We start from the raw sequence: 53,382 nt of genomic DNA, 5'->3' as shown, positions 1-53,382 counted from the left end.
CGTGCTCGATCCCGATGTCCTGCTGGTCACCGATGGGCATCCCGCGTACCGCTGCTTTGCGCGCGAGGCGGACATCTCCCATCAGTTCGTCAACTTGCGCGCCGGCGAGCGTATCCGTGGCGCCGTTCACGTGCAAAATGTCAACGCTTACCATCGGCGCTTCCGGCAATGGCTGGCGCGCTTTCATGGCGTTGCTTCGCGTTACCTGCCGAATTACCTGGGCTGGCAATGGGCGCTGGACGGGGCGCGCGTCGCCACGCCAGAGCGATTTCTGCGCTGTGCGATCGGCGTCTTCAACACATAACGGGCACAGCGCCAAAAAAAACGCCGCGATAACGCGGCGTTTTCCTCGGAGAAGCGGTGCTCACTTACCCATTCACTTGCCCCAGCTGTCTTTCAGCGTGGTGACGCGGTTGAACACCGGCTTGCCCGGCTGGGAGTCCACGCGGTCGGCGACGAAGTAGCCGTGGCGTTCGAACTGGAAGCGCTGGTCGGCCACCGCATCCTTCATACCCGGCTCCAGGTAGGCGGTGATGGTCTCGAGGGCGTTCGGATTGAGCGCGGCCTTGAAATCCTTGCCGCCCGCATCCGGCTGCGGTTCGAGGAACAGGCGGTCGTACAGGCGCACTTCGGCCTCGAGGGCGCCGGCGGCGCTGACCCAGGTGATGTTGCCCTTGACCTTGTAGTTGTCTGCGCCCGGCGTGCCGGACTTCGAATCCTCGAAGTACTTCACGTGCACGGCCGTTACGTTGCCGTCGGCATCCTTGTCGTAGCCGGTGCATTCCACCACGTAGCCGTACTTCAGGCGCACGCGCGCGCCCGGCTGGTCGCCCACCGGGGGCGTGAAGCGGAAATAGCCCTTGGTCGGCACTTCCATGAAGTCCTCGCGCTCGATCCACAGCTCGCGCGTGAACGGGAATCGACGGACGCCCCATTCCGGATGGTGCGGATGGACCGGCGAGCTGCATTCGTGGGCTTCGCCCTCGGGGAAGTTGTCGACGATGAGCTTCAGCGGACGCAGCACGGCGATCGCGCGCGGGGCCTTGGGGTCGAGGTCGTCGCGCAGGGCGCCTTCCAGGGTGCCCATGTCGATCCAGCCGTCGGCCTTCGAGACGCCGATGCGCTCGCAGAACAGCTGGATCGATTCCGGCGTGTAGCCGCGGCGGCGCAGGCCGACGATGGTCGGCATGCGCGGGTCGTCCCAGCCGGTCACGATGCCGTCGTCCACCAGCGAGCGCAGCTTGCGCTTGGAGGTGACGACATAGGTCAGGTTCAGGCGCGCGAACTCGTACTGGCGCGGCACCGGCTTGCGGAAGAAACCGCCCTCGGCCAGGGTGTCGACCAGCCAGTCGTAGAACGGGCGGTGATCGGTGAACTCCAGGGTGCACAGCGAATGGGTGATGTTTTCCAGCGCGTCCGAGATCGGGTGCGTGTAGTCGTACATCGGGTAGATGCACCATGTGTCGCCGGTGCGGTGGTGGTGCGCATGGCGGATGCGGTACAGGGCCGGGTCGCGGTTGGTCATGATCGGCGACGCCATCGCGTCCTCGCTCATCTTGGCGCGCAGGATGTGCTCGCCGTCCTTGTACTTGCCGGCCTTCATGTCGCGGAAGAGTTGCAGCGATTCCTCCGCCGGGCGGTCGCGGAAGGGCGAGTTGGTGCCCGGCGTACCGAAGTTGCCGCGGTTCTTCGCCATCTCCTCGGCGCTCTGGCTGTCGACATAGGCCTTGCCGGTCTTGATCAGGTACTCGGCCATCTCGTACAGCTGGTCGAAATAGTCGGAGGCGAAGTACAGGTGCTCCTTGCCCGCCTGTTCCCAGGAGAAGCCGAGCCACTTGACGCTGTCCATGATGGTGTCGACGTATTCCTGCTCTTCCTTCTCGGGATTGGTGTCGTCGAAGCGCAGGTGGCACAGGCCGGCGTAGTCGCGCGCCAGGCCGAAGTTCAGGCAGATCGACTTGGCATGGCCCACGTGCAGGTAGCCGTTCGGCTCCGGCGGGAAGCGCGTGATCACCGGCGGCAGGCCGTCACGCTTGTGGGTGCCGGCCGCCAGGTCGTTTTCGACGATGGCGCGCACAAAGTTCGACGACGGCGGGTTGGCCGCCGGGGTATTCTTGTCGTTACTCATGAAGAATGGATGTTGGAAAGCTAAGTTGGGGGCATTTTACCGTACACGGGGCCGCAGAGGTCCCCTATGTGGTGGAGCGCACCGTCAGGGTGCTTCCCCAGGGTCATACTTGGAGCCAGCTCAACCCCTTGCAAGGTCGAACCATGAAAACCCTCGCCACCCATCCGGACCTGGTGCGCGCCTGGCTGCTGGCGCTCGCCGGCTTGCCCATGCCCGCGCTGCCGGCCGCCCATCCCGCGGATCCCGCGCCGCCCGGCCCTCCGCTGCCGCCGGCGCCGGCCTACCGGCACTAAGGCGCACCTGTTAACAGTCTGGCAAGCCTGACAGCTTATCCTTTTATATAGGATAATCTCCCCTTTGCCGATTGCCGGAGAGCCCAAGTGGAAAATTTATACGCGATCCTCGGCGTCGCGCCGAACGCCAGCGACGACGAGATCAAGAAGGTCTACCGTTCGCTCGCCATGCGCTACCACCCGGACCGCAACCAGGCGCCGGGCGCGGAGGCGCGCTTCAAGGCCGTGACGAAGGCGTACGAGATCCTGTCCGACCCCGCCAAGCGCGAGGAATACAACCAGAGCGTCAACCACCGCATCGTGCTCGATGCCGAAGCCGAGGCCTTCGAGCTGTGGCGTTCGCTGTTCGCCCTCAATGGCGTGAGCCTCCAGGCTTGACCCCGCCCGGGCCGCGCCTTGCGGCCACCCACCGAATCAACAGGATAGAACAATGAAACACGTACATCCCGAATTCTCGTTCCAGTCGCGCGAGCTGGAAGGCCAGATCGAGGGCACCCTGGGCGACCCGCCCAACCGCAAGAACTACGACATGATGGTCGGCGCCCTGGTGTCCGAGTACGCCAGCGGCGCGGGCCTCGACGACGTCAACATGATGGCCTTCGCCCTGGTCGACCGTATCCGCTTCACCGACCCGAAAGGCCTGATGCGCGAAGCCGCCGACTACGAAGGCGGCGACCCGGCGCGCGTGTTCGGGATGGCCGAGTGCGACGGCGACGGCGGCGCGGCCATGTACGAGGCGATGACCGCCAACTACCCTGACCTGGCGCGCCAGGCCATCATCACCGCCTTCCTGTACAAGAACCAGGGCCGCTGGGACGATGTCGACCAGTCGCTCGACCAGCTGGCCGAGGGCGAGGACGACGACCACGACGAGGACATGGACAGCAGCGCCGCATCCGACGACTTCACCCAGCTGTTCGACTCGGAAGGAGGGGAGCGCGAATGAGCGACGAAGGCAATAAAGGCAGCAATCTCCCCGCCCTCGCCAAGCAGGTCGGCGACCTGGTGCTGGCCGGCTCGCTCGAGCACGCCGAGGAAGTGTTCTCGAAGGCGGCCGACGAGCACGGCGACTACGCCGTGGCCCAGGTGCTGCAAGACCTGCCGCCGCAGGTCACCGCCCTGCACCTGTCCGGCTTCGACGGCGCCAAGACCTCGCTGGCGACCATGCTGGTGCCGCCCAAGGCCTGGGCCGACAGCCTGGCCTACATCGCCGCCACCTGGCCGGACAACATGATCGAGGACGACCCCGAGCGCATCGCCGAGAACCTGTTCAACCACGTGCACGGCGTGGTCTACGCCCAGGACGACGAGGAGCGCCGCAACGAACTGCTGGCCGAGGCGTCCGCCACCGACCACGGCGCCACCGTGTTCGCGATCCTGTGGTCGCTGGCCCCCAAGGACATCCTGGAAGTGGCCGGCGAGATCATCTCCAAGGGCCGCTACGTGACCGCCCAGACCAGCGGCGACAGCGACATCGTGCCGCTGGCGGTCGACCTGGCCAAGGCCAGCGAGGACGGCTGGGAGCGTTCGCTGCTCGAGCTGTTCCCGGAATTCCGCCACAGCGCCGAGATGGCCGACATCGAGCTGCCGGACGACCCGGACGAGGAATCGGAATTCATGCAGCGCTCGACCCGCGAGCTGCTGTACCGCCTGCGCAAGCAGGTGCCCTCGGTGCGCAGTATGCCGCGCCGCAGCAGCCGCCGCAGCCTGGGCACGGACATCTTCTCGTGAGCCAGGGAGTCATGCTGCCCGCCATCGTCATCGAGAAACCGCCGCGCCTGGTGCGCGCGGTCAAGCTGCTCTCCACCGAGGCCACGCTTGAGGAGGCGGCGATCCTGGCGGACGAACTGTCCGGGATCACCGCCATGGTGGCCGAGAAGTTCACCAACGACCGCACCGCCGAAGGCATCCAGCGCGCGCTGCTGCTGACCGTGGGCGGCGTCTCGCTCGGCCTCGAGCACCTGGCCGAAGGCGAGGACGACCTGGCCGCGCTCGACCTCCTGATCGAGGAGGGCGCCGAGCACGTGTTCCAGGCGGGCTTCCGCCTGATCCGCGAGCTGGCCGCGCTGCCCGAGGACAGCCTGATCGGCGAGTACGACACCGACCCGGTGTATGCGCAGCGCCGCCTCAAGGAGCTGTTCGTGGACATCTGCACCGCCGACCCGTCCGAAAGCTGGTCGGGCTACGAGCGCTACCTGGGCCAGGTCCAGCAGAGGAAGAGCGTACAAGCGATCGTGCGGGCCGCGCAGTGGCTGCGCCGCCATCACTACGAAGGCCCGATCAACGATCCGGACCTGAACGCCGAGGGCGTGATCGCGCTGGCGATCATCTTCGCGGTCGAAGGCGGCGCGCGCATCACGGCGCGCGCCGGTCAGAAGGAGTTCGAACGCTTCGTCAAATCGGTGCGCAAGAACCAGCCCGACTTCGAGACCGGCTGGGCCGAGCTGATGGCGCGCGTTCCCGACGCCCACAAGGCCGTCATCGCCGAGCGCATCGACACCTACCGCAGCCAGTGCACGGTGCTGCAGAGCATCTCTACCCGCGCCAGCATGAAGCAGCTGTTCGCCGAGCTGGAAAACTACGCCGGCTCCGAGCTCGAGGCGGACTACCCGTGAACGCGCCGCGCGGTCGGATCGCGTCCGGGAGCATCGAGTTCCGGCGCATCAACCGCGCGATGGCCTTCGGGGGCTTCTCCATCTTCGCTCTCCTGTACTGCGTCCAGCCGCTGATGCCGCTGCTGGCGCAGGACTTCCGCCTCACTCCCGCGCAGAGCAGCCTGGCGCTGTCGGTGTCCACGGCCACCCTGGCGGTGGCGCTGCTGGCCTCGAGCAGCGTGGCCGACCGCTTCGGGCGCAAGACCGTCATGGTGGCGTCGATGTACTTCGGCGCGGTACTGACCCTGCTGTGCGCCTTCACGACCGACTATGCCCAGCTGGTGGCGGCGCGGGCGCTGCTCGGCCTGATGCTGGGCGGCTTGCCGGCGGTGGCCATGGCCTACCTGAGCGACGAGATCGAACCGACCTCGCTCGGCCTGGCGATGGGCATGTACATCAGCGGCAGCGCCTTCGGAGGCATGAGCGGGCGGGTGCTCTCGGCCCTGGTCAGCGACTTCGTCTCCTGGCGCATCGCCGTCGGCCTGCTGGGCGCCGCGGGCCTGTATGCGGCCTGGGAATTCTCGCGCAGCCTGCCGCCTTCGCGCCATGCGGACACGCGTCCGCCCCGCGGCCCCGGTTTCATCGACGGCCTGCGCGTGCACCTGCGCGATCCCGGCCTGCCCTGGCTGTTCGCGCTGCCTTTCCTGCTGATGGGTTCCTTCGTCAGCCTGTACAACTACATCGGCTACCGGCTGCTGGCGCCACCCTTCGGGCTGCGCCAGAGCGCGGTGGGCGCGCTCTCGCTGCTCTACCTGCTGGGGATCTTCAGCTCCATGTGGGCGGGCAAGCTGGGCGACAAGCTGGGGAGGCGCAACGTGCTGTGGCTCCTGATGGGCGTGATGATCGCCGGGCTGCTCGTCACCCTGCACGATTCCGTGATCGCCGTCGTGCTGGGCGTGGGCCTGGCCACCTTCGGCTTCTTCGCCGCGCATTCGGTGGCCAGCAGCTGGGTCGGCAGGCGCGCCAGGCCGCCGCAGGCCCTGGCCTCGGGCATCTACCTGTTCTTCTACTACCTGGGATCGAGCGTGGTCGGCTGGGCCACCGGCTATGTGTGGGAGCACTGGGCCTGGAGCGGCGTCGTGGCGATGCTGGGTGCGGTCCTGGTGCTGGGGCTGGGGATCGCGCTGCGCCTGCGCTCGCTGGCTCCCGTGCCGGTGGCGCCGGGCTGACGCCCGGTATGCCTTTTTCGCCGCCGGCGCAGGCCAAAACGCACAAGACCGCGGCCCCGCATCGCGCTAGTCTGGACGCCTTCCAGCTTGCGAGGGCGAACGCACCGAGATGCACACCATATCGATCATCGATTCCCATACCGGCGGCGAACCGACCCGCCTCATCGTCGGCGGCGGTCCCGACCTGGGCGGCGGCCCCCTGTCCGGGCGGCTGGCGCGCATGCGCGAGCAGTACGACCATCTCCGCACCGGCACGGTCTGCGAGCCGCGCGGCTCCGACGTCATGGTGGGGGCGCTGCTGTGCGAGCCGCATGCGCCGGACTGCGCGGCGGGCGTCATCTTCTTCAACAACGTGGGCTATCTCGGCATGTGCGGCCACGGGACGATCGGCCTGGTCGCCTCGCTGGCCCACCTGGGCCGGATCGGCCCCGGGCGGCACCGCATCGACACGCCGGTCGGCGTGGTGACGGCGGAGCTGCATGCCGATGGTTCCGTCAGCGTCGGCAACGTGCCGTCCTACCGCACCCACAGGCAGGCGAGCGTCGCCGTCGACGGCCATGGCATGGTGAAGGGCGATGTCGCCTGGGGCGGCAACTGGTTCTTCCTGGTGGAGGACCATCCTTTCGAGATCGCCCCGGCGAACATCCCGGCGCTGAGCCGCTTCGCGGAAGCGCTCATGGACGCCTTGCGCGCGCAGGGCATCACCGGCGCAGGCGGCGCGCCCATCGACCACGTCGAGCTGTTCGGGCCATCCGGCGCGGCCGACAGCAGGAACTTCGTGCTCTGTCCGGGCAAGGCCTACGACCGCTCGCCCTGCGGCACCGGCACCAGCGCCAAGCTGGCCTGCCTGGCGGCGGACGGCAAGCTGGAAGAGGGCGCGACCTGGCGCCAGGAAAGCGTGATCGGCAGCGTGTTCGAGGGCAGCTACCGGCACGAAGGCGAGGACGGCAAGATCATGCCGTCCATCCGCGGCAGCGCATGGATCAGCGCCGAGGCGAGCCTGTTGTTCCAGGACGGCGACCCCTTCGCCTGGGGCATTCCGGCCGGACGCTAAGGGCGGTCTGTTGGCGTAGCCGGCAGGGTGGACGGCTTTGCCGTCCACGCGGTGATGGTTTGCGTCGAAATCATCCCGCTCGAAAACGGAGCATCCACCTGTCGCCGCGTGGACGTTTGTAGTTCAGGCCACTGGCCTGATCTACCCCGTCCACCCTACGAATAAGCCAACTGCGGCGCGGCAGTCCGATAGCTCCTAGCCGCCGCGCACGTGCATGGCGTACTGCGTCGGGCTCATGCCCGCGTAGGCCTTGAACTGGCGGCTGAAGGCGCTGTGGTCGGTATAGCCGCATTCGTAGGCGATGTCCGCGATCCTGGCGCCGGGATCGCGTTCGATCAGCGTCCTGGCGGCGCTCAGCCGGCATTGCAGCAGCAGCTGCCGGGGCGAATGCTGGAACACCTTCTGGAACAGCCGCTCGACGCGCGACAGGGACAGCCCCGCTTCCTGCGCCAGCGCCGCCAGCGAGAGGTTTTCCTGGTAGCGTTCGCTGATGGTCTGCGCGATATGGGCGATCTGGCGATAGGCCGGATGCAGCTCGTCCAGCAGTCCCAGGTCTTGCGAGGTGCCGATCAGGCCCGTGACCCGTCCGTCCTTGCCGAACAGCGGCAGCTTCTTGGTGATGCACCAGCCGCGGCTGCGCCCCGGATAGATATGCAGTTCCAGGTGCTTGTCGATGGCGGCGCCGCCGTCGACCACCTTGCGGTCCTGGGCCAGGTAGGTTTCGGCCAGCGCGCGCGGGAACAGCTCGAGCGCCGTCTTGCCGATGACCTCGCGCTTGTGGCGTACGCCGCAGCGCCGCACCATGGTGCGGTTGATGCTGAGGTAGCGGCCCTCGCGGTCCTTGACGAAATAGGCGATGTCGTCCAGGGCGTCGAACAGCGATTCGACGGCCTCCATGCCGATTTCGTCAAAGCGCTTGCATGCCATCAGGTCCATGTCGCTTGCCTCCGTGCCAGCAATATAGGCCCGTCGCGGCGCGCTGGCAAGTGCTTGCGCACTGTGCCGATTTCGGCGCCCTTGCGGCCCGCCGCATGCAAGACCGCCGCGCCGCGAGGCTCTAGCATGGAGGTTTTCAACGTTCAAGACGAAGGAGAGGTAGCGCTATGTGGAGAGGTGTTCTTCCCGCCGTGACGACCAAGTTCAAGGACGACGGCTCCCTGGACCATGAGGAAATGCAGCGCTGCTTCGGCATGCAGATGGAGGCCGGCGTGGACGGCCTGATCGCCTGCGGTTCGCTGGGCGAAGGGCCCATGCTGTCGCACGAGGAACGCATCGCCGTGCTCAAGCTGTGCAAGCAGGCCAGCGGCGGCAAGCCGGTCCTGCTCACCGTGGCCGAGGCGGCGACGCGCGACGCCTGCGCCCTGGCGAAGAAAGCGGCGCAGGCCGGCGCCGATGGCCTGATGGTGGTGCCGAGCACGATCTACCACACCGATCCGCGCGAGACGGTGGCCACCCTGAAGGCCATCGCCGACGCCGGCGACCTGCCCATCATGATCTACTCGAACCGCCTGGCCTACCGCGTCGACGTGACGGTGGACATCATGGAAGAACTGGCCGGCGACACCCGCTTCGTGGCGGTCAAGGAATCCTCGGACGACATCCGCCGCAGCACCGACATCATCAACCGCTTCGGCGACCGCTTCGACCTGCTGACCGGGGTCGACAACCTGGCCTTCGAAGCGCTCAGCGTCGGCGCGGTGGGCTGGGTGGCGGGCCTGTGCCTGGCCTTCCCCCATGAAACCGTGGCGATCTACCGCTTGATGCAGGCCGGGCGCCACGCCGAAGCCCTGCAGGTCTATCGCTGGTTCCGCCCCTTGCTCGACCTCGACGTCTCGACTTACCTGGTCCAGAACATCAAGCTGGCCGAAGCGCTCGCCATCGGGTCGAACGAGCGGGTGCGCGCACCGCGCCTGCCGCTGGCCGGCGAGCGCCGCCTCCAGGCGGAACGAAGGATCCGCTCGGCCATCGCCAGCCGTCCCACGCTTCCCGCCCTGGCGTGAACAGCTTCGATGTCATCGTCATCGGCGCCGGCATCATCGGCGCCGCCTGCGCCGTGGAACTGCAGGCCCTGGGGCGCAAGGTCCTGCTGGTCGACGCCCTGCATCCCGGCGCGGGCGTGACCGCGGCCGGGATGGGCCACCTGGTCGCGCTCGACGAAACGGACGATGAGCTCGACCTCTGCATGCTGTCCCTGGCGCGCTGGGACGCCTACCTGTCGAGGAAGGGCGGGCTGGCCGAGCACGCGCAATGCGGCACGCTCTGGGTCGCCGAAGACGAGGCGCAGATGGCCCAGGCGGCAAGGCGCGTCCACAGGCTGGCGCAACGCGGCTGGAGCGCGTCCTTGCTGTCCGGCGCGGAGCTGGCCAGGATCGAGCCGTCCTTGCGCAAGGGACTGGCGGGCGGCCTCAGGGTCGAGCGCGACAGCGCCGTCTATCCGCCCGCGGTGGCGCGCGAGCTTGCCGCGCGGCTGGTGGCGCAGGGCGGCGCCACCCGGTTCGGGACGCAGGTCCTGCGCATCGGCGCGCACGACATGCAGCTCGCCAGCGGCGAGCGCCTGACGGCGGCCGATATCGTCGTCGCCGCCGGAACGGGCGTGACGAGCCTGCTGCCCGACATCCCTGTGTTCCCGCGCAAGGGCCACCTCGCCATCACCGACCGCTATCCCGGCCGCCTTGCCCACCAGGTGGTGAGCATGGGCTATGGGCAGACCGAGGCGGGAAGCGATGCGTTGGCCGTCGCCGCCAATGTGCAGCCGCGCGCGACCGGGCAATGGCTCATCGGGTCGTGCCGCCAGGACGGCGTCGCGCATGCGGAAGTCGATCCGCGGGTGCTCGCGCAGCTGCTGCGCTCGGCCATCGCCTTGCTGCCCTGTCTTGCCGGAATGACGATCATCAGGAGCTGGACCGGCATGCGGCCCGCCACGCGCGACGGCAGGCCGATCATCGGCCGCCATCCCGTGCTCGGCCATGTCTGGCTCGCGGCGGGCCATGAAGGACTCGGTGTCACGACGGCCTTCGGCACCGCGCAATTGCTGGCCGACCTGATGCTCGGCAGGCCTGCGTCCATCGACCCCACCCCGTATTCGCCATCGCGTTTCATCCATGCCCCTGCCCATGCTCAAGCTTGACCTTGCTTGCACCGTCACCGTCGATCAGGTGCGGATCGCCGTTCCCGGCGGCGCGACGGTGGCGGCGGCCATCGCCGCCGCCGGCACACTATGCACCCGCCGCTCCGTCACCGGCCAGCCGCGCTTCGCCTTGTGCGGCATCGGCCACTGCCAGGAATGCCGCGTGACGATCGACGGCAAGCCGCACCAGCTGGCTTGCCGCACCCGCTGCAGGGACGGCATGGAGATCGCGACCGGAGGCGAGGCATGAGCGCCGCCGACCTGCATATCGTCGGCGCCGGCCCGGCGGGGCTGTCGGCGGCGCATTCCGCGATCGTGGCCGGGGCCAGGGTCTGCCTGATCGACAACGACCATGCGGCGGGCGGCCAGGTCTGGCGGGGAGGGCCGGCCGCCTGGACCGACCCACGCGCCCGGGACATCTGGAAGACCTTGCAGGCGCATCCGAACTTCACCCATCTGCGCGGCGCCCAGGTGATCGGCAGCGCCGGCGCCGATTCCCTGCTGCTGGAAGCCGGCGGCCAGGCGCTGCGCCTCGATGTCGCGCGCCTGCTGGTCTGCTCGGGCGCCCGCGAGCTCTTCCTGCCGTTTCCCGGCTGGACCCTGCCCGGCGTGACCGGCGCCGGCGGACTGCAGGCACTGATCAAGGGCGGGATGCCGGTGGCGGACAAACGCATCGTGGTGGCCGGCTCGGGCCCCTTGCTGCTGGCGACAGCCGCCACCGCCATCGAGGCCGGGGCAAAGGTCGTGGCGATCGTCGAGCACCAGGGACTGGCGCGCTTGTCGCGCTTCGGCCTGGGACTGCTGTTCCGGCACCAGGACAAAATCCGGCAAGCCCTGGCGCTGTTCGCGCGCCTGCGGAAGATCCCGTACTTCACCGGCGGACGCATCGTCGAGGCCAGGGGCCTGGATGCGGTGCGTAGCCTGGTCGTCACGACCGGGCGCGCTCGGCAGGAGTTCGCCTGCGATCTCGTCGCGGCGGGTTTTGGCCTGGTTCCCGACATCGACCTGGCTTGTGCGATGGGTTGCGAGACCGCCGGCGGTGCCATTGCGGTGGATGCACTGCAAAAGACCAGCCGCCCCGGCATCTGGGCCGCCGGCGAATGCACCGGCATCGGCGGCGTGGACAAGGCAATCGCCGAAGGGCGCATCGCCGCGCTGGATGCATTGGAGACGAGTCCATCGGCGCAGGACAGGGCGGCGCTCGGGCGCAGCCATGACTTCGCGGCCCTGCTGGCGCGCAGCTTCGTACCAGGCGATTCGTTGAAGGCGATGTGCCGGCCGGAGACCATCGTCTGCCGCTGCGAGGACGTCGCCGCCGCCAGCCTGGCGCCGCACCGCGGCTGGCGCGAAGCGAAACTGGCGACACGGGTGGGCATGGGGCCCTGCCAGGGCAAGACCTGCGGCCCGGCTTGCCAGTTCCTGTTCGGCTGGGCGCCGCCCGCACCGCGCATGCCGATCGTGCCCGCCGGTGCACGGGCGCTGTCGCAGATAGAATGAATGAACGCATCACACAGGAGGACACATGCGCATTGGCGGTAGGACGAAGCAAGCGGCGCTGGACGCGCTGGAGAACATGACCGGGCACGCGGCGCCCATCAGCGTGGACGAGCACCTGTCGCGGATCCGGCGCGCGCAGGCATGGATGGGGGCGAATGGCGTCGCCGCGCTCTACCTGAATGCGGGCAGCAACCTGACGTATTTTTCGGGCACCCGGTGGAGCCCCAGCGAGCGCATGGTCGGCGCCATCCTGCCGGCGGTGGGAGAGCTGGTGTATATCGCGCCCGCCTTCGAGGAAGGCACGATCCGGAAATTCATGCGGGTCCAGGGCGAGATCGCCTGCTGGGACGAACACGAGAACCCGGCCGCGCTCCTGCGCCGGGTGCTGGAACAGCGCGCAATCGCGCCCAATTCCCTGTCGGCACCGAAGCTCCTGGTCGACGAGAGCACGCCCTTGCTGATGGCCGACGCGATCCGCGCCGCCATGTCGGGCTATGTGCTGGAGAACGCCTACGCGCTGACGTCGTTCTGTCGCATGCGCAAATCCGAGGCGGAAATCGCGCTGATCCAGTGTGCGATGGACATGACGATGGCGGTGCACCGCGCCGCGGCGTCCATCCTTCACGAAGGCATCACCACGGCGGAGGTGGAGGAGTTCATCCAGCTCGCCCACCGCAAGGTCGGGGCAAGCGGTTCGTATTTCTGCATCGTGCTGTTCGGCGAAGCGACCTCGTATCCCCATGGCGTCAACGACGTCCAGACGCTCGTGCGCGGCGATACCGTCCTGATCGACACGGGCTGCAAGGTCCACAACTATATGTCGGACATCACCCGCAGCTATGTGTTCGGCGAAGCGTCCGAGCGGCAGCGCTTCGTGTGGAAGGCCGAAAAGGAGGCGCAGCAGGCGGCCTTCGAGGCGGCCCGGCCGGGTGTGCCCTGCGAGGAGGTCGACAAGGCGGCCAGGCGTTCGCTCGAAGCGAACGGCTTCGGGCCCGGCTACAAGCTGCCGGGCCTGCCGCACCGCACCGGCCACGGCATCGGCCTCGACATCCACGAAGGGCCCTATCTGGTGGGCGGCGAGACCCGGCTGCTGGAACCCGGCATGTGCTTCTCGAACGAACCGATGATCTGCGTGCCCGGCGAATTCGGCATCCGCCTGGAAGACCATTTTTACATGACGGCCGGCGGACCACGGTGGTTCACCCAGCCGGCCCACAGCCTGGACAATCCCTTCGGCCCGGCCTGAAAGAAAACCGCGCCGCCGGGCTTCCCAAACCCGCATTATTGGACTACCGTTGCGAGATCGATGGCGGCACGACCGCCGCCACCGGGAGCTCGACAATTCCATGCTGCAGGGTGTCATGATGGATGCGTTCAACACGGAGGTTGGCGGAGCCGGTTTCCTGCGCGGCATGGTCGGGCAGTCTCCGCGTTTCCTGGATGTCCTCAAGCTCATTCCGCGCATCGCGCACTATGACGCGCCGGTCCTGATCGAGGGAGAGACGGGGACGGGCAAGGAACTTGCCGCCCGCGGCATCCACGCGGGCAGCCGGCGGCACACCAAGCCATTCGTTGCGATCAATTGCGGTGCGATCCCCGAGAGCCTGATCGAAAACGAATTGTTCGGCCACGCGCGCGGCGCCTACACGGATGCCGGCGCCAGTGCGCCCGGATTGCTGCGGCTGGCCCACCAGGGTTCCTTGTTCCTCGATGAGATCGATGCGCTGCCGCCGCGTGGCCAGGTGGCGCTGCTGCGCTTCCTGCAGGATGGCTACTACCGTCCACTCGGCGCCCGGCATGCGGAGTCGGCCGATGTCCGCATCATCGTCGCTTCCAACCGCAGGCTCAAGACGCTGGTGGGAGAGCACGGCTTCCGGGCCGACCTGCTGTTTCGCCTGCATGTGCTGGCCCTCGACATGCCGGCCTTGCGCGACCGCCCCGGCGATCCGTGGTTGCTCGCGCATCACTTCCTGGACGAATTTACTCAGCGTTATGGAAACACCGCCGGCATCGCCCGGCGCTCGATCGATGCGCGTGCGCATGCCTGGCTCGATGCGTATGCGTGGCCGGGCAATGTGCGCGAACTGGAGAACCTGGTCCACCGCGTCTTCCTGCTGGCGGAGGGGCCGGAACTCCTCCTGCCGGCGCCGGAGGGGCCGGTGTCCGGCCACCCGGACCCCGTGCTGCTGCCGGATGGCGCCGCCCGGCAATCCTATACGGCGGCCCGCGCGCAGGCCCTGGACGCGTTTCACCGGCGCTACCTGATCGATCTGCTCCGGCATGCGCAAGGCAACGTGACGCACGCGGCCCGTCTCGCCGGCAAGGAAAGGCGGGCCCTCGGCAAGCTCCTGCAGAAGTACCACATCGATCCCGCGCGCTTTCGCACCCAAGACCGGTGAGTCGTCCCCCATGTGGGTCCGGAACGACCCGGTGGAAGGGCAGGGCCGGGTGGGTATCGACCCGGCCGGCGGCGCTTGCGCCCGGGGGCAGGCTGCTTCTCGTGCATTTCCCTTTTTGTCCATCACTGGCATGTGGGTTGCTTGATCCATGCAGACACGGGAAGGTTTGTCATCCCGACGACCCGACTGTCAGCGAAAGGAGCGCGCCATGCCATCACCATCGGACAAGCGGCCGGACCCCGAGACGAGCGAACATGAGGTGGACGGACATGTGGTCCGCATCGTCAGCGGGCCGGATCATGAGGAATTGTGGATCGACGGCGCGCGCCGCCGCTTCTTCAGTAATTCCGGCGGATATGTTCTGGCCGACAATGCGTATGTGCCGGGGCGCGACAGCCTGCTCGAGGCGGTGCGTGTCTACCTGGGCCAGTCCGAGCGCGAGCGCGGCGGCCAGGCGCGCGAAGCACCACGGGGAGAACAGTGATGCGCTGCCGGAAAAACTTCATCGACCTGACCCCGGTCGAGCGCGAGCGGCTGGCGGACGCCTTCAACGACGTGTTCAGCCGCGGCGTCATCGCCAGCATGGCCGGCGAGCACGATGCCCACTTCAACCACGGCATCCACTGGGGCCCGGCCTTCCTGCCCTGGCACCGCCACTTCCTGCTGCTGCTCGAAGGCGAGCTGCGGCAGTTCGACGACCGGGTCAGCCTGCCGTACTGGGACTGGACGCGCCCGGATTCGCGCGACATCGACGTCGAACCCTGGAAATCCTTCTTCGGCGGGCGCAACAAGAGCGGCGGCCGCTTCGACCACTGGGACTTCGTGCGCCGCAGCGACGCCGCCGGCACCGTCCTGCCCAGCCTTGCCGACGTGCTCGGCGAGCTCGGCGCAGCGGATTACCCGGCCTTCCGGGCGATCGAATGCGGCACTCACTTTCCTGCCCATAACTGGGTGGGCGAGAGCATGTCCGGCGGCCGCTCGCCGGACGATCCGCTGTTTTATCTGCACCACTGTAACGTCGACCGCATCTGGGCCATCTGGCAGCTCAACCACCCGGCGCCTGGCGTCGAACAGTATTCGGGGGCAAGCAGCACCTGCAACGAGGACAGCGACGCCTTCGTGGACCTGAACTCGCCGATGCACGGCGGCGCCACGCCCGCATCGATGCTCAACCACGTCGCGCTCGGCTATGTCTACCATCGCGACGACGCCTTGCTCGCGGCCGCGCAGGCGCAGGGCATGGCGGGTTTCATCGCGGGCGATCCGCTCACCGTCACGCTCGACACGCCGCAGGTGACGTTCAACGACGTGCCCGAGGGCGACACGACCCACCGCGCGGCGCTGTTCAAGATCAGCGGCTGCGGCGGGCTGATGTTCGAGGCGGCGATCACCTCCGGGCCCTTCACCCTGGCCGACCCGAGTCCCTATTCCTTCCCCGGCAGCGCCTTCCCGACCGACGCGTTCAGGATCTGGGTCCAGTTCACCGGCCAGGCGCCGAGTACGCTCGCTAATGGAACGATGCGTGTCGTCGCACACAACAGCTTCGGCGACGAGCTCTGGCGCGACGACGATATCCCGATCGTCGCCAATTCGGTCCGGCGCCCCAGGGCATCCGTCACCATGGTGCTCGACGAATCGGGCAGCATGCTGGCCAATGCCGGCAACAACCGCATGCGCCTGGAGGTGCTCCAGTTCGCGGCCACGACCTTCGTCGACCAGCTCTACGACGACAACGGCGTGGCGATGGTGGCGTTTTCCGATGCCGCCCAGACCGTGCGCGACCTCGAGGTCGCGGGGCCGCTCACGTCCGGCGTGCGCAACGACCTGCGCCTGAAGATCACCCAGCACGGGCCGCCCGACGCCTATCCCCACACCTGCATCGGCGCCGGCATCCAGAAGGCGGCGGACCTGATCGGCGCCTCGCCGATCGCGGACGATTTCGAGATCAACGCCACCATCGTCTTCACCGACGGCATCGAAGACCGTTCTCCCAGGATCGCCGACGTCCAGCACCTGATCACCGACCGGCTCTACGCCGTCGGCGTGGCCGATGCGGCGAATGTGCAGAACGATATCCTGCGCGCCATCGCCGACGGCACGGGCGGCTTCATGCTGGTGACGGGCGCCCTGGCGCAGGACGATGAATTCCTGCTGGAGAAATTCTTCATCCAGATCCTCGCCGGCGTCCTCAACCGGGACATCGTCCGCGATCCCGAAGGCTCGGTGGGCTTCGGCGACATCGCGCGCGTGCCGTTCTGGATCACCCGCTCGGACATCGCCTTCGACGCCGTCGCCCTGACCCGGGCGCCGCCCTACCTGGCGATCGCCCTGCAGGCGCCGGACGGGACCATCATCGGCGTGCCCCAGCTGCCGGCGGGCGCCTACCGGCCGGGCGCGACCTCGCGCAACCTGCGCGTGACCCTGCCGGTCCTGCATGACGGCAAGGAGCACTGGGAGGGCGAATGGCAGCTGCTGCTCGCGCTGATGGGACGCGGCGACTCGGCCAAGCTGGCCAATATCCCTGGCGCCATGTCGGCGGTGGGGCAGGGGCCGCGCCTGCCTTTCCACGCCCTGATCCATGCGCGCTCCAACCTGAACATGCGCGCAACGCTCAGCCAGACCGGGGTGGCGCCGGGATCCACCCTGTTCCTGCGCGCCAGCCTGAGCGAATACGGGCGGCCGCTCGGCACCCACCCGGTCGTCAACGCGACCGTCACGCTGCCGGATCACGCGAGCGTCCTCATGGCGCTCCACGAGACCGATACCGGGGTGTTCGAAGCCTCGGTGCTGGCAACGCAGAACGGGGTCTACCGTTTCCATCTGGTGGCGGAGGGGCATGCCACGCGCGGCGCGAAGTTCAGCCGCGAGCAGCTGCTCTCGGCCGTGATCGGCCGCGCACCCCAGCCCGGCGATCCGCGGCCGGGCGAGGGCGGCGATGGCGGCCCTGGCGGCAACGGTGACGATGGGGTGAAAGACCTGCTTTGCTGCCTGCTGAGCGAACGCGTGCTGACCGGGCAGTTCGCCGAGCTGGCGAAGCGCCTGGGCATCGATCTCGAGCAGCTGAGGCGTTGCGCACGGCATGTCTGCCATCCCCGCGACGAGCCGGACCGGCCGCCGGTCCTCCGGTGAACGGGAGAGCGCCGCGCCTGGCCCGCGCGGCGGTCTTACTTGGGCGGGCCGGGGAACTGGATGTGGGGCCCGGTGGGCGCCTGGCCCGGCGGCACGTAGGCCGGCGCCGGCGTACCGGCCGGCCCCAGGTGGCGCACGAAGCGGTAGATCGCGCGCACGTCTTCCTTGTCCATGTCGCGCAGCGCGAACCAGGGCATGGGAGGGCGCAGTTTCACGGTCTGCGCGGTCTTGACCCAGTCGGCTTCGCTCATCTTGCTCAATGACAGTCGCAGGTTGGAGGGATAAGTCGTGCCCCAAGGGCCGCGCCAGCCGAGCTGGTCGCCGAGCAGCCAGTCTTTTTCCGCGACTTGCCCGGCGGACTGCGCATACCCGGCCGTGTGGCAATCGTTGCAGCCGGCAATCTTGACCAGATAGCGGCCCCGTTCGATGTAGTTGCCTTTCGCCGCCGCCCCCGGACTGTCCGCGGAGAAGGCCGTCATGGGCGCGCAAACGGCCAGGATGGCAAGGACGTGAACGGCAAGGACCGACCATTTGTTGCTCGTGCTCTCCATTGACTGCCTCCGCATCAGTAAGGATCGACAAGAAAACTGGCTCTACGGTATGGGTATTGCGAGGCCATTCTGCGCCGAATCCTTGGGCGAAAGAAGTGCCGGGGCCGAAAATAGCATAAATACAACAACCAAAAGTCGCTGCCGAGCCTGCGATTTCAGACGGCGTGGGCGTAGGGGACCGCGCCAGGCTCGCTATAATGCATTGTCTTCGGGAGCGTCCTGTCCCGGCCCATCCATCCTGAAACGGCATGCCGTGACGACCACACCCGACGCATTCGATCATGACGCCGCGCTGAAGGCTTGCGCGCGTGGAGACAGACAGGCCTTGCGCCGCCTGTACGACCAGGAAGCACCACGCCTGCTGGGGGTGGCCATGCGCATCGTGCGCGATCGCGCGCGCGCCGAGGACGTGCTGCAGGATGCATTCGTCAGCATCTGGAGCAAGGCGGCAAGCTTCGATGCGGCCCGCGGCTCGGGACGCGGCTGGATGTATACCATCGTGCGGCACCAGGCGCTGGACACGGTGCGTGGCGGTGCGCGCGACATCGCGGTCGGCGAAGAAGCCTTGGAAGCGATCGAGGCCGCCGGCGCCGGCGGCGACAGCGTGTTCGAGGCGTTCGCGCTGCGCGAGGACCTGGGACGCCTGCGCGAGTGCCTGGCGCGGCTCGACACCGCCAAGCGAAACAGCATCCTGTACGCCTATGTGGACGGCTTTTCGCACAGCGAGATCGCCGAGCGCCTCAAGTCGCCGCTGGGGACGGTCAAGGCCTGGATCAAGCGTGGACTGGGCGCGCTGAAGGAGTGCATGGTATGAACCCGGCACGCGATCCCTTTGAGCTGGCCGGCGAATACGTGCTCGGCACCTTGCCGGCCGAGGGCCGCCGCGAGGTGGAGCAGTCCTTGCCGCAGGATGCCGCGCTGCGCGCCGCGGTCGACTTCTGGGAAAGCAGGCTGCTGCCCCTGACCGCGCTGGCCGATCCGGTGACGCCCTCGCCGGGCTTGTGGACCCGGATCGAGCTGGCCCTGCCGCCACCGCCGCCCGCCGCGCGGCCGGCGCGCTGGTGGGAACGCCTGGACGTGTGGCGCGCCCTGGCGGCCGGCGGTTTCGCGGCCGCCGCGGTCATGGCCGCGGTGGTCGGCCTGCGCCTGCAGCAGCCGGAACCGCCGCGCTACATGGTGGTGCTCGCGGCGCCACAGAACGCCACGCCAGGCTGGGTCCTGAAGATGGTCGACGCGGATACGCTGCGCCTCGAACCGCTGGCCGGCACGGCGGTGCCTGACCAGCGCGCACTCCAGCTCTGGACCAAGGCCGACGGCTGGACCGGCCCGGTCTCGCTGGGGCTGGTCCGGCCGGGCCGGGCGGTCGAGGTCGAACTGGGCAAGCTGCCGCCGGTGCAGCCGAACCAGCTGTTCGAGATCACCCTGGAGCCGGCCGCCGGTTCGCCGATCGGCAGGCCGACCGGCCCGATCCTCTACATCGGCCGCGCCGTCAGCCTGCTCTAAGAGCGCGCTCCATGTCCCCTCAGCGCAGCCGGATGGCAAGGTCGCGCAAGCCGACCGCGCCGTTGCCGATGCGCGAAGCGGCCGGCTCCGCGGCGCCATTGACGGGCGTCGCGGCCCCGGTCGCCAGGTCGATCCGGTACAGGATGCTGGGGCCCGCCACGGCGCTGCGCAGCGCGGCCAGCACCAGGCCGTTGGCCCCGCCTGCGATGTCCATGGCGTTATCTCCTGCAATGTCCAGGCCGAGCGGGCCCACGTTGGCCAGCGTGCCGTCGTTCGGCGGATTCTGCAGGGCCAGCACGTCGCCAGCGCTGTCGAGGTCGAACAACTGCGTGGTGGCGGCGCCGGCAATGCTGTTGGTATAGGCGGCCGCGCTCACCGCGGGAGCCGCGCCCGGCGCGCCGGCGCGGTTGAGCGTGCCGTCGGTGGTGGTGGCGCCGGTATCGGCATTGATGCGCAGGCTCTGGCCGGTATCCGAGATCACGCGCAGGCGGTCGGCCACCGGATTGAAATCGACCGCGAAGGCGGCGCCGGCGAGGGCGGTATAGGGCGCAGTGGCGTCGGCGGTGTCGGCAGCCAGGGTGGCTTTCGCCGTCGCCGCGCCGGTGGCCGCATCGATGGTGACGATGCGGGCCGCCGAGGTCAGGCCGTACAGCATGCCGTCCTTGGGACGCACGTCGATGCCGAGCAGGGTCTCGCCGGCGTTCAGGCCGCTGATCGCGACATTGCTGTCGAGCGTACCCGGCGTGGACACCTTGAAGGCCAGCAGGCGGTTGTCGTCCGTCAGGCCCATCACCACCGGCGCCTGGGCGGCGCGCAGGGCGATGCCGCGGATGTCTTCCGTACCGCCGAGCGCCCCCACCAGCGTGGCGGCGCCGCTGCCGGCGGACAGGTTCACGGTGTACAAGTTGCGGGCGCCGCCCACCGTCGCCAGCAGGTAGCCGGTATTCGTGTGCGGGTCGATGTCGAAGCCGGTCGCGCTTCCCGCGTCCACGCCCAGCGCCACCGGTGTTCCCAGGGTCCCGTTGTTGGGCGGATTTTGCAGATACAGCGCGTCGGTGACGGTATCGATGCCGTACAGGGCCGTGGCGCCGGTGCCGGCAAAGGAATTGGTATAGGCCGAGGCGGTGATCGCCGTGCCGGCGGCGCCGCCGTTGATGTTGCCGTCGGTGGTGGTGGCGCCGGTGTCGACGTTGATGCGCAGGCTCTGCCCGGTATTGCCGACAATGCGCAGGCGGTCCGCGACCGGGTTGAAATCGACGCCGAAGTCGGCGCCGGACAAGGACGTAAACGGGGCCGAGGTGTCGGCCGCATCGGCGGCCAGGGTGGACTTGAGGGTGACGGCGCCGCTCGCGGTATCGATCGTGTACAGGCGGCCGCCGGAGCCGACCCCGTAGAGCATCCCGTCCGAGGGGCGGAAGTCGATGCCGACCAGGTTGTCGCCGCCTTGCAGTCCGCTCAGCGCGACATTCGTGCGGACGGTGCCCGGCGATTCCCGGTTGAAGGAAATCAGCCGGTTGCCGGCGGTGAGGGCGAAGATGTCGCCCGCGCTCATGGCGGGAGGTGGGGGCGCCGGAGGGGGCATCTCATGATTGTCGTCGTCTCCGCCGCAGGCCGCGAGGGCCAGGGCGATCGAAGAGGCAAGGGCAAGCTTGGCGAACTGCGGTCTGGTCATGATGTTGCTCCATGGTGGGGTTGGTCAAGGCAGCCTGCCGCCGGCAAGGCGGCAAGCCTGACACTTGCACTACGCATGGAGGCTGGAGATGGATGCAGTTGCCCCGAAAGTTTTTTCAGTCCACCTCGTTTCCACCCATCAATTCTTTTGCTCAAATAGAGGCCAGCCAGGCGGCGATTGCCTTGCCCACGTCCGTGGTATTGCTGCTGCCCCCCATGTCCGGCGTGCGCGGCCCCTCCTGCAGGCAGTGTTCGATGGCGCGCACCATCGCATCATGTGCTGCGGTATAACGGGCGTCGCCCGCGCCCAGGAAATCGAGCATCATCGCGCCGGACCAGATCATGGCGATCGGATTGGCGATGTTGCGGCCGTAGATGTCGGGCGCGGAACCATGCACCGGCTCGAACAGCGAAGGGAATTTGCGTTCAGGGTTGAGGTTGGCGGAAGGGGCGATACCGATGGTGCCGGCGCAGGCCGGGCCGAGGTCGGACAGGATGTCGCCGAACAGGTTCGAGGCCACCACCACGTCGAAACGCTCGGGCGAAAGCACGAAGCGGGCCGCCAGGATGTCGATGTGGTACTTGTCCCAGGCGACGTCCGGATAGGCCTGCGCCATCGCGGCCAGGCGCTCGTCCCAGTAGGGCATGGAGATGGCGATGCCGTTCGACTTGGTCGCCGCGGTCAGGTGCTTCTTGGGGCGGCGCTGGGCCAGGTCGAAGGCATAGCGGAGGATGCGGTCGGTGCCGTGGCGCGTGAAGACCGATTCCTGCAGCACCAGCTCGCGCTCGGTCCCCTCGAACATCTTGCCGCCCACCGAGGAGTACTCGCCCTCGGTGTTCTCGCGCACCACGTAGAAGTCGATGTCGCCCGGCTTCTTGTTGGCCAGCGGGCAGGGCACGCCCGGCATCAGGCGCACCGGACGCAGGTTCACGTACTGGTCGAACTCGCGGCGGAACTTGAGCAGCGACCCCCACAGCGAGATATGGTCGGGCACCGTGTCGGGCCAGCCGACCGCGCCGAAATAAATGGCGTCGAAGCCGCGCAATTGGGCGAACCAGTCGTCCGGCATCATCTTGCCGTGTTTGGCGTAGTAGTCGCAGCTGGCCCATTCGAAGGTCTCGAAGGCGAGCGAAATGTCGAAGCGGCGTGCCGCGGCCTCGAGGGCGCGCAAGCCCTCGGGCATGACTTCCTTGCCGATGCCGTCGCCGGCGATGACTGCGATGCGGTGCGTGTGCATGGTGGGTTCCTGGATGGTGTTGGAGTGGCACCAGCTTAACTCGGGACGAAATGTTTATAATCCACCGCATCGTTAATACCGAAGACACACAGCGTGAATAATCCTGTCGAAAATGAGGACCTGCGTGTCTTCGTCACCGTGGTGCGCAAGGCCGGCTTCGCGGCCGCCGCGCTGGAGCTGGGCATGTCGCCCGCCTATGTCAGCAAGCGCATCGGCATCCTGGAGGCGACGCTCGGGATCAAGCTGTTCCAGCGCACCACGCGGCGCAGCGTCATCACCGAGGATGGCGAGCGCGTGCTGGCGCACGCCCAGACCATCCTCGAGCATCTGGACAGCCTGGTCGATGCCGTGTCCGAACAGCGCCGCGCTCCGCGCGGACGGGTACGCATCTGCAGCAGCTTCGGCTTCGGGCGCAATGTCGTCGCACCGGTGATCGCGCGCCTCGCGGCCGACTATCCCGGCCTGCAGATCCGCTTCGAGGTGTTCGACCGCCTGGTCGACATCGTGGAGGAAGGCTTCGACCTGGATGTGCGCATCGGCGATGCGATTCCCCCGAACCTGATTGCCCGGCGCCTGAAGGAGAACCGCCGCATCCTGTGCGCCTCGCCCGCCTACCTGGCGCGCCGCGGCATGCCGAAGACGCTGGCCGAGCTGGCCGCCCACAACTGCCTGCCGATCAAGGAGCGCGACCACCCCTTCGGCACCTGGCGCCTGCGCGGCAAGCAGGGCGAAGAGACCGTCAAGGTGGCGGGATCGCTGTCGACCAACCATGGCGAGATCGCACTGCGCTGGGCGCGCGAAGGGGCGGGCATCGTGCTGCGCTCGCTGTGGGACGTGCAGCCCTGGCTCGACGACGGCAGCCTGGTGCGGGTGCTGCCGGAGTACGCGCAGGAGGCCAATGTCTGGGCCGTGTATCCGCAGCGCCTGGCCGGGTCTGCCAAGGTGAGGGTGTGCGTGGAGATGCTGGAGCGTTACCTCGCGGAGGCGCAGCGGTGACAAAGGGCGTATTTCGGGCCTGCGCGCGCATGCTAAGGTAGCCCGATCGTCACCCTCACCATCTCGAGATCATGAGCGACATCCCGGAGCATGTGACAAGAATGAACGCGCTGAGCGAAGCGGGCCGCCATGACGAGCTGCTGGCGCTGCTGCGGAAATCATTCGACGAGGTCGAGCAGGCCGTCGCGCCGGAACGGACGGACTTGTTCTTCACCATGTTCAGGTGGTCGATGCTGGCCGAAGAGTTCGCGCCGGCGCGCAAGGCGCTCGAGCAAGCCCGCGAGGGCCAGATCGCACGCTTGCTGGCCGGCGACTTGTATGTCGGGCGCGACAGGGAGACGAGCACGGAGGAGGACTGGTATCTGCGCATCGGGTGCTTCTCGCTCATCGTGCAGATGAACGAGACGCTCGCGGATGCGGGCTCGACGCATCGGCTGTTCGCGCGCTTGGATGCGGAGCAGCCCGGGCTGGCGCGACGCTGCGCCTGGCAGGCGCTGCCGGCCTTGGTCGAGGAAGGCGATTTCATGCTGGCCGACCGTTACCGCGGCGATCCGCTGCAGGGGATGGACGAGGTCAACCGGGGGGTCACGGCATTCCCCCTGTTCCCGCCGCCGCGCACTGCGCCGCGTCTTGCGGGCATGCTGTCGAATCTGGTCAAAGAGGTGGGTATCGGCGTCGCCGTCTTGCGCGGTTTGGGCCGTGAACAAGAGGCCGTCAGCTTGCGCGCGGCATTGCTGGACGGGCTCGATGCCGAGCACCTGCGCGAGTGGGCCGCCCGCGAACTCGAGGAAGAAGGCGCGCTCAGGCGCGAGGTGGTGGCGCGCCAGATGGCGCAGGAAGATCAGGCGCCAGCGTAAGCAAATGCCTCAAGGAACGCACCGGATTTGTCCCGCCACGCCGCTTGAATTAGCACTTGATAAACCCTGAATCCGTCCTAAGCTGGAATGCTCCAGTGGACTTATCCGCTATTCTTTCAGGAGGTCAATCATGTTGCAACCTGCCGAAATTCAACAACGTTTCCGTCACGTCCAGCAGACCATCAACCAGGCTGAAGAGGCCTGCCGTAATGATCAGAACATTCCGGGCGAAATCCGCGAATGCATCGAAAGGCTGGCCAGCGAGTCGAGCCGCGCGCAAAGCGTGATGCAGTCGAGCGACCAGTCCAATATCGTCCAGTGCATCGACGACCTGGAAGCCATCGGCGATGAAGCCAAGCGCGTCTGCCGCAGCGCGCAGCCGTCGCCGCAGGTGCAGTCGATGGTGATGCGGGTGCATGATGAGCTGTCGGATTTCAAGCATCAGCTGCATTGATTGATGCCGGCGCTACGAGTGCGCTGCGAACCAAGTTTCCCAGCACACCACCGGCCCAACCAAAAAACCGCGCCTCGGCGCGGTTTTTACTGACTTCACACGACCCCTTTGCCCCGCAGCGCCGCAATCTCTTCTTCGCTCCTGCCCAGCACTTCGCGCAACACCTCCTCGGTATGCTCGCCCAGCAGCGGCGGCGCCTTGGCGCTGGTAGCAGGCGTGGCCGACATCCGGATGGGACTGCGCACCAGCTTCACCTTGCCCGCCTTCGGGTGCGGCAGCTCGATCGCCACCTCGCGCGCCACCACCTGTTCGTTGGCGAACACCTCGCCGATGTCGTTGATCGGCCCACAAGGCACGCCGCAGGCTTCCAGCAGCGCGATCCATTCGTCGCGCGTCTTTTCCCTGACCATCGCGGCCAGGATCGGCACCAGCTCCTCGCGGTTCTTCACGCGCAGCGGATTGGTGGCGAAGCGCGGGTCGGCGCCCAGTTCCGGCCGGCCTCCGGCTTCCACGAACTTCTGGTATTGGCCGTCGTTGCCGGTAGCGACGATGATGTGGCCGTCGGCGCAGGCGAAGGTCTGGTAGGGCACGATGTTGGCGTGCGCGTTGCCCCAGCGCTTGGGCGGCTTGCCGCTGTTGAGGTAGTTGCTGCCCATGTTGGCCAGCATCGCCACCTGGGTGTCGAGCAGGGCCATGTCGATGTGCTGGCCCTGGCCAGTGCGGTCGCGGTGGGTCAGGGCCGCCAGCACGGCCACGGTGGCGTACATGCCGGTCATCAGGTCGGTCAGGGCCACGCCCGCCTTCTGCGGACCGCCGCCGGGCAGGTCGTCGCGCTCGCCGGTCACCGACATCAGTCCGCCCATGCCCTGGATCAGGAAGTCGTAGCCGGCGCGGTGCGCATAGGGACCGTCCTGGCCGAAACCGGTGATCGAGCAGTAGACCAGGTCGGGCTTGATGTCCTTGAGCGAGGCGTAGTCCAGGCCATAGCGCTTCAGGTGGCCGACCTTGAAGTTTTCCAGCACCACGTCGCAGTGCTTCACGAGCTCGCGCAGCAGGGCCTGGCCGTCCGGGCTGGCGATGTCCACCGTCACCGAGCGCTTGCCGCGGTTGGCCGACAGGTAGTAGGCGGCCTCGCTGGTGTCGCGTCCTTCAGCGTCCCTGGCGTAGGGAGGACCCCAGGCGCGGGTGTCGTCGCCGTTGCCCGGGCGCTCGATCTTGATCACGTCGGCGCCGAGGTCGGCCAGGTTCTGCGAGCACCAGGGCCCGGCAAGCACGCGCGACAGGTCGAGCACGCGGATGTGTCCCAGCGCTGTCGGCAGCGCGGATGAAGTGGTACCGGATTGCGTCATTGCTGTACTTGGTAAAGGTCGTGAAGCGCCGATTATAGCTGGCCGCGTTCCACCGTCCGCACCGTGCGCGTGGCGGGGGACAGGGCGCGTTCGATGATGTCGAGGGCGCGCAGCGGCTGGGCCTCGCCGCACATGAAGATGTCGGCGGCGGCAAAGCCGTGCTCGGGCCAGGTGTGGATCGAGATGTGCGATTCGGCCAGCAGCAGCACGCCGGTGACGCCCATGCCGGGGCCGAAGGTGTGGAAGTGGCTGTGCAGGATGCGCGCGCCGGCCGCCAGCGCGGCTTCGCGCAGCAAGGCGTCGATGGCGGCCGCATCGAGCAGCAGGGCGGGTTCGACGCCGGCCAGGTCGGCCAGCAGGTGGATGCCGGCGGGACGGTGCGGCGTGCTCACTTGTGGCCGCTCCCGCCGTAATAGCCTGAGCCGCCTCGCGAGCCGCCGCTGCGCCAGCGCCCGGAATCGTCGGCCGCGTCGAGCATGTCGACCCAGGAGACGATGGTGACGATGATCGTGACCGCGAGCGCATAGAAGAAATAAAGACGTTTGTTCATGGTGTTTCCCGGTTCTTCTTCTCGTCGAAGGAGATGAACAGTACAAAGATGCCTGCTGCCAGCCACACGACCGTGTCGAAGAAATTAAACAGGAGCGGCACCGCGTTCAGGCCCACCATCCACAGCAGGAAGCGCCAGCGCAGGTCGTTCGCAGACAAGACGGACTTGCCGCGCGCCGGCGCGGGCGGCGCCGGCAGCTTGAACCAGGCGCGCACCTGATCGAAGGCCACCGGCGTGGAGCGCGACCAGCTCAGCTCCTCGTCGTTCATCTCGGCGGCCAGGCTGGTCTGGCCGCGCTCGAACTCGCGCACCCGCACGCGCTCGCCGGCCGCCACCTTCCAGTTGAAGGCGCCGGCCGCCCAGCTGACGCGCGCCGGGTAGTCGAGCGTGCGTTCGTAGGCGATGTTGTGCAGCGCTACCTTCGGCACCGCCGGCGTGCCCGGTTCGGGCCACTCGTCCAGCACTTCCGAGCGCCACCATCCTGCGCCCGTCTCGACCAGCCAGAAGAACTGGCCGCGCGGGGTGTACAGCAGGTATTCGGTCCACTCCTCGCCGTCGTCGTCGAGGCGCTTCATGGCGCCGATCAGGTGGTAGTCCTGCTGCCCGATCCTGGCGACCGTGCCGAGCGTCAGCGTCAACGGCACCCGTGCGGTGCGCTCGCCGGCGGCCAGCACCTCGGCCTGGGGCGTGGCCGCATCGATGCGCGCGGCGCAGGCGGGGCAGACCAGATTGGCGGCCATGCCGGGCAGGTAGCCGATCGGGCTGCCGCAGGACGGGCATTGCAAGGCCTGCACCTTGCCGCGGTAGCGGCCCGCGCTGGCCTTGATCGCCTCGTCGTCGCGCAGCAGCTGGCACTGCATGGTTCCGAGCGTGGTGGCGAAGCCGGTGTACAGCACCGGCGTGTCGCCGTCCGAATAATCGAGGGTGGCGAAGGCGGCGCCGCGGCGCAGGTCGGCCACGCGCGCCTGCCAGCCGTCGCCGACCCGGAAGGGCAGCTCGCCCTGGCCGCCGACGCAGGTGGCGACGCGCCGGTCCGAGACCGTGAACAGCCCCCCTCCCGCTCCACTTTCCAGGTCGTACTGGGCGCCCACCCGGACCCGGTCGAAGTCCGGCCAGCTGGCGGGCAGGGGCCGGGCGGTAGTGACGGTGTACTGGCCGGACGCGTCGCCCAGCCAGCCGGCCCCGCCGTCCTCGTACATCAGGTACCACTCGTTCCACATGCCGGCCGCGTAGCGCAGCTGGATGCGGCCGATCACGGTGAAAGCGCGCCCGCCCACCTTGCCCGAGGTGCCGATCTGGATCGGCGAATAATCCTCCAGCACTTCGGACAGCTTGCCCAGGTCCCGCACCGCGCCGGCGTCCTTGTGCACCGTGGTGCGGCAGAACTCGCACACCGCCATCACGGAGGCATGCGAACGGAAGGCGACGGGGGCGCCGCAGGAAGGGCAGGAAACGCTCAGCATCGAGGCGGGTCTGTGTTATCCGATCAGCTTCTTGAGGAGCTCGGCCTTGGTGCTGTCGTAGTCGGCCTGCGAGATCAGGCCCTTGTCGAGCAGTCCCTTGAGCTTGCCCAGGCGATCCTCGATCGAGTCGCTCGCTGCCGGCACCTCAGCTGCGACTGCATGCGGCTGGGGCGGGGCGAAGGCGCCGCTCATGCCCTGGGCCATGGCCTGGCCGATGGCGATACCCGCGCCCGCGCCGGCGCCGATGCCGGCGATGCCGCCTTCGTTCTGCGCGGCGAGCGGAATGCTGCTGGCCACCTGGAACTGGGTGAAGCCGCCCATCTTGTCCGCGCCCAGGCTGGCCTTCATGCCGGCCGAGATGCGCTCGTCGAGGGCGGCCTGCAGTTCTTCCGGCAGGCTGACGCTGGTGACGTTGAATTCGTCCAGGCCCACGCCATAGCGCCCGAAGGCCGCCGCCAGGTCGCCGCGGATCTGCTGCGCCATCAGGGTCTGGTTGGCGGCCATGTCGAGGAAGGCGATTTTCGATGCGCCCAGCGAGTTGGCCATGGTCGCCAGCATCAGGCCGCGCAGCTGGTCCTCGACCTCGTCGCGGGTGTAGACCGCGCGCGTGCCGCTGATCTCCTTGAAGAACACACGCGGGTCGGCGATCCGGTAGGAATACATGCCGAAGGCGCGCACCCGGATCATGTCGAAGTCCTTGTCGCGGATCGTCACCGGCTGGGTCGTGCCCCACTTGCGGCCGGTCTGGACGCGGGTGCTGAAGAAATACACATCCGACTTGAAGGGCGAGGCGAACAGCTTGTCCCAGTTCTTCAGGTTGGTCAGCAGCGGCAGGGTGGAGGTGGTCAGGCGGTGCGTGCCCGGACCGAACACGTCGGCGATGCGGCCTTCATCCACGAACACCGCGATCTGCGATTCGCGCACCACCAGGGTGGCGCCGTTCTGGATTTCGAAATCCTCCATCGGGTGGCGCCAGGCCAGCACGCCCTCCGTCTCCTCGTTCCACTGCAGGACGTCGAGAAACTGCTTCTTGATGAAAGAACCGAGCGACATGGCGGCCTCCGTATGCGATCTGGATGAAATGGGGTGAGTCAGGAAATGCTGCCGGCGTTGATCAGGCCGATGGACAGCGAAATGGCGCCGAGCAGGCCGCCGAAAGCCATGTTGTCGGACTCGATCTGGTCCTTGGACATGCGCAGCAGGCGGGTGGCGATCACGTAGGCCAGCACCTGGACCAGCGTGGCGAACGCGCCCCAGCCCAGGAACTGGTAGTAGTCGGCCGTGTACATCAGGCTTGCCGCCACCGTGACCGAGAAGCCGAGCAGGGTGCCGCCCAGCGACAGCGCCGCCGCACGGTTTCCGCCGCGGATCAGGTGCACTTCGTCGTAGGGCGTGATGCGGGTGTAGACCATGAAGAACCCCATCACCAGCGCAACAGCGGTTGCCAGGTGCAGCAGATAGTTTAGGATGGCGGGCACCTCGTCCTCCAGTGTCAGATTGGCAGCATCGCGATCTTAGAGCAAAACAACACGCATGACCAAAAAAATCCTCATTCTTTCCGTTTTCGTCGTCGCTTCATGCGGCCTGGCTTACGAACTGATCGCCGGCGCCCTGTCGAGCTACCTGCTGGGCGACTCGGTCCTGCAGTTCTCCACCATTATCGGCTGCTACCTGTTCGCCATGGGCGTCGGCGCTCACCTGTCGAAATACGTGCGCGACGAGGACGTGCTGGCGCGCTTCGTCGACATCGAACTGGCCGTGGGCCTGATCGGCGGCGTCTCGGCCGCGCTGCTGTTCATGACCTTCACATGGATGGCGGCGCCTTTCCGCACGGTGCTGTACGTGACCGTGTTCCTGATCGGCGCCATGGTCGGCATGGAAGTACCGCTGGTGATGCGCGCCCTGAACGAGCGCCGTACCGAGTTCGCCGAAATCGTCAGCCGCGTGCTGACCTTCGACTATCTTGGCGCGCTGGCGGTCTCGCTGCTGTTCCCGCTGGTGCTGGCGCCCCACCTGGGTCTGGTGCGCACCGGTTTCCTGTTCGGGATGCTCAACGTCGGCGTGGCGATATGGACTTTGTACGTGTTCCGCGCCGAGCTGGGCAACCTGGGCGGCCGCGCGATCCGCGCCGGCAGCGTGATGTTCGTGCTGGCCCTGGGCTTCGGCCTGTCGGACCGCATGGTGGAGTGGGGCGAGCGCGGCCTGTTCGGCGACGAGGTCGTGTACTCGACCACCACGCCTTACCAGCGCCTGGTGATCACGCGCTGGAAGGACGACCTGCGCCTGTATATCAACGGCAACCTGCAGTTCTCCTCGCGCGACGAGTACCGCTACCACGAGGCCCTGGTGCATCCGGCCATGCATGCCGTGCCCTGGGCGCGCCGGGTGCTGGTGCTGGGCGGCGGCGACGGCCTGGCGCTGCGCGAGGTGCTGCGCTACCCGAATGTGCAGGAAGTCACCCTGGTCGACCTCGACCCGCAGATGACGGACGCCTTCGCCACCCGGCCCGAGCTGGTCAAGCTCAATGCCGGGGCCCTGAAGGACAAGCGGGTCAAGGTGGTCAACGCGGACGCCGCCGTCTGGCTGCAGCACCACGCCGGCATGTTCGACGTGGCCATCGTCGACTTCCCCGATCCGTCCAGCTTTGCCCTCGGCAAGCTGTATTCGGTGCCTTTCTACGGCATCCTGCGCAAGCACGTCGCGGCCAACGGCATGATCTCGGTGCAGTCGACCTCGCCGTTCTTCGCGCCGCACGCCTACTGGACCATCGAGGCGACCCTGCGCGAAGTGGGGATGAAGACCTGGCCCTACCACCTGTATGTGCCGTCCTTCGGCGAATGGGGCTTCGTGCTGGCCTCGCCCCAGGGCAGCTTCACGCCGCCCGAGCGCTACCGGCTGCCGATGCGCTACCTCGACGCCGAGACCACGCGCGCCATGTTCGCCTTCCCGCCCGACATGCAGCGCCTGCCCATGAAACCCAACCGGCTCGACTCGCAGTCGCTGGTGCGCGAGTTCGAGCAAGACTGGCAGGGGGTGATCCGCTGATGGACCGGCGTTCCTTCATCGTCTCGGCCGGCGGCGCCGCGCTGGCCGGGCTGGGCAGCGCCGCGGGCTTCCAGCGCTGGCAGGAAATCACGCCCGCGGTGCGCGATCCCGGCCGCGCGGAAGGCCACCTGCTGCGCGACCGCGCCGCACTGCCGCCGCCGTCGAGCGTGATCGAGACCGAGGTGGCGATCCTCGGCTCCGGCATCGCCGGCTTGTCTGCCGGCTGGCAGCTGGACCGGCTGGGACGGCGCGACTACCTGCTGTTCGACGGTCCCGAAGCGTTCGGCAACGCGGCCGGAAGCGCCTATGGCGAATACGCCTGTCCAACGGGCGCCCACTACCTGCCGCTGCCGGGCGTGGAGGCCGGGCACGTACGCGCCATGCTGGCCGATCTCGGCATCATCCAGGCCGGCGCGTTTGACGAAGCCCCGCGCTACGACGAGCGCTTCGTCCTGCACGGTCCCGAGGAAAGGCTGTACCACCGCGGCCAATGGCAGGATGGCCTGATGCCGGCGGAAGACCAGGCGGAGGAGCAGCGCTTCCTGGCCCACATGGACCGGCTGCGCCATGGACGCGGCGCCGACGGCCGGCGCAGCTTCGTGTTCCCGTCGGTGCTGTCTTCCGGCGATCCCGCTTTCGACGGCCTGGATGCGCTCAGCTTCGCCGCATGGCTGGACCGCGAAGGCTACCGCGCGCCGGCGCTGCGCTGGTACCTGGACTACTGCTGCCGCGACGACTACGGCGCGGGCATCGCCGGTGTCTCGGCCTGGGCCGGGGTGCACTATTTCGCGGGGCGCTGGGGCCGGGCGGCGAATGCGGACGACAACGGACTCCTGACCTGGCCCGGCGGCCTGGCGCCGCTCGCCGATGCCCTCGCCGCGCGCGCGGGAGAGCGGCGCCGCGCGGGCACGGCGGTGTCGGTGCGCGCGCGGGGAGACCGGGCGGAGGCCTTGTGCTTCACGCTGGACAACGGCAAGCCGCGCAGCGTCCTGGTCAAGGCGCGGCGCATCGTGTGCGCCATGCCGCTGTTCGTCGCGGCGCGCGTGGTCGAGGGCATCGAGGCGCTGGGCTTCGATCCGCGCCGTCACATGCCGGCCTACGCGCCCTGGATGGTGACCAACTTCGTGATGCGCGACTTTCCACGCGAGCGCGAGGGCGCGCCGCTGGCCTGGGACAACGTCGTCTACGGCGGCAAGGGCCTGGGCTATGTGGTGTCGACCCACCAGGACATCCGCGCCGGTGCACCGGACAAGACCGTGTTCACGGCCTACACGGCGCTGGCGGACCGCACGCCGCTGGAAGCCAGGCGCTGGCTGCAGCGCGCCACGCCGGAGGAGCTGATGGCGCTGGCGTCGAGCGATCTGCGGCAGGCGTATGGCTGGGCGTTCGCGGCCTGCGTGGAGCGGGCCGACATCACCTTGCGGGCGCATGCGATGGCGATACCGCGGCCGGGATTCCGCGGCAATGCGGGGCTGGCGGCGCTGCGGGAAGCGGAGGGGCCGGTGCTGTTCGCGCACAGCGATTTGTCGGGGTTCTCGGTGTTCGAGGAAGCCGCGTGGTGGGGATGCCAGGCGGCCCGACGTGTAGGGTTGGCGGCTACGCCGCCGACGCGGCGATAGGTATCGGCTCCGATATCGAGCCCGATGATCTGATCGCCAACGATCACCGCGTCGGCGGAAGATCCGCCGACCCTACGAGCTTGGCCGCGAATTCGTCCCGCTCGCGGTCCACGATGTCATCCACGTAACGCTCGTCCAGCCCCATCGCCTCCAGCACGAAGGCCGACAGCTGCAGGCTCGCTTCAAGCGTCTCCGGCACCACCACGCTCGCCCCGGCCAGGCGCAGCGCGCGCGCATGCTTCTCGTCGCGCGAACGCACGAACAGGCGCACCTGCGGGAATTCGCGCCGGATCCCGCGCACCGCCTGCATCGCCGACGCCGGGTGGTCCATGGTCAGCACGATCGCCGGGGCCTCGTCGGCATGCACGCGGCGCAGCAGCTCGGGGCGCGAGGCGTTGCCGAAGTAGACCGGTACGCCTTCCGCATGCAGCTTCGACACCAGCTTGGCGTCGTTCTCGAAGGCGACGAAGGGGATCTTCTGGTCGTTCAACAGCTTGGCGAGCTGCTGGCCCACGCGGCCGAAGCCGGCGATGATGATGTGGCCGCGCGCCGAGGCCAGCGCGGCGTCGTCGGCCTCCGGCTGCTCGTCCTTGCGCTCCCAGCGTTCGCCGATGGCGCGGCCCAGGCGCGCCAGCATCGGCGTCAGGAACAGCGACAGGCCGACCGCCAGCATCACGCGCGCGCCCAGCGCCGGGTCCAGCACTTTCGAGGTGACGGCGTAGCCGATCACGATGAAGGCGAACTCGCCGCCCTGGCCCAGCAGCAGCCCGCCTTCGGCGGCGCGGTTCCAGGGCAGGTGGCCGAGGCGCAGCAGCACAGCCACAACCACTGCCTTGATCAGGACCAGGCCGCCCACGAACGCGGCCAGCCACAGCGGCGCCTCGAGGATCTGGCGGGTGTCGATGTTCATCCCGACGGTCATGAAGAACAGGCCCATGAGCAGGCCCTTGAAGGGCTCGACCATCAGCTCGACCTCGTGCTTGAATTCGGTTTCAGCCAGCAGCAGGCCGGCGATCAGGGCGCCCAGCGCCATCGACAGCCCGGCCGCGGCCGACAAGGCGGCGATGCCGAAGGTGGACAGCAGGATCAGGGCCATGAACACGTCCGGCTGGCGGTGGCGCGCGAAGGCGCGGAACAGCGGATGGACCACGCGCCCGCCCGCCAGGTAGATCAGGGCGATCGCGCCCGCCGCCTTGGCTATCGTCACCAGGGCCAGCATCGCGACGCCATCGCCGCCGCCCTTGCCCAGCGCCCCGATCAGGATCAGGATCGGCACCACGGCCAGGTCCTGCAGCATCAGGATGGCGAAGGCCGCCTGGCCCACCGGGGACGCGGTACTCTGCTGCTGGGTCATCAGCTGCATCACCACGGCGGTGGAGGAGAGCGAGAGCACCAGGCCGAGGATCAGGGCGGTCTGGCTCGACTGGCCCGTGAACAGCAGGGCGCCGCCGATCAGCGCGGCGCTGAGGATCACCTGGGCGGTGCCGGCCCCGAACACCCAGCGCCGCATGGCCCACAGGCGGGCGGCGGAGAGTTCGAGGCCGATCATGAACATCAGGAACAGCACGCCCAGCTCGGCCAGCATCGATACGCCTTCGCCGCTGGGGAAGGTGAACTGGGCCATGATCGGATAGTCCTCGGCCAGCAAGCCCAGGCCATAGGGGCCGGCGACCGTGCCGACGGCCAGGAAACCGAGCACCTGGTTGATGCGCAGGCGCTGCAGCAGCGGGATCAGGATGCCGGAGAGGATCAGGAAGAGGATGATCTCGCGGAGGAAGGGGAAGGCGTGTTGCTCTTGCACGTTTTGATAGCCTAAGTCGTGTATTTGGGTGGCCGGTACATTTTAGCGGTTGGCTGCTTGTGGCTTCGGGTTGTGGAGGGGATTAGTCGGGTATTGGGGCTTCGGATAGGAACTTGGGTCCCCGCCTTCGCGGGGATGACGTGCCAAGGCTGCGGGCTCAGTCCTTCTATGTGGCCTGCTCCTTGTAAACGTCATCCCCGCGAAGGCGGGGACCCAAGTTTGGGTGCGTAACCAGCAGCGTATCAAGTCCCAGCCTGCACCGCCCCCACCTCCGTCGCCTCCTGCTGCCGATGCCCGCTCGCCACCGGCTGCCGGCTTTCGGCCGTCATCACCAGCTCTTCCATCTCCACCGGATCGCCGGCGCGCAGCTCCAGGTAGCGCCCCAGCGCGTCGTCCAGCTTGGGCAGCAGCACCCCGCGCTCGCTGTGCAGCGCGCAGTATGCCGGCCGTGCCGCCGCGAAGCCGAGCTGGGAGCCGGTGCGCAGTTCCAGGCGGCTGGCGTCGACCCCCGCCCGTTCCGCCGCGCGCAGCGCCAGGTCGGCCCAGGTCACGGCGCCGCCGTTCGACAGGTGCCAGATGCCGGCCTCGCGGTCGATCGCCAGGTCCAGGCAGGCGTGCACCAGGTCGGGCACATAGGTCGGGGTGATGGTGAGGTCGCTGGCCGCGACGAAGGGTTCGCCGCGTTCCAGCGCGCCCAGGGCCAGGGTCACGAAGTTGTACTGGTCCCAGGGTCCGAAGAAGGCGCTGGTGCGCACCATCAGGGCGTCCGGGTTCTTGTCCAGCACGATGCGCTCGGCCTCGGCCTTGCTGCGGCCGTAGACGTTGAGCGGCGCCACCGGGTCGGATTCGACATAGGGCCGGTCCTGGCGGCCGTCGAACACCAGGTCGCTCGAGAAGCTGGTCAGGTGCACGCCGTGGCGGGCGCAGGCCGCGGCCAGCACGGCCGGGCCGATCGTGTTCTCGCGCATGCAGCGTTCGATCTCGCCCTCGGCATCGTCCACCCGCACATAGCCGCAAGTGTTGATCACGGCCCAGGGCTTGTGCTCGGCCAGTGCGCGCTCCACGGAATCGGGGTCGGCGATGTCCATGTCCTGGCGCGACAGCAGCTTGAAGTTCAGGTTGCGTTTCTGGCAGACGCGCGCGAAGGCCCGGCCCAGGGTGCCGGTGGCGCCCAGCACCAGGATCGGCGCGGCGCCCGTGCCCACCAGGCGGTGGCCGTCGGCCGAGATCGAGGTCAGCGCCGCCGGCGTGGCCACCGGCGGGTGGCACAGGAAGCGCCCCGGACGGCGCCACCAGCCCTGGCCGCGCAGCACCGGGTGCGACAGCGGCGCGCCGGAGGAAAGTTCGCGCATCATCTTCGCCAGCGCCGTCGGACGCGGCAGCGGCGAGCGCACGTCGAAGGGGCCAGGCTCGTAGTAGCCGCGGTTCTGGGTCACCAGGCTGTTCCAGTCGAAGGAGCCGAGCAGCGACCAGACGGTGACGGCGCGCACGTCGACGCCGTTGCGCTGCGACTGCTGGGCGGCTTCCCAGATCTCGAGCAGCCAGCGCAGCTGGTCTTCGCGGTTGGCGTCGATGTGGGCCTCGGTCACGGCCAGCGGGATGCGGTAGCGGTCCCAGGTCTCGGCCAGCAGGGGAGCGATGCCGGCGGTCGGCGTGGCCAGCACGCGCGAGGCTTCGATGTCGGCGCAGGGCTGGCCGTCGGCGATGCCGCGGTGGTGTTCCGGGAAGCGCTCGGGGCGGTGATCGAGCCAGCGCTCGCTGGTCACGTAGTAGTTGACGCCGATGATGTCGGGCGGGCAGGGATTGTCGCGGAACCAGAGGAATTCCTCGGCCGCGATGCCGGTCCTGGTCAGGTACTTCCACAGCTTGTGGCGCTCGTCGACCATGCCGCACAGGAGGTCCCAGGCCAGCCAGCGGCGTTCGTTGTAGAACTCGGCCACGTGCGCCATCTCGGGCGTGCTGTAGGTCTTGCCGAGGTCGTCGGTCTGGACCAGCTTGGCGTTCGGGTTCACCGTGCGGATCGCGCGCATCGACAGCACCACGGCGCGGCACTGGTTGAGCAGGGCCTGCACGAAGGTGCGGTCGTCGCGCCCGTGCGGATACCACACGCCGTACAGGCCGGCGAAGCGGGCCGTGGTGCAGGGCTCGTTGACAGGGGTGTAGTACTCGAGCCAGGGGTAGCGCGCGGCGACCGCGCCCGCATACTCGGCCAGCTGTTCTGCGAAGTCTGGATCGATGAGGCTGGTGTGCTGGGGACCGCTGCCGTGGTGGATCAGGCCGGCGATCGGCTGGACGCCGGCTTCGCGCAGGGCGGGCAGGCGCTCGTCGGGCCAGGTCCAGTCGGCGCTGTCCAGGCCGTTCGGGGCGGTGCGCTCCCACAGGATCGGATAGCGAATTGCGCGGATGCCGAGCGAGGCGAACCGCTGGATGTCGCAGGCGCGCTCAGCGTGACCGTTGCGGTCGAGCTGGCTGAAATATTCGTCGCGGACGCGGTTGACCGTGCATTCAAGGCCGCCCCAGAGTTCCAGGGACGGGATTGGATTGTTTGTGCTCGTGTTTGAATCCATAACATTCACCAATTATTAGAATTATTACAACATTGTGATCTCAGGCGGGCGTCCGGATGAAAAATGACCTGTGGGGAGCCCTGCCTGCCGTGTCATGGGGCCGGAAGCGGTTGACAGCGGGGCGCCAACCTGCAACCATGCGGTCCATGAACTTTCCGAAAGCACATCTGATTCTTCGTACCTGGTGGCGCCGCTCGTAACGCGCGGCCCCAGGAAATGATGTGCATTTCACACAACGCCGCCTCGACTCAGGTGGCGTTTTTATTTTGGCGCAGGAAGATCGGGGCAAGAACCAGGAACCTCGATGACTCAGCCAACCGCTAACCCTTCCACGCCCATCATCCTGACCGGAGACCGTCCGACCGGTCCGCTGCACCTCGGCCATTTCGTCGGCAGCCTGCGCAACCGCGTCGCCTACCAGGATACCTACCGCCAGTTCGTGATGCTGGCGGACTCCCAGGCCCTGACCGACAACATGGATGACATCGGGAAGGTACACCGGAACGTCGTCGAAGTGGCGCTCGATTACCTTGCCGTAGGGATCGATCCGGCCAAGACCACCATCCTGATCCAGTCGCAGATTCCCGAACTGACCGAGCTCACCTTCTATTACCTGAACCTGGTGACGGTGGCGCGCCTGGAGCGCAACCCGACGGTCAAGCAGGAGATCATCCTGCGCGGCTTCGAGCGCGACATCCCGGCCGGCTTCCTGACCTATCCGGCCAGCCAGGCCGCCGACATCACCGCCTTCAAGGCCAGCGTGGTGCCGGTGGGCGACGACCAGATCCCGATGATCGAGCAGTGCAACGAGATCGTGCGCAAGTTCAACCGCAATGCCGGCCGCGACATCCTGGTCGAGTGCAAGGCCATCGTGCCGGAAGTCGGCCGCCTGCCGGGCACCGACGGCAAGGCCAAGATGAGCAAGTCGCTGGGCAATACCATCAACCTGGGCGCCTCCGCCGACGAGATCCGCGCCGCGGTCAAGATGGTCTACACCGATCCGCTGCACCTGAAGGTGTCCGACCCGGGCCACCTGGAGGGTAACGTGGCCTTCATCTACCTGGACGCCTTCGATCCGGACAAGGAAGGCGTGGCCGCGATGAAGGAGCACTACACCCGCGGCGGCCTGGGCGACAGCGTGGTCAAGAAGCGCCTGGAAGGCGTGCTGCAGGAGATGCTGGCCCCGATCCGCGCGCGCCGCGAGGAATTCGCCAAGGACCGCGGGCAGGTGCTGCAGATCCTCAAGGAAGGCACCGCGCGGGCACGCGAGATCGCGGCCGTGACCACCGACGAGGTCAAGAAGGCGCTGGGCTTGTCGTACTTCTGACCTGGACCGGCGCGGCATCGCAGGGTTGGCGGCTCCGCCGCCGACGCGTCGAGACGCGCCGCCCGCATCGCCGTGCCGGGCGCCGCGTGCGCCAACCATCCCCGCGTCGACGGCCAAGCCGCCGACCCGACGGATCTGCTTGAACGCGTGGACAGGAGACACGCGCGTGATGGGCCGCACGGCATGCCGCTGCCCCGGTATCGGCCCACGGTACCCCGGGTAGCGCAGACGGTATCCCTTGCGCAGGGCGCTGGCCCGCACCCATTCCCGATGGCACACTGGCGACTCGATCATCATGAGAGGAGTCTCCAATGAACAAAGGCTTGCGCCTGACCGAGAAATGGCTGCAGCGCGCCCTGTGGCTGGTTGCCTTCGTGTTCGCCGGTTTCCTGATCGGCCTGGGCAGCCTGCTGGTCGGGAACCTGTGGGACGTCGAAGACCCGCTCACCGTCGAGCAGTTCATGGACCCGGCCCAGCTGGGCGCGGCGCGCGCCGAGCTGGCCCAGGCCAGCGCGAAGCAGGAGGCGGCCCGCGAGCGGCTCGAGCAGGCCTCGCAGAAGCACACCGTCGCCCAATCCAACACGCGTACTTCGCGCGCCACCTTCGACAACTGGCTGGCCACGCGCCAGGCCACGGCGCGCCCCGACCAGGATCCCGAGCTGGTGGCCCGTACCCGGGCGCTCGACGCCCTCGAGCTTGATGAGCGCAAGGCGCTGGGCGCGGTGGAGCAGGAGCAGCAGGCCATGCTCGACGCCACTCAGGCCGCCGAACGCGCGCAGATGCGCCTGGCGCGGCTCGAGGAGCCGGCCAGGCAGGCATTCTACGAGGCGTCCAAGGCCAAGGAGCTGCGCGTCTTCCTGTACCGCCTGGCGCTGACCCTGCCGCTGCTGCTGGTCGCCGCCTGGCTGTTCAAGCACAAGCGCAAGAGCCCCGACTGGCCGTTCGCCTGGGGCTTCATCCTGTTCGCCCTGTTCGCTTTCTTCGTGGAGCTGGTGCCCTACCTGCCCAGCTATGGCGGCTATGTGCGCTACCTGGTCGGCATCGTCATCACCTTCGTGGTGGGACGCTACGCGATCCGCTGGCTGCAGGACTACCTGGCGCGCCAGAAGGCGGCCGAGGCGCTGCCCGACACCGAGCGGCGCCAGACCATGCGCTACGACCTGGCGCTGGCGCGCCTGGCCAAGAGCGTGTGCCCGGGCTGCGAGCGCCCGGTCGACATGAAGGACAGCAGTATCGACTTCTGTCCGCACTGCGGCATCGGCCTGTTCGACCGCTGCGGCTGCTGCAGCACGCGCAAGAACGCGTTCGCGCGCTTCTGCTTCTCGTGCGGGACGGCGGCCAATACCACCCTGGCCGACTAGCATGCGTCAGTCGCGCAGGTCGGCAGGCACCTTTCCGCCGTTGGCGGCCAGCTTGTTCATGACTTGGCGGTGCAGCCAGATGTTCATGCTGGCCGAGTCGCCGGTGTCGCCGGTGTAGTTCAGTTCGGCCGCCAGCTCCTTGCGCGACGCCAGGCTGCTGTCCAGGCCGAGCAGCTTGAGCAGGTCGACGATGGAGGTGCGCCAGTTCAGCTGCTGGCCGGACGACTTCTGCATGTCGTTGAGGATTTGCTCGACGTCGACCTGCTGCATCGGGGCCGCGGCCGGTGCGGCCTGGGCCTGCGGCGCGGCCGGAGCGGCTGGAGCGCTTGGTGCCGGCGCCGCCGGTTTCTGGGCCGGCGCGGCCGGGGCGGTCGCCTTCGGCGCCGAACCCGGGAAGATCTTGTGGAAGATATTACTCAGAATGCCCATGATGTCCTCGCTGTTGTTGTTGATCGGATAGGCCTTCACTGCTTAGTGCCGGCGCATGCCCTGCGCCATGTGGCCGAGCGCGATCGCCAGGGCCGCGCCGCCGATCGCCTTGACCAGGGTCGGGTTCTCGGCATAGAAGTCGCCCATGCGGTCGACGATGCTCGGGTTCTGCTGTTCCGCCTTCTCCGCCAGTTCGCGCACCTGTTCGGGCGAGACTTGCGAGGCCTGTTCCGGCGTCACCTGGGTCGGCGTACGGCCGCCGAACAGGTTGCCGAGCCCGCCATTGCCGAGCTGGGCCAGTACGGTCGGGCCAAGGGTGGCCAGGATCTGGTTCAGCATGCCGGCGCGCTGGTTGGGATTGCTTTGTCCGAACAGCTGGCTCACCATTTGCGGAAAGGGCGGGGTCTGGTCCGAGCGCAGCGCGCCGGCGACACCCTGGGCCACCTGCTCGCGTGGCGCGTTCTGGGCCACACGGTCGAAATCATCCTCGGGATTACCGTGGTGCGCGTTGGCCGCGCCGCCGAGGTATTGCTGTAACAGGTTTCCTAGATCAAAAGCCATGTCGTTCTCCTGCCGTGACGGGGTGAAGGTCGAGCGTAGGCGTTTTGACATGCTTTTCTCTGTTCGTTAACGAACGGTGAAGCTGTAAAGCACATGCTTTTTTGCCATATGGACATTCGCGAGGGGGAACCGTAAGCTGTCGCCATGCCTTATCTTCCGCTGATCCTGTTCGCCGGGCTCTACCTGTTCGCCACCGCCGCCTGGGCCTTGCCGCCGCTGGTGGGCGCGGCTTACCTGGTGACCAGCCTCACCTGTTTCGTCGCCTATGCCCTCGACAAGTCGGCCGCGCGCGCGAAAGCCTGGCGTACGCCCGAGTTCACCCTGCTGGCGCTGGGCCTGGCCGGCGGCTGGCCGGGCGGGCTGCTGGCCCAGCAATGGCTGCGTCACAAGACGGCCAAGGCCTCGTTCCAGTGGAAATTCCAGCTGACGGTGGCGCTGAACCTGGCCCTGTTCGTCTGGCTGTCGCGGCAGTTCGGCTCGTCCCCAGTCTGATTCACCAAGTCTGATCCATCTCAAGGAGCGGCGCATGTGGCCTTACCCCCGGATCCTGGCCCACCGCGGCGGCGGCACCCTGGCGCCCGAGAACACCTATGCCGGCCTGCGCTGCGGCATGGAACACGGCTTTCGCGCGATCGAATTCGACATCATGCTGGCGCGCGACGGCGTGCCGGTGGTGCTGCACGACGCCGCCCTCGGCCGCACCGTGAACGGCAGCGGGAACGTGGTCGACTACGACGCCCGCGAGCTGGCCGCCATGGATGCGGGAAGCTGGTTCGGGCGCGGCTTCCGCGGCGAGCCGGTGCCCCTGTTCGTCGAGTTCGCACAGTTCTGCAAGGCGCACGGCGTGTGGATGAACATGGAGATCAAGCCCTCGCCCGGCTTCGAGCGCGCCACCGGCGCGGCGGTGGCGCGCGTCGCGGCGGCCCTGTATGCCGGCGAGCTGGAGCAGGGCGGGGAGGCCCTGGCCCGGGTTCCGCTGCTGTCCTCGTTCAGCCATGCGGCGCTGGAGGCGGCCATGGAGGCCGCGCCCGCCGTGCCGCGCGCCTGCCTGATGGAGCGCCTGGCGCCCGGCTGGGAGCAGGTCGCCCGCTCGGTGGACGCGGTCGCGATCCACACCAGCCACCGCCACCTCACGCTCGACCAGGCGCAAGCCGTGAAGGCGGCCGGCTTTGGCCTGTTCTGCTACACGGTCAACGATCCGGCGCGCGCCCGCGAGCTGCTGGCATGGGGCGTGGATGCTTTCTGCACCGACCGCATCGACCTGATCCCGCCCGATGTCGCCGCCCCACACAAATAAACCTTTCCCGCGCTCAAGAATTTTGACAGCTTGTCGTTAAATACAGACAATCACCCCTTGGGTATGGCAACAATGTCATTGTCGATCAATACCAATCCGCTTTCCTTGAATGCGCAGCGCAACGTCGACGCGCACGTGAAGGACCAGGCCAGGCTGATCTCGCGCCTGACCACCGGCGTGCGCATCGGCGGGGCCGCCGACGACCCTGCCGGGCAGGCCATCGCCTCGCGCATGGCGTCGGGGCAGCGCGGTATCAGCCAGGCCATCCGCAGCATCAACGACGCGACCTCGATGCTGCAGGTGGCCGACAGCGCCATGGCGAGCGTGACCGACAGCCTGCAGCGCCTGCGCGAGCTGGCGGTGGCGGCGGGCAATGGCAGCTATTCCGACGGCGACAAGGCCGCGCTGCAGAAAGAAGCGGGGCAGCTGCTCGGCCACATCTCGCAGGTCGGCAGCGAGACCAGATTCAACGGCGAGGCCGTGTTCGCCCAAAATAACATCAGCATCGGCGGCGACGCGCGCAAGCGGGTGGTGATCGACGGCCTGAAGTCCGGCTGGCTGAGCGCGGCCGAGGACATGGTCAAGCAGTACTACGGCTTGCAGGCGGACGGCGCCAAGATGACCGTCAACCTCGACACGACCGATGGCGCGTCGAACAACCTGGCCTCGGTCTCGGGCGCCTACTCGGGCGGCAAGTTCACCAACATCCATCTCAACCTCGACATGGCCGACTTCGGCACGGCCCCGACGCCCGACGGCGGCGGCGCGCCGTTCTACAGCGACCGCATCGTGGCCCACGAGATGGCGCACGCCATCATGTCGCGCACCATGAACTTCCAGTCGCTGCCCCAGTGGTTCATCGAGGGCACGGCCGAACTGATCCAGGGCGCGGACGAGCGCCTGGCCGGCGCCGTGGGCGGCGGTTCGGGGGCGCTGGTGGCCGCGATGTCCGGCGGCACCTTCAGCTACGAGGGCGCCTACGCCGCCAGCCGCTACCTGCACGACCGCATGAAGGAGCTGGGCGTGGAGGGCGGCATCAAGGGCGTGATGCAGCACCTGAGCACCCACCAGTCGGACAACCTGGACCAGGCCTTGAACGCGGTCAGCGGCGGCGTGTATGCCACTGCCGCCGCCTTCATGATTGACTTCGGCGCCAACGGCGAGAACTTCATCGACACCAGGATGAACCTGGCGAATGCCGACACCGGCGCGATCGGCGGCCTGGACGCCGATGGCGGCCCCCCGCGCGACGGCAGGGCCGTGGTGGCCGACACCGGCACCAGCAATGCCAGCGACGGCCTGGCCGGCTTCGAGGTCGAGTATCCCGAGCTGGGCGGCGCCACCGGCGTACGCCGGGTGCAGGTCCAGGCCGGCGACGGGGCGGGGGACCTGATCGACCTCGAGTTCTCGGCCATGAACGCGGCCGCCCTGGGCCTGGCCGACCTCGACATGGAACGCTCGGCGGTGGCGCTGCTGCACATCGACCAGGCGCTGGAGTTCGTCAACCAGCGGCGCGTGGTGGCGGGCGCGTCCAGCAACCGGCTCGACCTGGCGGCGAATGCCTTGCACACCAATTCCCAGAACCTGTCCGCGGCGCGCGAACGTATCGAGGGCGTCGACTACGCCACCAGCACGGCGGGGCTGACGCGCAGCCAGATCCTGCAGCAGGCGGCGTCGGCGATGCTGGCGCAGGCGAATAGCCAGCCGCGGGCGGTGTTGTCCTTGTTGCGGTAAACGCAATCGTTTCGGCTGTTCGAATGAACTTGGATCCCGGCCTTCGCCGGGATGACGTTGTTTCAAGGTAGGTGAGCACTCGCTACCCGAGTTCGGACACGCACTTGAGCACGTCATCCCCGCGAAGGCGGGGACCCAAGTCCGCCGCCCGCCACCAGCCCGTCCAGTCCCTCCCGAACGTCAATATCGCTGGACTAATATTCCCCCAAGCAGCTAGGCTATAATCCTTTCTTTATACAGAATGCTGCCTTCTTCCGGCCCCACGACATGAAATCCTCTGAAATCCGCGAAAAGTTTCTCAAGTTCTTTGAGTCCAAAGGCCACACCATCGTCCGCTCCAGCCCGCTGGTACCGGGCAATGACCCGACCATGCTGTTGACCAACAGCGGGATGGTGCAGTTCAAGGATGTGTTCCTGGGCCTGGATACGCGTCCGTACAAGCGCGCCACCACGGTGCAGCGCTGCGTGCGCGCGGGCGGCAAGCACAACGACCTGGAAAACGTCGGCTACACGGCGCGCCACCACACCTTCTTCGAAATGCTGGGTAACTTCAGCTTCGGCGACTACTTCAAGCGCGACGCCATCAACTTCGCCTGGGAGCTGCTGACCAAGGTCTACCTGCTGCCGGCCGAGAAGCTGACCGTGACCGTCTACTTCGAGGACGACGAGGCCTACGACATCTGGGCCAACGAGATCGGCGTGCCGAAGGAACGCATCATCCGCATCGGCGACAACAAGGGCGCCCGCTACGCATCGGACAACTTCTGGCAGATGGCCGACACCGGCCCATGCGGCCCGTGCACCGAGATCTTCTACGACCACGGCGCGGACATCTGGGGCGGCCCTCCGGGTTCCGCCGAAGAAGACGGCGACCGCTTCATCGAAGTCTGGAACCTGGTCTTCATGCAGTTCAACCGCGACGAATCGGGCACCCTGACCCCACTGCCGAAGCCGTCGATCGACACCGGCATGGGCATGGAGCGCCTGGCCGCCGTGCTGCAGCACGTGCACAGCAACTACGAGATCGACCTGTTCCAGGCGCTGATCAAGGCCGCCGCCCGCGAAACCGGCGCCGCGGACCTGAACAACAACTCGCTCAAGGTCATCGCCGACCACATCCGCGCTGCTTCCTTCCTGATCGTCGACGGCATCATCCCGAGCAGCGAAGGCCACGGCTACGTCCTGCGCCGCATCATCCGCCGCGCGCTGCGCCACGGCCACAAACTGGGCCAGACCAAACCCTTCTTCCACAAGCTGGTGGCGGACCTGGACATCGAGATGGGCGAAGCCTATCCGGAACTGCGCGAGGCGAAAGAGCGCGTGGCCCAGGTGCTCAAGGCCGAGGAAGAGCGTTTCGGCGAGACCCTGGAAAACGGCATGAAGATCCTGGAAGCCCAGCTGGCCAAGGATCCGAAGAACCTGGACGGCGCCACCGCCTTCACCCTGTACGACACCTACGGCTTCCCGCTGGACCTGACCGCGGACATCTGCCGCGAGCGCGGCGTGACCCTGGACGAGGCGGGCTTCACCGCCGCCATGGAGCAGCAGAAGCAGACCGCGCGTGCGGCCGGCAAGTTCAAGATGGCAGCCAATGTCGAGTACGCGGGCGAGAAGACCAAGTTCGTCGGCTACGAATCGCTGGCCCACAACACCCACGTGCTGGCGCTGTACAGCGAAGGCGTGGCGGTTCAGGAACTGAAGGCCGGCCAGCAGGGCATCGTGGTGCTCGACACCACGCCGTTCTACGCCGAATCGGGCGGCCAGGTCGGCGACCAGGGCGCGATCAAGGGCAATGGCGGCCTGTTCGAGGTCGAGGACACCCTCAAGATCCAGGCCGACGTGTTCGGCCACCACGGCGTGCTGCGCGAAGGTTCGCTCAAGGTGGGCGACACCGTCGATGCGCAGGTCGACACCGTCAAGCGGGCGCGCACCATCCGCAACCACTCGGCGACCCACCTGATGCACAAGGCCCTGCGCGAAGTGCTGGGCAGCCACGTGCAGCAGAAAGGCTCGCTGGTCGATCCGGACAAGACCCGCTTCGACTTCAGCCACCCCTCGGCCGTGACGCCCGAGGAAATCGCCAAGGTCGAGGCCATCGTCAACCGCGAGATCCTCGAGAACCACGCGACCCAGTCGCACCACATGAGCTTCGACGACGCGGTCAAGCACGGCGCGATGGCCCTGTTCGGCGAGAAGTACGGCGACACCGTGCGCGTGCTGGACATCGGCTCGTCGAAAGAGCTGTGCGGCGGCGTGCACGTGACCCGCACCGGCGACATCGGCCTGTTCAAGATCGTCTCGGAAGGCGGCGTGGCGGCGGGCATCCGCCGTATCGAAGCCGTGACGGGCGAGGGTGCGCTGGCGCTGGTGCAGGCCATCACGCGCAAGCTGAACGAAGCCGCAGGCGCGCTCAAGACCAGCCCGGACGAACTGCCGCACCGTATCGGCCAGGTCCAGGACCAGGTCAAGACGCTCGAGAAGGAAGTGGCCGCGCTCAAGTCGAAGCTGGCCGCGGGCCAGGGCGACGAGCTGGTGACCAAGGCCGTGGACGTGAACGGCATCAAGGTGCTGGCCGCGACCATGGAAGGCGCCGACGTCACCGCGCTGCGCGAAACCATGGACAAGCTGAAGGACAAGCTCAAGACCGCCGCCATCGTGCTGGCCAGCGTCCAGGAGGGCAAGGTCAGCCTGATCGCGGGCGTGACCAAGGACGCCACCGGCAAGGTCAAGGCCGGCGAGCTGGTGAATTTCGTCGCCCAGCAGGTGGGCGGCAAGGGCGGCGGCCGTCCGGACATGGCCCAGGCGGGCGGCACCGATCCGGCAGGCCTGCCGGCGGCGCTGGCCGGCGTCGCGGGCTGGGTGGGCGAGCGCGCCTAAGCGTCGCCTGCGTTCAAACAGCCGCTATACACCGTCGTCCCCGCCTCCGCGGGGACGACGCACATCTGCGCCCTACATGCCCGCCTTGTCCTTCTCGGCCACGCAATCCGGGCTGACAGGGTGATCGTCGGCCAGCCGCCGCACCTCGACCCAGATCTCGCCATGGTTGTTGCGGTAGAAGGTGTCGCCGTCGCCCCAGGGCGCGACCGCATCGTTGGGGAAGAATCCCAGTTGTCCCTGACGCGTGACGGCGAACTCCGGGTTGCAGTTGATGTCCCGGGTCAGGGTGGAGGCGCGGGACATGGTGCCGATGTCGAGCACGGTGGCGATCAGGGCGAACCACTTGGCCTCGCGCACGCGCTTCCAATCCTCGAAGCGCCGCATCAGCCAGGTGCCATCCTGGCCCATCGGGGGCTGCTGGGTGTGGCTGGCGTCGGACCAGTACTGGTTGGGCGGCACCGTCACCGCGTAGCGTTCGCTGCGGTCGACCTGCAGGGGCGTGAGCGATACCCGTTCGCTGGCCACCACGTGCGCGTGGCAGCGCTCGCCCGGCTGCAGCTTGACGAGTTCCCCGGCCGGACCAAAGGAGCAGGTCCTGGCGCCGGGCGGCAAGGTCGAATAGCGGTTCTCCAGGCCGGTTTGCGAGGAGGCGCAGCCGGCCAGCGCTAGCCCTAACCCCAGTGCCGATGCCAGCGCGACGCAGGCCGCCGGCGCCCGATGCATACGCGGTTTGCTCTGCTTGTTCATGCGTTTCATTGCTGTCCTTTGCATTCTCCAAACACTTCCACCTCCAGGGTCTCGACGCAGGCAGCGTTGGAGCCCGGCGGGCGTTCCTTCAGGCGCTGCGGCTTGCTGATGCCTTCGCCGAAGTCCTCGACCAGGCACACCGGACCCGCGGCGCGCAGCGTCAGCGAATGGTTCTCGTGGGCCGCGAGGGGGATGGCGCGCCGCCGCTCAAGCACCGCCGGGTGCACGCACAGGCTCCGGGCGAACTCCGTTCGGTGCTGCTTCTTGTTGACCGGGTAGCCGCCGATGTTGCGGTGGATGTTCCGGTAGATCAGTCCATACAGTCCCGATTCGGGATCGTGGCTCCTGCCAAACGGGTCCTGGTTCACCGCCGCGCCCGGCGGCAGCAGGCCGGTGTCGCGCAGCTCGCCGAGCATCCAGTTCAGCGAGACGCCGCCCAGCATGCTGTCGTGGTAGCCGCCGCCGACGTCGGAATGGGCGCCGGCGAACCAGACTTCCTTCAAGCGCCCGGGGATGATGCCGCCCTTGGCGTCCAGCATATGCTTGCTGTCCCAGGCGCAGCCCTCGAACATGGGCTCGCGGCCGAGCAGCAGCGGCGTGAAGATCCATTCCCGGTTGTCGTCGAGCGACAGCGCGTGATAGGCGCGCTTGACGTTGCACAGCGAGTCGCCGTAGCGGCGGTTCGGTATGTCGACATCGATCTCGAAGGCGTCGATGCCGAGCCTGTGCTGGATGCGGTCGCCCCACTCGGGGAAGCCGAGGGCCTCGACGGTATCCCATAGTCCCAGCACCTCGACACTGACCGAGGCGGGCGCGCTTGTCGCGCCCTCGATGTTGGCGAGCGCCTCGTGCAATTTCTCGAAGCGGCCCGCCCTAGTGTTGTCTTCCAGGGTCTGCTTCTGCGTGTCGTAGACCGTTTCAGCCAGCCGCTCCTTCGACAGCCTGGTGTTGGCCGGCAGGCCCGCACGGTGCAGCAGCGCCGCCAGGACCCGCGCCGAATAGGCGCCGCGGCTGAAGCCGAAAATGTAGATGCGGTCACCGGGTGCGTAGTTCTCGAGCAGGAAACGGTAGGCCGGCTTCACCCTGTCCTGGAAGCCCCAGCCCGTGCCCATGCCGAGCACGCCGCGCTCGCTGCCGACGCCCTCGACGTAGAAGGTGGCGATGTCGGGGCGCTGCTGCAGGCTGACCAGAGAGTGCAGGCGCTTGACGTTGGTATCGGATTCCTCGTCGTTGTTGGTGCCGTCGAAGAAGATGGCGATCCGCTTGGGCTGGTGCTGTGCCGTGGCCATCTGCTTGCTGGTGATCGAGCATCCCGCGAGGGCGAGCAGGGCTGCAAGAGGAAAAAGGTGAATCAATCTGCGCATGCGGTTCCACCGGTCCAGGAAAGAATGATTGTATTAAGTATTTGACAAGTTAAACTTCATCATGAGTCCTTCGGAAAAGCAAGTTTTCTCTGGACGATCAAGGAGTGTTAAGAGGAGAATCCTGTGCGCGGAGGAAAAGGACGCACCATGCGGGTGCCGCGATCTACCAGCCTGTCCGAAAGGTGTGCAAGAAATGTTGAAATTTAACAATCGGTTGCACTCTTGCAACAGTGTGTGACTATTTTGGTGCGCTGCGTCATACTGCGGAAATTGGAGTAGTATGCGACTCAGTAGGACCACCTAACAAAGCAGGCAAGCGATGAGCGACACCACTTTCGACACCGATACCATGGAATTCCAGAGAGACCTGGATGCGCGCGGACTGAACTGTCCGCTGCCCATCCTCAAAGCGAAGAAAGCGCTTGCCGAGATGGAGAGCGGCCAGGTGCTGCGCATCGTGGCTACCGACACCGGATCCGTGCGCGACTTCCAGGCCTTTGCCAAGCAGACCGGCAATGCGCTGCTCTCCCACTCGCACGTCAACGGCGAGTTTACCTTCCTGATGCAGCGCAAGTAGGCGCTGTCCGTGGGCGGGGCAGGCTGGCCCCGCCGCTCTCCACCTTTTGCTCCATGTGCTGTTTAGGGGAAAACCTCTAGCAAAAAAACGCACGATCGTGCTTTAATTTAGCTGGAAGCCTGAATTTCTCTTATAATCTAGGCCATTTTAGTCCGTCTCCATCCATTTTCTAAAGGCACCCTATGAAAGTCCTGGTACCCGTCAAACGCGTGGTCGACTACAACGTCAAGGTCCGCGTCAAATCCGACGGCAGCGGCGTGGATATCGCCAACGTCAAAATGTCGATGAACCCGTTCGACGAGATCGCGCTGGAAGAAGCCACGCGCCTCAAGGAATCCGGCAAGGTCACCGAAGTGGTGGCGGTGTCGGTCGGTGTGGCCCAGTGCCAGGAAACCCTGCGTACCGGCATGGCGATCGGCGCCGACCGCGGCATCCTGGTCGAGACCGCCGTCGAGACCGAGCCGCTGGCCGTGGCCAAGATCATGAAGGCGCTGGCCGACAAGGAGCAGCCGCAACTGATCATCCTGGGCAAGCAGGCGATCGACGACGATTCGAACCAGACCGGCCAGATGCTGGCCTCGCTGCTGGGCTGGCCGCAAGCCACCTTCGCATCGAAAGTGGTGCTGGAAGACGGCAAGGTCACCGTGACCCGTGAAGTCGATGGCGGCCTGGAAACCGTGGCCCTGAGCCTGCCTGCGATCATCACCACCGACCTGCGCCTGAACGAGCCGCGCTATGTCACCCTGCCGAACATCATGAAGGCGAAGAAGAAGCCGCTCGAGACCATCAAGCCGGAAGACCTGGGCGTCGACGTGACCCCGCGCCTGAAGACCCTGAAAGTGGTCGAGCCGGCCAAGCGTTCGGCCGGCGTCAAGGTGCCGGACGTGGCGACCCTGGTGCAGAAGCTGCGCACTGAAGCCAAAGTCATCTAATCGGCCTTCCGAAAAAAATTCATAGGAATCATCATGGTCGCACTCGTTATTGCTGAACACGACAACGGCTCCCTGAAGGGCGCCACCCACCACACCGTGACCGCGGCCGCCCAGTGCGGCGGCGAGGTCCACATCCTGGTCGCCGGCTCGAACTGCGGCGCCGCCGCCGAAGCCGCAGCAGGGATCGCCGGCGTCGCCAAGGTGCTGGTCGCCGACGCGCCGCACTTCGCCGACGGCCTGGCCGAGAACGTGGCCGAGCAGGTGCTGGCCGTTGCCGGCAACTACTCGCACATCCTGGCGCCCGCCACCGCCTACGGCAAGAACATCCTGCCGCGCGTGGCCGCCAAGCTGGACGTGGCCCAGATCTCGGAAATCACCAAGGTCGATTCGCCGGACACCTTCGAGCGCCCGATCTACGCCGGCAACGCCATCGCCACCGTCCAGTCGTCTGATTCGGTCAAGGTCATCACCGTGCGCGGCACCGCTTTCGACAGCGCCGCGACCGGCGGTTCTGCTGCCGTCGAGCAGATCGCCGCTGTCGGCGATACCGGCAAGTCGTCCTTCGTCGGCCGTGAACTGGCCAAGTCGGACCGTCCGGAACTGACCGCCGCCAAGATCATCGTCTCGGGTGGCCGCGGCATCGGCTCGGCCGAGAACTTCAAGATCCTGGAACCGCTGGCCGACAAGCTGGGCGCCGCCATGGGCGCCTCGCGCGCCGCGGTCGATGCGGGCTTCGTGCCGAACGACTGGCAGGTTGGCCAGACCGGCAAGATCGTCGCCCCGACCCTGTACATCGCCGTCGGCATCTCGGGCGCGATCCAGCACCTGGCGGGCATGAAGGACTCGAAGACCATCGTCGCCATCAACAAGGATCCGGAAGCGCCGATCTTCTCGGTGGCCGACTACGGCCTGGTGGGCGACCTGTTCGAAGTCGTTCCGCAGCTGGTCAAGGAACTGGGTTAAGTCCCGTGAGCGGTGGGCGCAGTGCTTCTGCATCCACCGGCTACCTGCTTATGCACGTCGTTCCGGCGCAGGCCGGAACCTAAGTTCGATGCGTACCGCTAGCGTTTGACGCTGCAGGCAGCGCCGGCAAACTTGGGTTCCGGCCTTCGCCGGAACGACGTTTTTATTTATAGCGTGCGTTACCTGTAGCGTTACGCATTGTAGGGTTACATCAGGAGACAAAGGTGAGCTACCAAGCCCCGCTGAAAGACATGCAGTTCGTCCTCAACGAACTGGCGAACCTGGAACAAATCAGCCAGCTGCCCGGCTGCGAGGACGCGACCGCCGACACCGTCGGCGCGGTCCTGGAAGAGAGCGCGAAATTCTGCGGCGAAGTCATCGCCCCGCTGAACCACGCCGGCGACAAGGAGCCAAGCTTCTGGAAAGACGGCAGCGTCACCACCTCGAAGGGCTTCAAGGAAGCCTTCCGCGCCTTCGCCGAATCCGGCTGGCAGGGCGTGCAGCATCCGGCCGAATTCGGCGGCCAGGGCCTGCCGAAGCTGGTGGCCACCCCGTGCATGGAAATGCTCCATGCCGCCAACCTGTCCTTCGCACTGGCGCCGCTGCTGACCGACGGCGCCATCGAGGCGCTGCTGACCGCGGGTTCCGATGAGCAGAAGGCGCTGTTCCTCGAGCCGCTCATCAGCGGCAAGTGGACCGGCACCATGAACCTGACCGAGCCGCAGGCCGGTTCCGACCTGGCCGCCGTGCGCACCCGCGCCGAGCCGCAGGGCGACGGCACCTTCAAGATCTTCGGCACCAAGATCTTCATCACCTACGGTGAGCACGACATGGCGGAGAACATCATCCACCTGGTGCTGGCCCGTACCCCGGACGCGCCGGCTGGCGTGAAGGGCATTTCGCTGTTCATCGTGCCGAAGTTCCTGGTCAACGCCGACGGCTCGCTGGGCGCGCGCAACGATGCGCACTGCGTCTCGATCGAGCACAAGCTGGGCATCAAGGCATCGCCGACCGCCGTGCTGCAGTTCGGGGACCATGGCGGCGCCATCGGCACCCTGGTGGGCGAAGAAAACCGCGGCCTGGAATACATGTTCATCATGATGAACGCGGCCCGCTTCGGCGTCGGCATGCAGGGCGTCGGCCTGGCCGAACGCGCCTACCAGCAGGCCGTCACCTTCGCCAAGGACCGCGTGCAGTCGCGCGAAGTGGCCGGCTCGCCGGGTCCGGTGGCCATCATCAACCACCCGGACGTGCGCCGCATGCTGATGTCGATGCGCTCGCAGACCGAGGCGGCGCGCGCGCTGGCCTATGTCGGCGCCGGCATCTCGGACATCGCCCACAGCCATGCCGACGAAGCCACCCGCAAGGCCAACCTGGCCGTCTACGAGTACCTGGTCCCGGTCATCAAGGGCTGGTCGACCGAGATGAGCGAGAACGTCGCGCGCGACGGCGTGCAGGTGCACGGCGGCATGGGCTTCATCGAGGAGACCGGCGCCGCCCAGCACTACCGCGACGCCAAGATCCTGACCATCTACGAAGGCACGACCGCGATCCAGGCCAACGACCTGGTGGGCCGCAAGACCGTGCGCGACGGCGGCGCCGTGGCCAAGGGCCTGATCGCCCAGGTGCGCGCGACCGCCGCCCAGCTGGCGGAAGTGCAGGGCGACCTGGCCGCGCTCTCGCGCCGCCTGGTGGACGGCGCGGATGCGCTGGAGCAGGTGGTGGACTATGTCGTGGCCAACGCCAAGTCGGACGTGCGCGCCGTGTTCGCGGGCAGCGTGACCTACCTGAAGCTGGCCGGCATCGTGCTGGGCGGCTGGCAGATGGGCCGCGCGGCGCTGGTGGCGCAGCAGAAGCTCCAGGGCGGCGAGGGCGATGCGGCCTTCTTCAAGGCCAAGATCGCCACGGCGCGCTTCTTCGGCGACCAGGTGCTGACCCAGGCGGGCGGCATGCGCGACGCGATCGTGGAAGGTGCGGCGGGCGTGCTGGCGCTGGAGGTCGAGCAGTTCTAAGCTGCTTGCTGTGCGATAAAAAAAGCGCCTGCGGGCGCTTTTTTTGTTGGGGCGGTGGCTGCGGTGCGAACTTGGGTCCCCGCCTCC

At 67.4% G+C, this 53,382-nt stretch carries 50 protein-coding genes; 33 read left to right on the top strand and 17 right to left on the bottom strand.

What is annotated here, in order from left to right:
• Positions 1 to 304 (top strand): transposase (locus tag V7778_RS21295; protein ID WP_335558932.1); only part of this gene is annotated, 304 nt, incomplete at its 5' end.
• A gap of 72 nt (positions 305 to 376) precedes the next feature.
• Here the strand turns inward: V7778_RS21295 and V7778_RS21290 are convergent.
• Entirely contained in the window at positions 377 to 2,128 is a 1,752-nt protein-coding gene (locus V7778_RS21290) for a glutamine--tRNA ligase/YqeY domain fusion protein (protein ID WP_335558930.1), read from the bottom strand.
• Between the two features lie 143 nt (positions 2,129 to 2,271).
• Here V7778_RS21290 and V7778_RS21285 point away from each other — a divergent pair, with 143 nt between their 5' ends.
• The 7 genes from V7778_RS21285 to V7778_RS21255 all read left to right on the top strand — a co-directional run bounded on the left by V7778_RS21285 (position 2,272) and on the right by V7778_RS21255 (position 7,298).
• Entirely contained in the window at positions 2,272 to 2,421 is a 150-nt protein-coding gene (locus tag V7778_RS21285; protein ID WP_335558928.1) for a hypothetical protein, read from the top strand.
• A gap of 87 nt (positions 2,422 to 2,508) precedes the next feature.
• The gene (locus V7778_RS21280) at positions 2,509 to 2,799 is read left to right on the top strand and encodes a DnaJ domain-containing protein (RefSeq protein WP_335558926.1); all 291 of its coding nucleotides are present in this window, start codon (positions 2,509 to 2,511) and stop codon (positions 2,797 to 2,799) included.
• Between the two features lie 52 nt (positions 2,800 to 2,851).
• Entirely contained in the window at positions 2,852 to 3,367 is a 516-nt protein-coding gene (locus V7778_RS21275; RefSeq protein ID WP_335558924.1) for a hypothetical protein, read from the top strand.
• Complete coding sequence (locus V7778_RS21270; RefSeq protein ID WP_335558923.1) at positions 3,364 to 4,152, top strand: hypothetical protein; 789 nt, start codon at positions 3,364 to 3,366, stop codon at positions 4,150 to 4,152. Before V7778_RS21275 ends, V7778_RS21270 begins: the two co-directional genes overlap by 4 nt.
• Positions 4,153 to 4,163: 11 nt before the next feature.
• Positions 4,164 to 5,036, top strand: a complete 873-nt coding sequence (locus V7778_RS21265) for a DUF6178 family protein (RefSeq protein WP_335558936.1) — start codon at positions 4,164 to 4,166, stop codon at positions 5,034 to 5,036.
• On the top strand, positions 5,033 to 6,244 hold the full coding sequence (locus V7778_RS21260; RefSeq protein ID WP_335558921.1) for an MFS transporter: 1,212 nt from the start codon (positions 5,033 to 5,035) through the stop codon (positions 6,242 to 6,244). The genes V7778_RS21265 and V7778_RS21260 overlap by 4 nt, the downstream gene beginning before the upstream one ends.
• A 109-nt stretch (positions 6,245 to 6,353) precedes the next feature.
• The gene (locus V7778_RS21255; protein WP_335558919.1) at positions 6,354 to 7,298 is read left to right on the top strand and encodes a 4-hydroxyproline epimerase; all 945 of its coding nucleotides are present in this window, start codon (positions 6,354 to 6,356) and stop codon (positions 7,296 to 7,298) included.
• Between the two features lie 195 nt (positions 7,299 to 7,493).
• On the opposite strand, the gene V7778_RS21250 is transcribed toward V7778_RS21255, so the two are convergent.
• Positions 7,494 to 8,234 (bottom strand): AraC family transcriptional regulator, encoded by a 741-nt coding sequence (locus V7778_RS21250; RefSeq protein WP_335558917.1) that lies wholly within the window; start codon positions 8,232 to 8,234, stop codon positions 7,494 to 7,496.
• A 167-nt stretch (positions 8,235 to 8,401) separates the two neighbouring features.
• Between V7778_RS21250 and V7778_RS21245 the strand changes: the two genes are divergently transcribed.
• The 8 genes from V7778_RS21245 (at position 8,402) to V7778_RS21210 (ending at position 17,450) form a co-directional block, all read left to right on the top strand.
• The gene (locus V7778_RS21245) at positions 8,402 to 9,298 is read left to right on the top strand and encodes a dihydrodipicolinate synthase family protein (RefSeq protein WP_335558915.1); all 897 of its coding nucleotides are present in this window, start codon (positions 8,402 to 8,404) and stop codon (positions 9,296 to 9,298) included.
• On the top strand, positions 9,295 to 10,425 hold the full coding sequence (locus V7778_RS21240; protein WP_335558913.1) for an NAD(P)/FAD-dependent oxidoreductase: 1,131 nt from the start codon (positions 9,295 to 9,297) through the stop codon (positions 10,423 to 10,425). Before V7778_RS21245 ends, V7778_RS21240 begins: the two co-directional genes overlap by 4 nt.
• On the top strand, positions 10,412 to 10,675 hold the full coding sequence (locus V7778_RS21235) for a 2Fe-2S iron-sulfur cluster-binding protein (RefSeq protein ID WP_335558911.1): 264 nt from the start codon (positions 10,412 to 10,414) through the stop codon (positions 10,673 to 10,675). The genes V7778_RS21240 and V7778_RS21235 overlap by 14 nt, the downstream gene beginning before the upstream one ends.
• Complete coding sequence (locus V7778_RS21230; RefSeq protein WP_335558909.1) at positions 10,672 to 11,922, top strand: FAD-dependent oxidoreductase; 1,251 nt, start codon at positions 10,672 to 10,674, stop codon at positions 11,920 to 11,922. Before V7778_RS21235 ends, V7778_RS21230 begins: the two co-directional genes overlap by 4 nt.
• A 25-nt stretch (positions 11,923 to 11,947) precedes the next feature.
• Complete coding sequence (locus tag V7778_RS21225; protein ID WP_335558908.1) at positions 11,948 to 13,168, top strand: M24 family metallopeptidase; 1,221 nt, start codon at positions 11,948 to 11,950, stop codon at positions 13,166 to 13,168.
• Between the two features lie 100 nt (positions 13,169 to 13,268).
• Positions 13,269 to 14,321, top strand: a complete 1,053-nt coding sequence (locus V7778_RS21220; RefSeq protein ID WP_335558905.1) for a sigma-54 dependent transcriptional regulator — start codon at positions 13,269 to 13,271, stop codon at positions 14,319 to 14,321.
• 208 nt (positions 14,322 to 14,529) lie between these two features.
• On the top strand, positions 14,530 to 14,805 hold the full coding sequence (locus V7778_RS21215; protein WP_335558903.1) for a hypothetical protein: 276 nt from the start codon (positions 14,530 to 14,532) through the stop codon (positions 14,803 to 14,805).
• A complete protein-coding gene (locus V7778_RS21210) occupies positions 14,805 to 17,450 on the top strand; it encodes a tyrosinase family protein (protein ID WP_335558901.1) in 2,646 nt (881 codons plus the stop codon). The genes V7778_RS21215 and V7778_RS21210 overlap by 1 nt, the downstream gene beginning before the upstream one ends.
• Positions 17,451 to 17,485: 35 nt before the next feature.
• Here V7778_RS21210 and V7778_RS21205 read toward each other — a convergent pair whose 3' ends face one another.
• Complete coding sequence (locus tag V7778_RS21205; protein WP_335558899.1) at positions 17,486 to 17,929, bottom strand: cytochrome C; 444 nt, start codon at positions 17,927 to 17,929, stop codon at positions 17,486 to 17,488.
• 325 nt (positions 17,930 to 18,254) lie between these two features.
• On the opposite strand from V7778_RS21205, the gene V7778_RS21200 reads away from it, so the two are divergent.
• Positions 18,255 to 18,815, top strand: a complete 561-nt coding sequence (locus tag V7778_RS21200) for a sigma-70 family RNA polymerase sigma factor (RefSeq protein ID WP_335558897.1) — start codon at positions 18,255 to 18,257, stop codon at positions 18,813 to 18,815.
• Positions 18,812 to 19,504 (top strand): anti-sigma factor, encoded by a 693-nt coding sequence (locus V7778_RS21195; protein WP_335558896.1) that lies wholly within the window; start codon positions 18,812 to 18,814, stop codon positions 19,502 to 19,504. The genes V7778_RS21200 and V7778_RS21195 overlap by 4 nt, the downstream gene beginning before the upstream one ends.
• Before the next feature lie 19 nt (positions 19,505 to 19,523).
• Here the strand turns inward: V7778_RS21195 and V7778_RS21190 are convergent, their stop codons facing one another.
• Together V7778_RS21190 and V7778_RS21185 are read right to left on the bottom strand one after the other, a co-directional pair.
• A complete protein-coding gene (locus tag V7778_RS21190; protein ID WP_335558894.1) occupies positions 19,524 to 21,176 on the bottom strand; it encodes a DUF4394 domain-containing protein in 1,653 nt (550 codons plus the stop codon).
• A 151-nt stretch (positions 21,177 to 21,327) separates the two neighbouring features.
• A complete protein-coding gene (locus V7778_RS21185; RefSeq protein WP_335558893.1) occupies positions 21,328 to 22,413 on the bottom strand; it encodes a tartrate dehydrogenase in 1,086 nt (361 codons plus the stop codon).
• 93 nt (positions 22,414 to 22,506) lie between these two features.
• Here V7778_RS21185 and V7778_RS21180 point away from each other — a divergent pair, with 93 nt between their 5' ends.
• The 3 genes from V7778_RS21180 (at position 22,507) to V7778_RS21170 (ending at position 24,720) form a co-directional block, all read left to right on the top strand.
• Positions 22,507 to 23,409, top strand: a complete 903-nt coding sequence (locus V7778_RS21180; RefSeq protein WP_335558891.1) for a LysR substrate-binding domain-containing protein — start codon at positions 22,507 to 22,509, stop codon at positions 23,407 to 23,409.
• A 71-nt stretch (positions 23,410 to 23,480) separates the two neighbouring features.
• Positions 23,481 to 24,266, top strand: a complete 786-nt coding sequence (locus V7778_RS21175) for a hypothetical protein (protein ID WP_335558889.1) — start codon at positions 23,481 to 23,483, stop codon at positions 24,264 to 24,266.
• Positions 24,267 to 24,396: 130 nt separating this feature from the next.
• Positions 24,397 to 24,720, top strand: a complete 324-nt coding sequence (locus V7778_RS21170; RefSeq protein ID WP_335558887.1) for a hypothetical protein — start codon at positions 24,397 to 24,399, stop codon at positions 24,718 to 24,720.
• 95 nt (positions 24,721 to 24,815) lie between these two features.
• Here the strand turns inward: V7778_RS21170 and V7778_RS21165 are convergent, their stop codons facing one another.
• From V7778_RS21165 to V7778_RS21140, 6 genes are read right to left on the bottom strand one after another with little or no spacing between them, the layout of a single operon-like run.
• Positions 24,816 to 26,069, bottom strand: a complete 1,254-nt coding sequence (locus tag V7778_RS21165) for a CaiB/BaiF CoA transferase family protein (protein ID WP_335558885.1) — start codon at positions 26,067 to 26,069, stop codon at positions 24,816 to 24,818.
• A 32-nt stretch (positions 26,070 to 26,101) separates the two neighbouring features.
• Complete coding sequence (speD, locus tag V7778_RS21160) at positions 26,102 to 26,461, bottom strand: adenosylmethionine decarboxylase (RefSeq protein WP_335558884.1); 360 nt, start codon at positions 26,459 to 26,461, stop codon at positions 26,102 to 26,104.
• Positions 26,458 to 26,619: a hypothetical protein gene (locus V7778_RS21155; protein WP_335558882.1), complete on the bottom strand. Its 162-nt coding sequence runs from the start codon at positions 26,617 to 26,619 to the stop codon at positions 26,458 to 26,460. Before V7778_RS21155 ends, speD begins: the two co-directional genes overlap by 4 nt.
• A complete protein-coding gene (locus V7778_RS21150) occupies positions 26,616 to 28,082 on the bottom strand; it encodes a DUF4178 domain-containing protein (RefSeq protein ID WP_335558879.1) in 1,467 nt (488 codons plus the stop codon). Before V7778_RS21150 ends, V7778_RS21155 begins: the two co-directional genes overlap by 4 nt.
• A 15-nt stretch (positions 28,083 to 28,097) precedes the next feature.
• Positions 28,098 to 29,135 (bottom strand): SPFH domain-containing protein, encoded by a 1,038-nt coding sequence (locus tag V7778_RS21145; RefSeq protein ID WP_335558878.1) that lies wholly within the window; start codon positions 29,133 to 29,135, stop codon positions 28,098 to 28,100.
• Positions 29,136 to 29,173: 38 nt separating this feature from the next.
• Entirely contained in the window at positions 29,174 to 29,560 is a 387-nt protein-coding gene (locus tag V7778_RS21140) for a DUF350 domain-containing protein (protein WP_335558876.1), read from the bottom strand.
• A gap of 55 nt (positions 29,561 to 29,615) precedes the next feature.
• On the opposite strand from V7778_RS21140, the gene V7778_RS21135 reads away from it, so the two are divergent.
• Positions 29,616 to 31,127, top strand: a complete 1,512-nt coding sequence (locus tag V7778_RS21135; RefSeq protein WP_335558874.1) for a polyamine aminopropyltransferase — start codon at positions 29,616 to 29,618, stop codon at positions 31,125 to 31,127.
• Positions 31,127 to 32,746, top strand: a complete 1,620-nt coding sequence (locus V7778_RS21130; RefSeq protein ID WP_335558873.1) for an FAD/NAD(P)-binding protein — start codon at positions 31,127 to 31,129, stop codon at positions 32,744 to 32,746. The genes V7778_RS21135 and V7778_RS21130 overlap by 1 nt, the downstream gene beginning before the upstream one ends.
• A 43-nt stretch (positions 32,747 to 32,789) precedes the next feature.
• Here V7778_RS21130 and V7778_RS21125 read toward each other — a convergent pair whose 3' ends face one another.
• Positions 32,790 to 34,547 (bottom strand): cation:proton antiporter domain-containing protein, encoded by a 1,758-nt coding sequence (locus V7778_RS21125; protein ID WP_335558871.1) that lies wholly within the window; start codon positions 34,545 to 34,547, stop codon positions 32,790 to 32,792.
• A gap of 242 nt (positions 34,548 to 34,789) precedes the next feature.
• Complete coding sequence (locus V7778_RS21120; protein WP_335558869.1) at positions 34,790 to 37,114, bottom strand: family 1 glycosylhydrolase; 2,325 nt, start codon at positions 37,112 to 37,114, stop codon at positions 34,790 to 34,792.
• A gap of 304 nt (positions 37,115 to 37,418) precedes the next feature.
• Between V7778_RS21120 and trpS the strand changes: the two genes are divergently transcribed.
• Both trpS and V7778_RS21110 read left to right on the top strand, forming a co-directional pair.
• Positions 37,419 to 38,441, top strand: coding sequence for a tryptophan--tRNA ligase (gene trpS / locus V7778_RS21115; RefSeq protein ID WP_335558868.1), 1,023 nt, complete (start codon positions 37,419 to 37,421; stop codon positions 38,439 to 38,441).
• Between the two features lie 311 nt (positions 38,442 to 38,752).
• Complete coding sequence (locus tag V7778_RS21110) at positions 38,753 to 39,802, top strand: serine endopeptidase (RefSeq protein WP_335558866.1); 1,050 nt, start codon at positions 38,753 to 38,755, stop codon at positions 39,800 to 39,802.
• 6 nt (positions 39,803 to 39,808) lie between these two features.
• Here V7778_RS21110 and V7778_RS21105 read toward each other — a convergent pair whose 3' ends face one another.
• On the bottom strand, positions 39,809 to 40,231 hold the full coding sequence (locus tag V7778_RS21105; RefSeq protein ID WP_335558934.1) for a DUF3597 domain-containing protein: 423 nt from the start codon (positions 40,229 to 40,231) through the stop codon (positions 39,809 to 39,811).
• Between the two features lie 42 nt (positions 40,232 to 40,273).
• The gene (locus V7778_RS21100; RefSeq protein WP_335558864.1) at positions 40,274 to 40,843 is read right to left on the bottom strand and encodes a hypothetical protein; all 570 of its coding nucleotides are present in this window, start codon (positions 40,841 to 40,843) and stop codon (positions 40,274 to 40,276) included.
• 93 nt (positions 40,844 to 40,936) lie between these two features.
• Between V7778_RS21100 and V7778_RS21095 the strand changes: the two genes are divergently transcribed.
• From V7778_RS21095 to alaS, 4 genes are all read left to right on the top strand, one after another.
• Entirely contained in the window at positions 40,937 to 41,284 is a 348-nt protein-coding gene (locus V7778_RS21095; protein ID WP_335558862.1) for a DUF1294 domain-containing protein, read from the top strand.
• 34 nt (positions 41,285 to 41,318) lie between these two features.
• Positions 41,319 to 42,089, top strand: coding sequence for a glycerophosphodiester phosphodiesterase (ugpQ, locus tag V7778_RS21090; RefSeq protein WP_335558861.1), 771 nt, complete (start codon positions 41,319 to 41,321; stop codon positions 42,087 to 42,089).
• Between the two features lie 72 nt (positions 42,090 to 42,161).
• Positions 42,162 to 43,823: a flagellinolysin gene (locus tag V7778_RS21085; protein ID WP_335558859.1), complete on the top strand. Its 1,662-nt coding sequence runs from the start codon at positions 42,162 to 42,164 to the stop codon at positions 43,821 to 43,823.
• A gap of 267 nt (positions 43,824 to 44,090) precedes the next feature.
• Positions 44,091 to 46,700: an alanine--tRNA ligase gene (gene alaS / locus V7778_RS21080; protein WP_335558857.1), complete on the top strand. Its 2,610-nt coding sequence runs from the start codon at positions 44,091 to 44,093 to the stop codon at positions 46,698 to 46,700.
• Between the two features lie 72 nt (positions 46,701 to 46,772).
• On the opposite strand, the gene V7778_RS21075 is transcribed toward alaS, so the two are convergent.
• Both V7778_RS21075 and V7778_RS21070 read right to left on the bottom strand, forming a co-directional pair.
• Complete coding sequence (locus V7778_RS21075) at positions 46,773 to 47,456, bottom strand: hypothetical protein (protein ID WP_335558855.1); 684 nt, start codon at positions 47,454 to 47,456, stop codon at positions 46,773 to 46,775.
• Positions 47,453 to 48,811, bottom strand: a complete 1,359-nt coding sequence (locus V7778_RS21070; protein WP_335558854.1) for a DUF2235 domain-containing protein — start codon at positions 48,809 to 48,811, stop codon at positions 47,453 to 47,455. Before V7778_RS21070 ends, V7778_RS21075 begins: the two co-directional genes overlap by 4 nt.
• 319 nt (positions 48,812 to 49,130) lie before the next feature.
• Between V7778_RS21070 and V7778_RS21065 the strand changes: the two genes are divergently transcribed.
• The 4 genes from V7778_RS21065 (at position 49,131) to V7778_RS21050 (ending at position 53,295) form a co-directional block, all read left to right on the top strand.
• Positions 49,131 to 49,388: a sulfurtransferase TusA family protein gene (locus V7778_RS21065; RefSeq protein WP_229429265.1), complete on the top strand. Its 258-nt coding sequence runs from the start codon at positions 49,131 to 49,133 to the stop codon at positions 49,386 to 49,388.
• Between the two features lie 182 nt (positions 49,389 to 49,570).
• Positions 49,571 to 50,320 (top strand): electron transfer flavoprotein subunit beta/FixA family protein, encoded by a 750-nt coding sequence (locus V7778_RS21060; RefSeq protein ID WP_335558851.1) that lies wholly within the window; start codon positions 49,571 to 49,573, stop codon positions 50,318 to 50,320.
• A gap of 33 nt (positions 50,321 to 50,353) precedes the next feature.
• Positions 50,354 to 51,283, top strand: a complete 930-nt coding sequence (locus V7778_RS21055; protein ID WP_335558849.1) for an electron transfer flavoprotein subunit alpha/FixB family protein — start codon at positions 50,354 to 50,356, stop codon at positions 51,281 to 51,283.
• Positions 51,284 to 51,507: 224 nt separating this feature from the next.
• Entirely contained in the window at positions 51,508 to 53,295 is a 1,788-nt protein-coding gene (locus V7778_RS21050) for an acyl-CoA dehydrogenase (protein WP_335558847.1), read from the top strand.
• The last annotated feature ends 87 nt before the right edge of the window (positions 53,296 to 53,382 follow it).

This window comes from Massilia sp. DD77, assembly GCF_036961685.1.
In the GTDB taxonomy this organism is placed as follows: Bacteria; Pseudomonadota; Gammaproteobacteria; order Burkholderiales; family Burkholderiaceae_D; genus Telluria.
This window is presented reverse-complemented; position numbering and strand designations above follow the sequence as displayed.

Bases quoted from the DNA above. Each gene is read 5' to 3' on its own strand.
- ugpQ (WP_335558861.1), top strand. From the start codon at position 41,319: ATGTGGCCTTACCCCCGGATCCTGGCCCACCGCGGCGGCGGCACCCTG.
- V7778_RS21135 (WP_335558874.1), top strand. From the start codon at position 29,616: ATGACCAAAAAAATCCTCATTCTTTCCGTTTTCGTCGTCGCTTCATGC.
- V7778_RS21095 (WP_335558862.1), top strand. From the start codon at position 40,937: ATGCCTTATCTTCCGCTGATCCTGTTCGCCGGGCTCTACCTGTTCGCC.
- V7778_RS21245 (WP_335558915.1), top strand. From the start codon at position 8,402: ATGTGGAGAGGTGTTCTTCCCGCCGTGACGACCAAGTTCAAGGACGAC.
- V7778_RS21075 (WP_335558855.1), bottom strand. From the start codon at position 47,456: ATGAAACGCATGAACAAGCAGAGCAAACCGCGTATGCATCGGGCGCCG.
- V7778_RS21250 (WP_335558917.1), bottom strand. From the start codon at position 8,234: ATGGACCTGATGGCATGCAAGCGCTTTGACGAAATCGGCATGGAGGCC.
- V7778_RS21105 (WP_335558934.1), bottom strand. From the start codon at position 40,231: ATGGGCATTCTGAGTAATATCTTCCACAAGATCTTCCCGGGTTCGGCG.
- V7778_RS21225 (WP_335558908.1), top strand. From the start codon at position 11,948: ATGCGCATTGGCGGTAGGACGAAGCAAGCGGCGCTGGACGCGCTGGAG.
- V7778_RS21165 (WP_335558885.1), bottom strand. From the start codon at position 26,069: ATGACGCAATCCGGTACCACTTCATCCGCGCTGCCGACAGCGCTGGGA.
- V7778_RS21215 (WP_335558903.1), top strand. From the start codon at position 14,530: ATGCCATCACCATCGGACAAGCGGCCGGACCCCGAGACGAGCGAACAT.
- V7778_RS21205 (WP_335558899.1), bottom strand. From the start codon at position 17,929: ATGACGGCCTTCTCCGCGGACAGTCCGGGGGCGGCGGCGAAAGGCAAC.
- V7778_RS21065 (WP_229429265.1), top strand. From the start codon at position 49,131: ATGAGCGACACCACTTTCGACACCGATACCATGGAATTCCAGAGAGAC.
- V7778_RS21230 (WP_335558909.1), top strand. From the start codon at position 10,672: ATGAGCGCCGCCGACCTGCATATCGTCGGCGCCGGCCCGGCGGGGCTG.
- V7778_RS21220 (WP_335558905.1), top strand. From the start codon at position 13,269: ATGCTGCAGGGTGTCATGATGGATGCGTTCAACACGGAGGTTGGCGGA.
- V7778_RS21145 (WP_335558878.1), bottom strand. From the start codon at position 29,135: ATGTCGCTCGGTTCTTTCATCAAGAAGCAGTTTCTCGACGTCCTGCAG.
- V7778_RS21290 (WP_335558930.1), bottom strand. From the start codon at position 2,128: ATGAGTAACGACAAGAATACCCCGGCGGCCAACCCGCCGTCGTCGAAC.
- V7778_RS21155 (WP_335558882.1), bottom strand. From the start codon at position 26,619: ATGAACAAACGTCTTTATTTCTTCTATGCGCTCGCGGTCACGATCATC.
- V7778_RS21130 (WP_335558873.1), top strand. From the start codon at position 31,127: ATGGACCGGCGTTCCTTCATCGTCTCGGCCGGCGGCGCCGCGCTGGCC.
- V7778_RS21060 (WP_335558851.1), top strand. From the start codon at position 49,571: ATGAAAGTCCTGGTACCCGTCAAACGCGTGGTCGACTACAACGTCAAG.
- V7778_RS21120 (WP_335558869.1), bottom strand. From the start codon at position 37,114: ATGGATTCAAACACGAGCACAAACAATCCAATCCCGTCCCTGGAACTC.
- V7778_RS21100 (WP_335558864.1), bottom strand. From the start codon at position 40,843: ATGTCAAAACGCCTACGCTCGACCTTCACCCCGTCACGGCAGGAGAAC.
- V7778_RS21285 (WP_335558928.1), top strand. From the start codon at position 2,272: ATGAAAACCCTCGCCACCCATCCGGACCTGGTGCGCGCCTGGCTGCTG.
- V7778_RS21150 (WP_335558879.1), bottom strand. From the start codon at position 28,082: ATGCTGAGCGTTTCCTGCCCTTCCTGCGGCGCCCCCGTCGCCTTCCGT.
- V7778_RS21255 (WP_335558919.1), top strand. From the start codon at position 6,354: ATGCACACCATATCGATCATCGATTCCCATACCGGCGGCGAACCGACC.
- V7778_RS21265 (WP_335558936.1), top strand. From the start codon at position 4,164: ATGCTGCCCGCCATCGTCATCGAGAAACCGCCGCGCCTGGTGCGCGCG.
- trpS (WP_335558868.1), top strand. From the start codon at position 37,419: ATGACTCAGCCAACCGCTAACCCTTCCACGCCCATCATCCTGACCGGA.
- V7778_RS21270 (WP_335558923.1), top strand. From the start codon at position 3,364: ATGAGCGACGAAGGCAATAAAGGCAGCAATCTCCCCGCCCTCGCCAAG.
- V7778_RS21070 (WP_335558854.1), bottom strand. From the start codon at position 48,811: ATGCGCAGATTGATTCACCTTTTTCCTCTTGCAGCCCTGCTCGCCCTC.
- V7778_RS21170 (WP_335558887.1), top strand. From the start codon at position 24,397: ATGTTGCAACCTGCCGAAATTCAACAACGTTTCCGTCACGTCCAGCAG.
- V7778_RS21195 (WP_335558896.1), top strand. From the start codon at position 18,812: ATGAACCCGGCACGCGATCCCTTTGAGCTGGCCGGCGAATACGTGCTC.
- V7778_RS21175 (WP_335558889.1), top strand. From the start codon at position 23,481: ATGAGCGACATCCCGGAGCATGTGACAAGAATGAACGCGCTGAGCGAA.
- V7778_RS21190 (WP_335558894.1), bottom strand. From the start codon at position 21,176: ATGACCAGACCGCAGTTCGCCAAGCTTGCCCTTGCCTCTTCGATCGCC.
- V7778_RS21085 (WP_335558859.1), top strand. From the start codon at position 42,162: ATGTCATTGTCGATCAATACCAATCCGCTTTCCTTGAATGCGCAGCGC.
- V7778_RS21235 (WP_335558911.1), top strand. From the start codon at position 10,412: ATGCTCAAGCTTGACCTTGCTTGCACCGTCACCGTCGATCAGGTGCGG.
- V7778_RS21210 (WP_335558901.1), top strand. From the start codon at position 14,805: ATGCGCTGCCGGAAAAACTTCATCGACCTGACCCCGGTCGAGCGCGAG.
- alaS (WP_335558857.1), top strand. From the start codon at position 44,091: ATGAAATCCTCTGAAATCCGCGAAAAGTTTCTCAAGTTCTTTGAGTCC.
- V7778_RS21055 (WP_335558849.1), top strand. From the start codon at position 50,354: ATGGTCGCACTCGTTATTGCTGAACACGACAACGGCTCCCTGAAGGGC.
- V7778_RS21110 (WP_335558866.1), top strand. From the start codon at position 38,753: ATGAACAAAGGCTTGCGCCTGACCGAGAAATGGCTGCAGCGCGCCCTG.
- V7778_RS21275 (WP_335558924.1), top strand. From the start codon at position 2,852: ATGAAACACGTACATCCCGAATTCTCGTTCCAGTCGCGCGAGCTGGAA.
- V7778_RS21185 (WP_335558893.1), bottom strand. From the start codon at position 22,413: ATGCACACGCACCGCATCGCAGTCATCGCCGGCGACGGCATCGGCAAG.